Source organism: Loktanella sp. 3ANDIMAR09 (assembly GCF_001420005.1).
Classification (GTDB): domain Bacteria; phylum Pseudomonadota; class Alphaproteobacteria; order Rhodobacterales; family Rhodobacteraceae; genus Loktanella.
In genome coordinates this window covers 1-55,818 of record NZ_LJAK01000015.1, presented here as the reverse complement: position 1 = coordinate 55,818, position 55,818 = coordinate 1, and the positions used below count along the sequence as shown (strand labels likewise).

General features: G+C 61.5%; 57 protein-coding genes, 1 tRNA gene and 1 other RNA gene (1 of these 59 only partly in view). 25 read left to right on the top strand and 34 right to left on the bottom strand.

Annotation, left to right across the window (positions count from 1 at the left end; all coding sequences use genetic code 11):
• The 3 genes in view from AN189_RS16690 to AN189_RS16680 are tightly spaced (at most 39 nt apart) and all read right to left on the bottom strand, a layout consistent with a single transcriptional unit that may run on beyond the window.
• Window positions 1–4 carry the beginning of a pseudouridine-5'-phosphate glycosidase gene (locus AN189_RS16690; protein ID WP_301281464.1) on the bottom strand. It extends 890 nt beyond the left edge of the window, so 4 of the gene's 894 nt are visible here — the first part of the coding sequence; it begins with the start codon at window positions 2–4; its stop codon lies off the left edge, out of view.
• Window positions 5–18: 14 nt separating this feature from the next.
• A complete protein-coding gene (locus AN189_RS16685) occupies window positions 19–912 on the bottom strand; it encodes a PfkB family carbohydrate kinase (protein ID WP_056038565.1) in 894 nt (297 codons plus the stop codon).
• 39 nt (window positions 913–951) lie between these two features.
• Window positions 952–1,755 (bottom strand): DUF4198 domain-containing protein, encoded by an 804-nt coding sequence (locus AN189_RS16680; protein ID WP_172794936.1) that lies wholly within the window; start codon window positions 1,753–1,755, stop codon window positions 952–954.
• Here AN189_RS16680 and AN189_RS16675 point away from each other — a divergent pair.
• From AN189_RS16675 to AN189_RS16660, 4 genes are all read left to right on the top strand, one after another.
• Complete coding sequence (locus AN189_RS16675; RefSeq protein WP_056038559.1) at window positions 1,754–3,088, top strand: HupE/UreJ family protein; 1,335 nt, start codon at window positions 1,754–1,756, stop codon at window positions 3,086–3,088. The genes AN189_RS16680 and AN189_RS16675 overlap by 2 nt on opposite strands.
• Window positions 3,089–3,238: 150 nt before the next feature.
• A complete protein-coding gene (gene rpsB, locus AN189_RS16670; RefSeq protein ID WP_056038556.1) occupies window positions 3,239–4,030 on the top strand; it encodes a 30S ribosomal protein S2 in 792 nt (263 codons plus the stop codon).
• A 114-nt stretch (window positions 4,031–4,144) separates the two neighbouring features.
• Window positions 4,145–5,017 (top strand): translation elongation factor Ts, encoded by an 873-nt coding sequence (gene tsf, locus AN189_RS16665; protein ID WP_056038649.1) that lies wholly within the window; start codon window positions 4,145–4,147, stop codon window positions 5,015–5,017.
• 207 nt (window positions 5,018–5,224) lie between these two features.
• Window positions 5,225–7,219, top strand: a complete 1,995-nt coding sequence (locus AN189_RS16660; protein ID WP_157057533.1) for a hypothetical protein — start codon at window positions 5,225–5,227, stop codon at window positions 7,217–7,219.
• A 74-nt stretch (window positions 7,220–7,293) separates the two neighbouring features.
• Here AN189_RS16660 and AN189_RS16655 read toward each other — a convergent pair whose 3' ends face one another.
• A complete protein-coding gene (locus AN189_RS16655; RefSeq protein WP_253279661.1) occupies window positions 7,294–8,655 on the bottom strand; it encodes a TrkH family potassium uptake protein in 1,362 nt (453 codons plus the stop codon).
• Window positions 8,655–9,317, bottom strand: a complete 663-nt coding sequence (locus tag AN189_RS16650) for a TrkA family potassium uptake protein (RefSeq protein WP_056038549.1) — start codon at window positions 9,315–9,317, stop codon at window positions 8,655–8,657. The genes AN189_RS16655 and AN189_RS16650 overlap by 1 nt, the downstream gene beginning before the upstream one ends.
• Before the next feature lie 219 nt (window positions 9,318–9,536).
• Between AN189_RS16650 and gndA the strand changes: the two genes are divergently transcribed.
• Entirely contained in the window at window positions 9,537–10,937 is a 1,401-nt protein-coding gene (gene gndA / locus AN189_RS16645) for an NADP-dependent phosphogluconate dehydrogenase (protein WP_056038642.1), read from the top strand.
• 6 nt (window positions 10,938–10,943) lie between these two features.
• On the opposite strand, the gene phoB is transcribed toward gndA, so the two are convergent.
• The 11 genes from phoB to AN189_RS16590 all read right to left on the bottom strand — a co-directional run bounded on the left by phoB (window position 10,944) and on the right by AN189_RS16590 (window position 21,176).
• The gene (gene phoB / locus AN189_RS16640) at window positions 10,944–11,630 is read right to left on the bottom strand and encodes a phosphate regulon transcriptional regulator PhoB (protein WP_056038547.1); all 687 of its coding nucleotides are present in this window, start codon (window positions 11,628–11,630) and stop codon (window positions 10,944–10,946) included.
• A gap of 3 nt (window positions 11,631–11,633) precedes the next feature.
• Window positions 11,634–12,347, bottom strand: a complete 714-nt coding sequence (gene phoU / locus AN189_RS16635; RefSeq protein WP_056038544.1) for a phosphate signaling complex protein PhoU — start codon at window positions 12,345–12,347, stop codon at window positions 11,634–11,636.
• 12 nt (window positions 12,348–12,359) lie between these two features.
• Window positions 12,360–13,124, bottom strand: a complete 765-nt coding sequence (pstB, locus tag AN189_RS16630) for a phosphate ABC transporter ATP-binding protein PstB (protein ID WP_056038638.1) — start codon at window positions 13,122–13,124, stop codon at window positions 12,360–12,362.
• 18 nt (window positions 13,125–13,142) lie between these two features.
• Window positions 13,143–14,465 carry a phosphate ABC transporter permease PstA gene (gene pstA, locus AN189_RS16625; RefSeq protein ID WP_056038541.1) on the bottom strand — a complete coding sequence of 441 codons (1,323 nt, stop codon included), beginning with the start codon at window positions 14,463–14,465 and terminating at the stop codon, window positions 13,143–13,145.
• The gene (gene pstC, locus AN189_RS16620; protein ID WP_056038538.1) at window positions 14,462–15,667 is read right to left on the bottom strand and encodes a phosphate ABC transporter permease subunit PstC; all 1,206 of its coding nucleotides are present in this window, start codon (window positions 15,665–15,667) and stop codon (window positions 14,462–14,464) included. The genes pstA and pstC overlap by 4 nt, the downstream gene beginning before the upstream one ends.
• Window positions 15,668–15,742: 75 nt before the next feature.
• Window positions 15,743–16,774: a substrate-binding domain-containing protein gene (locus tag AN189_RS16615; protein WP_056038535.1), complete on the bottom strand. Its 1,032-nt coding sequence runs from the start codon at window positions 16,772–16,774 to the stop codon at window positions 15,743–15,745.
• A gap of 129 nt (window positions 16,775–16,903) precedes the next feature.
• Window positions 16,904–17,926, bottom strand: a complete 1,023-nt coding sequence (locus AN189_RS16610; RefSeq protein WP_056038532.1) for an ATP-binding protein — start codon at window positions 17,924–17,926, stop codon at window positions 16,904–16,906.
• Window positions 17,927–17,932: 6 nt separating this feature from the next.
• Window positions 17,933–19,123, bottom strand: coding sequence for a PLP-dependent aspartate aminotransferase family protein (locus AN189_RS16605; protein ID WP_056038528.1), 1,191 nt, complete (start codon window positions 19,121–19,123; stop codon window positions 17,933–17,935).
• The gene (locus tag AN189_RS16600) at window positions 19,120–19,644 is read right to left on the bottom strand and encodes a gamma carbonic anhydrase family protein (protein ID WP_056038527.1); all 525 of its coding nucleotides are present in this window, start codon (window positions 19,642–19,644) and stop codon (window positions 19,120–19,122) included. The genes AN189_RS16605 and AN189_RS16600 overlap by 4 nt, the downstream gene beginning before the upstream one ends.
• Entirely contained in the window at window positions 19,641–20,282 is a 642-nt protein-coding gene (gene gmk / locus AN189_RS16595) for a guanylate kinase (protein ID WP_056038524.1), read from the bottom strand. The genes AN189_RS16600 and gmk overlap by 4 nt, the downstream gene beginning before the upstream one ends.
• 3 nt (window positions 20,283–20,285) lie before the next feature.
• Window positions 20,286–21,176 carry a YicC/YloC family endoribonuclease gene (locus AN189_RS16590; RefSeq protein WP_056038520.1) on the bottom strand — a complete coding sequence of 297 codons (891 nt, stop codon included), beginning with the start codon at window positions 21,174–21,176 and terminating at the stop codon, window positions 20,286–20,288.
• A gap of 175 nt (window positions 21,177–21,351) precedes the next feature.
• On the opposite strand from AN189_RS16590, the gene AN189_RS16585 reads away from it, so the two are divergent.
• Window positions 21,352–21,981, top strand: a complete 630-nt coding sequence (locus AN189_RS16585; protein ID WP_083484469.1) for a PAS domain-containing protein — start codon at window positions 21,352–21,354, stop codon at window positions 21,979–21,981.
• A 49-nt stretch (window positions 21,982–22,030) separates the two neighbouring features.
• On the opposite strand, the gene AN189_RS16580 is transcribed toward AN189_RS16585, so the two are convergent.
• Window positions 22,031–23,401, bottom strand: a complete 1,371-nt coding sequence (locus tag AN189_RS16580) for a class II 3-deoxy-7-phosphoheptulonate synthase (protein ID WP_056038514.1) — start codon at window positions 23,399–23,401, stop codon at window positions 22,031–22,033.
• Between the two features lie 152 nt (window positions 23,402–23,553).
• Here AN189_RS16580 and AN189_RS16575 point away from each other — a divergent pair, with 152 nt between their 5' ends.
• The 12 genes from AN189_RS16575 to AN189_RS16525 all read left to right on the top strand — a co-directional run bounded on the left by AN189_RS16575 (window position 23,554) and on the right by AN189_RS16525 (window position 33,583).
• Window positions 23,554–24,555: a GlxA family transcriptional regulator gene (locus tag AN189_RS16575; RefSeq protein WP_157057531.1), complete on the top strand. Its 1,002-nt coding sequence runs from the start codon at window positions 23,554–23,556 to the stop codon at window positions 24,553–24,555.
• 204 nt (window positions 24,556–24,759) lie between these two features.
• Window positions 24,760–25,956 carry an ABC transporter substrate-binding protein gene (locus tag AN189_RS16570; protein WP_056038510.1) on the top strand — a complete coding sequence of 399 codons (1,197 nt, stop codon included), beginning with the start codon at window positions 24,760–24,762 and terminating at the stop codon, window positions 25,954–25,956.
• Between the two features lie 56 nt (window positions 25,957–26,012).
• Window positions 26,013–26,798: an ABC transporter ATP-binding protein gene (locus AN189_RS16565; RefSeq protein ID WP_056038506.1), complete on the top strand. Its 786-nt coding sequence runs from the start codon at window positions 26,013–26,015 to the stop codon at window positions 26,796–26,798.
• On the top strand, window positions 26,795–27,619 hold the full coding sequence (locus AN189_RS16560) for an ABC transporter ATP-binding protein (protein WP_083484468.1): 825 nt from the start codon (window positions 26,795–26,797) through the stop codon (window positions 27,617–27,619). The genes AN189_RS16565 and AN189_RS16560 overlap by 4 nt, the downstream gene beginning before the upstream one ends.
• A 62-nt stretch (window positions 27,620–27,681) precedes the next feature.
• Complete coding sequence (locus AN189_RS16555; protein ID WP_056038504.1) at window positions 27,682–28,692, top strand: branched-chain amino acid ABC transporter permease; 1,011 nt, start codon at window positions 27,682–27,684, stop codon at window positions 28,690–28,692.
• Complete coding sequence (locus AN189_RS16550) at window positions 28,689–30,020, top strand: branched-chain amino acid ABC transporter permease (RefSeq protein WP_172794935.1); 1,332 nt, start codon at window positions 28,689–28,691, stop codon at window positions 30,018–30,020. The genes AN189_RS16555 and AN189_RS16550 overlap by 4 nt, the downstream gene beginning before the upstream one ends.
• Window positions 30,021–30,370, top strand: a transfer-messenger RNA (tmRNA) gene (ssrA, locus tag AN189_RS18900).
• A gap of 47 nt (window positions 30,371–30,417) precedes the next feature.
• Window positions 30,418–31,059 (top strand): DUF1194 domain-containing protein, encoded by a 642-nt coding sequence (locus tag AN189_RS16545; protein WP_056038501.1) that lies wholly within the window; start codon window positions 30,418–30,420, stop codon window positions 31,057–31,059.
• Between the two features lie 63 nt (window positions 31,060–31,122).
• The gene (locus AN189_RS16540; RefSeq protein WP_056038630.1) at window positions 31,123–31,605 is read left to right on the top strand and encodes an SspB family protein; all 483 of its coding nucleotides are present in this window, start codon (window positions 31,123–31,125) and stop codon (window positions 31,603–31,605) included.
• Between the two features lie 60 nt (window positions 31,606–31,665).
• Entirely contained in the window at window positions 31,666–33,057 is a 1,392-nt protein-coding gene (gene fumC, locus AN189_RS16535; RefSeq protein ID WP_056038498.1) for a class II fumarate hydratase, read from the top strand.
• 117 nt (window positions 33,058–33,174) lie between these two features.
• Window positions 33,175–33,357: a DUF4169 family protein gene (locus AN189_RS16530; protein WP_056038495.1), complete on the top strand. Its 183-nt coding sequence runs from the start codon at window positions 33,175–33,177 to the stop codon at window positions 33,355–33,357.
• Window positions 33,350–33,583: a ribbon-helix-helix domain-containing protein gene (locus AN189_RS16525; protein ID WP_056038492.1), complete on the top strand. Its 234-nt coding sequence runs from the start codon at window positions 33,350–33,352 to the stop codon at window positions 33,581–33,583. The genes AN189_RS16530 and AN189_RS16525 overlap by 8 nt, the downstream gene beginning before the upstream one ends.
• A 286-nt stretch (window positions 33,584–33,869) precedes the next feature.
• Here AN189_RS16525 and AN189_RS16520 read toward each other — a convergent pair whose 3' ends face one another.
• The 3 genes from AN189_RS16520 to AN189_RS16510 all read right to left on the bottom strand — a co-directional run bounded on the left by AN189_RS16520 (window position 33,870) and on the right by AN189_RS16510 (window position 37,268).
• Window positions 33,870–35,228: a cytochrome P450 gene (locus AN189_RS16520; protein ID WP_056038488.1), complete on the bottom strand. Its 1,359-nt coding sequence runs from the start codon at window positions 35,226–35,228 to the stop codon at window positions 33,870–33,872.
• Complete coding sequence (locus AN189_RS16515; RefSeq protein ID WP_056038626.1) at window positions 35,225–36,451, bottom strand: hypothetical protein; 1,227 nt, start codon at window positions 36,449–36,451, stop codon at window positions 35,225–35,227. Before AN189_RS16515 ends, AN189_RS16520 begins: the two co-directional genes overlap by 4 nt.
• 61 nt (window positions 36,452–36,512) lie before the next feature.
• The gene (locus AN189_RS16510) at window positions 36,513–37,268 is read right to left on the bottom strand and encodes a cytochrome c biogenesis CcdA family protein (RefSeq protein WP_056038623.1); all 756 of its coding nucleotides are present in this window, start codon (window positions 37,266–37,268) and stop codon (window positions 36,513–36,515) included.
• A gap of 93 nt (window positions 37,269–37,361) precedes the next feature.
• Here AN189_RS16510 and AN189_RS16505 point away from each other — a divergent pair, with 93 nt between their 5' ends.
• Complete coding sequence (locus tag AN189_RS16505; protein ID WP_056038484.1) at window positions 37,362–37,589, top strand: sulfurtransferase TusA family protein; 228 nt, start codon at window positions 37,362–37,364, stop codon at window positions 37,587–37,589.
• A 56-nt stretch (window positions 37,590–37,645) separates the two neighbouring features.
• On the opposite strand, the gene AN189_RS16500 is transcribed toward AN189_RS16505, so the two are convergent.
• The 8 genes from AN189_RS16500 to purC all read right to left on the bottom strand — a co-directional run bounded on the left by AN189_RS16500 (window position 37,646) and on the right by purC (window position 46,896).
• On the bottom strand, window positions 37,646–40,435 hold the full coding sequence (locus AN189_RS16500) for a ribonuclease E/G (RefSeq protein WP_056038620.1): 2,790 nt from the start codon (window positions 40,433–40,435) through the stop codon (window positions 37,646–37,648).
• A 407-nt stretch (window positions 40,436–40,842) separates the two neighbouring features.
• Window positions 40,843–41,478 (bottom strand): hypothetical protein, encoded by a 636-nt coding sequence (locus AN189_RS16495; protein ID WP_056038481.1) that lies wholly within the window; start codon window positions 41,476–41,478, stop codon window positions 40,843–40,845.
• Window positions 41,479–41,552: 74 nt separating this feature from the next.
• Window positions 41,553–42,893, bottom strand: a complete 1,341-nt coding sequence (locus AN189_RS16490) for a sigma-54 dependent transcriptional regulator (protein WP_056038479.1) — start codon at window positions 42,891–42,893, stop codon at window positions 41,553–41,555.
• Between the two features lie 10 nt (window positions 42,894–42,903).
• Window positions 42,904–44,658: an ATP-binding protein gene (locus AN189_RS16485; RefSeq protein WP_056038475.1), complete on the bottom strand. Its 1,755-nt coding sequence runs from the start codon at window positions 44,656–44,658 to the stop codon at window positions 42,904–42,906.
• Window positions 44,659–44,701: 43 nt separating this feature from the next.
• Window positions 44,702–45,367, bottom strand: coding sequence for a phosphoribosylformylglycinamidine synthase subunit PurQ (purQ, locus tag AN189_RS16480; protein ID WP_056038473.1), 666 nt, complete (start codon window positions 45,365–45,367; stop codon window positions 44,702–44,704).
• Window positions 45,364–45,894 (bottom strand): hypothetical protein, encoded by a 531-nt coding sequence (locus AN189_RS16475; protein WP_056038470.1) that lies wholly within the window; start codon window positions 45,892–45,894, stop codon window positions 45,364–45,366. The genes purQ and AN189_RS16475 overlap by 4 nt, the downstream gene beginning before the upstream one ends.
• Window positions 45,894–46,124, bottom strand: coding sequence for a phosphoribosylformylglycinamidine synthase subunit PurS (gene purS, locus AN189_RS16470; RefSeq protein ID WP_056038467.1), 231 nt, complete (start codon window positions 46,122–46,124; stop codon window positions 45,894–45,896). The genes AN189_RS16475 and purS overlap by 1 nt, the downstream gene beginning before the upstream one ends.
• 10 nt (window positions 46,125–46,134) lie before the next feature.
• Window positions 46,135–46,896 (bottom strand): phosphoribosylaminoimidazolesuccinocarboxamide synthase, encoded by a 762-nt coding sequence (purC, locus tag AN189_RS16465; protein WP_056038463.1) that lies wholly within the window; start codon window positions 46,894–46,896, stop codon window positions 46,135–46,137.
• Between the two features lie 132 nt (window positions 46,897–47,028).
• Between purC and AN189_RS16460 the strand changes: the two genes are divergently transcribed.
• Together AN189_RS16460 and bmt are read left to right on the top strand one after the other, a co-directional pair.
• Window positions 47,029–47,346, top strand: coding sequence for a DUF1476 domain-containing protein (locus AN189_RS16460; protein WP_056038460.1), 318 nt, complete (start codon window positions 47,029–47,031; stop codon window positions 47,344–47,346).
• A gap of 89 nt (window positions 47,347–47,435) precedes the next feature.
• A complete protein-coding gene (gene bmt, locus AN189_RS16455) occupies window positions 47,436–48,449 on the top strand; it encodes a betaine--homocysteine S-methyltransferase (protein WP_056038457.1) in 1,014 nt (337 codons plus the stop codon).
• Here bmt and AN189_RS16450 read toward each other — a convergent pair.
• On the bottom strand, window positions 48,443–49,045 hold the full coding sequence (locus tag AN189_RS16450) for a bifunctional 2-polyprenyl-6-hydroxyphenol methylase/3-demethylubiquinol 3-O-methyltransferase UbiG (protein ID WP_253279660.1): 603 nt from the start codon (window positions 49,043–49,045) through the stop codon (window positions 48,443–48,445). The genes bmt and AN189_RS16450 overlap by 7 nt on opposite strands.
• 22 nt (window positions 49,046–49,067) lie before the next feature.
• On the bottom strand, window positions 49,068–50,150 hold the full coding sequence (locus AN189_RS16445; RefSeq protein ID WP_056038454.1) for a PA0069 family radical SAM protein: 1,083 nt from the start codon (window positions 50,148–50,150) through the stop codon (window positions 49,068–49,070).
• Window positions 50,151–50,293: 143 nt separating this feature from the next.
• On the opposite strand from AN189_RS16445, the gene AN189_RS16440 reads away from it, so the two are divergent.
• The gene (locus AN189_RS16440) at window positions 50,294–50,995 is read left to right on the top strand and encodes a B12-binding domain-containing protein (RefSeq protein ID WP_056038451.1); all 702 of its coding nucleotides are present in this window, start codon (window positions 50,294–50,296) and stop codon (window positions 50,993–50,995) included.
• A gap of 236 nt (window positions 50,996–51,231) precedes the next feature.
• Window positions 51,232–51,861, top strand: coding sequence for a DUF1638 domain-containing protein (locus AN189_RS16435; RefSeq protein ID WP_253279662.1), 630 nt, complete (start codon window positions 51,232–51,234; stop codon window positions 51,859–51,861).
• Here AN189_RS16435 and AN189_RS16430 read toward each other — a convergent pair.
• From AN189_RS16430 to purM, 4 genes are all read right to left on the bottom strand, one after another.
• The gene (locus tag AN189_RS16430; protein WP_056038449.1) at window positions 51,858–52,262 is read right to left on the bottom strand and encodes a SufE family protein; all 405 of its coding nucleotides are present in this window, start codon (window positions 52,260–52,262) and stop codon (window positions 51,858–51,860) included. The genes AN189_RS16435 and AN189_RS16430 overlap by 4 nt on opposite strands.
• Before the next feature lie 51 nt (window positions 52,263–52,313).
• A complete protein-coding gene (gene rnd, locus AN189_RS16425; RefSeq protein ID WP_056038446.1) occupies window positions 52,314–53,471 on the bottom strand; it encodes a ribonuclease D in 1,158 nt (385 codons plus the stop codon).
• 82 nt (window positions 53,472–53,553) lie between these two features.
• Window positions 53,554–54,150, bottom strand: a complete 597-nt coding sequence (gene purN / locus AN189_RS16420; protein ID WP_083484467.1) for a phosphoribosylglycinamide formyltransferase — start codon at window positions 54,148–54,150, stop codon at window positions 53,554–53,556.
• Window positions 54,147–55,187: a phosphoribosylformylglycinamidine cyclo-ligase gene (gene purM, locus AN189_RS16415; protein ID WP_056038443.1), complete on the bottom strand. Its 1,041-nt coding sequence runs from the start codon at window positions 55,185–55,187 to the stop codon at window positions 54,147–54,149. The genes purN and purM overlap by 4 nt, the downstream gene beginning before the upstream one ends.
• Window positions 55,188–55,326: 139 nt before the next feature.
• Between purM and AN189_RS16410 the strand changes: the two genes are divergently transcribed.
• A complete protein-coding gene (locus AN189_RS16410) occupies window positions 55,327–55,602 on the top strand; it encodes a hypothetical protein (protein ID WP_056038440.1) in 276 nt (91 codons plus the stop codon).
• Window positions 55,603–55,642: 40 nt separating this feature from the next.
• Window positions 55,643–55,719: transfer RNA gene (locus AN189_RS16405), tRNA-Ile, on the top strand.
• Window positions 55,720–55,818 lie beyond the last annotated feature (99 nt).

The window sequence follows — 55,818 nt, the reverse complement described above, 5'->3', positions numbered from 1 at the left end:
CCATGGGGATGGGGGATGTCATAGGGGGGTGTCTCCGGAAACGTAGGTTGCCGCGGCCTGAAGCGCGCGGGCAAGTGAGGCAGGACGATCAAGCCCCTGCCGTTCGGACGCAATATGCGCGGCCATGAAGGTGTCGCCAGCGCCTGTCACGCGGGTGACCAGAACAGGTGGCGGCGCTGCGGTGATGACGTCATCGCCCAGCGCCTCTGACGCGGCGTCGCCACCGTCGGTCACCAGCACACGGTGCGCGCCACGGGCAATCAGGGCGCGGGCGGCGGCGGCGCTGTCGTCGAATGCGGTCTGGCACAGCAGTCCTGCTTCTTCGAGGTTGACGTAGAGCGTGGCGGACGGGTGGCCGATCAGCGCCAGCAGGCGTTCCGCCTTGCCCGGCGAAGCAGGGGCCACGCGCAGGTCAGCGGCCGCAAACAGCGGTGACGTGGCGATGGTGCGCAACAATTCTTCGGTCAGGTTGCCGTCCAACGCGATGGACCCGGCAAAGGGCGCATCTGCACGGCCCAGCCTGCCGTCAGCGAGTGGGCGCAGGATCTTGTCCCCCGCAGCCTCGAGCGAATGGGCATCGGCGATGGCGGCGATCAGGCCGTTGGCGGCCTCGATCGCCATGTAGATGTCGGTGGGCAGGTCGTCCGACCGGTAGAGGTGATCGCAGATCAATCCCAGTGATTGCGCCTCGTCGATCAGGGCGTTGCCCTGTGCGTCGCGTCCCACAACCGACAGCAGGGCCGGTTGCAGGCCAAAGCGTTTCAGCGTCATCGCGATATTCATGGCGACGCCACCGGGGATGCGGCTGATGCGGCCGGGCACATCGGACCCGGCGCGCATGTGGCTGGCAGTGCGACCGATCACGTCCCACAGGACGGAACCGATGCACAGGATATCAGGTGTCTGTGTCATGTCCCGCTTGTGGCGCGGGTCGCAGACATGCGCAAGCCGTCAGGGCGCGGGAGTGCCCCATGTCATGTTTGCCCACAGCGTTTCCCACGCGGCGTTGTTTGCCTCGGCCAGTCGTTGGCTGGGTTCGCGGATCAGCACCGCATCGGCCATGTAGTCATGACCCGGCTGGACCGGAACACTGACCATTCCTTGCGCATCGGTGACGTAGAATGTCTGTGTCACGCGACCGTCGGGGGCGCGGTCGAACACCTCGAACCGGACGTTGGCGCGGGGCGCATCACGATACCACAACTGAAACCGCATCCCGTCCGACAGATCGTCTGTATAGGGGTTGGTCAGGGCCACGATCTCGGTTTCCAGCCCGGTGCGCTGGTCAGACCCTTGGGCATTGCCCACACCGATGAGTGATTTGGAATAGCGCGAATAGATTTCGGTAAACGGCTCTTGGGCAAAGCCGCGCGCGGCATGCGCCTCGAGAAAGCCCGTCAGGTCCTTGTGTTCCACAAAATCAAGGATGGTCTGCCAGTCATTGTAGGTCACCAGATTTTCGCGTGACTGATAGGCCAGAACGTTCAGCCCTTCGGCCGGGGGTTGGGACTGGACGGCAGGTTGGTCACCGATCCGGCCCGGCACGTTTGATGCGCCCTCTGGCGTAAAGTTCATGAATGCGGCAAACCGCTGCGGCAGATAGGGCAATGACTGCCCGACAAAGTCCGAGCCGTTGACAATCTCGACCGTCATCGTAGCTTCGGGCGCTATGGTGAAATCCTCTGGCTCAAGCCAGAGTTCGTGGGCCGATACCGGACCGGCGATAAGTGCAAGAGCGAGGACGATACTGCGCATGACGAGTTCCTTATTTACTGGCCCGAGGGTGTTGTTTCTGGGCTTGTTGTCAAGTCTGGCGCTGGTGTTCATCACGCTGGCGTCACCGCTGCGCGCCCACGAGGTGCTGCCTGCCATCGCCGACATGACGCGCGATGGTGACAGGCTGACGTTTTCCGTCGATGCCAACATCGAGGGTTTTCTGGCCGGGATCGACAAAAGCGCGGTGACGGATACCGACACCGCCCCGCAGGCCGCACGCTACGACGCGCTGCGCGCGCTGCCCCCACAAGAGATCGCGGCAGAATTCACGGCGTTTTTCCCCACCATGGCCGAAGGTATCATGGTGATGGCGAATGGGCAGGCGCTGCCGCTTGTGCTGGAATCGGTGACGACGGAACCGGTGGATGACCCGGAGGTGCCGCGCCTGTCGACCTTTGTGTTCGCGGCAGATCTGCCTGGCGGTGCGGACAGCGTCACCGTCGGCTGGGATCGCAGCTATGGTGGGCTGGTACTGCGTCAGCAGGGCGTGGATCAACCCTATGACGCGTTTCTGCAGGGTGGTGCCACGTCTGATGTGATCGCGCTGGGCGGCGGCAACGCCAAGGGGACGGTGGCTACGTTTTTCAGCTATATCCCGACCGGGTTCGATCACATCGTGCCGCTGGGTCTGGACCATATCCTGTTCGTGCTGGGGCTGTTTTTCCTGTCCACCCGGCTGGCACCGCTGCTGTGGCAGGTGTCGGCGTTCACGCTGGCGCATACGATCACGCTGGCGCTTGCCGCGCTGGGCTATGTCACCGCGCCGGCCAGCATCGTGGAACCGCTGATCGCGCTGTCCATTGCCTATGTCGCCATCGAGAACCTGTTTTCACGCGGGCTGTCGCCCTGGCGGCCGGTCATCATTTTTGGCTTTGGCCTGTTGCATGGTCTGGGCTTTGCATCGGTGTTGGCCGAATTCGGATTGCCCGAGGGCCAGTTCGTGCCTGCGCTGATCGGGTTCAACATCGGGGTCGAGATCGGTCAGTTGTCCGTGATCGCGCTGGCGTTTCTCTGCGTCTACAAGGCGCAGGACTACAGTGCGGCTGGCACGCGCAGCATTACGGCGGCGGCTGCCTATTTGTTGGCGGTTGTCGTGCTGCTGGCCATGCTGGTGCCGCTGGCGGCCTATGCGCCGGGCTGGACCGGTGACCTGCTGCCCGTGATGGCGACATTCGCGGTGCTGCTGGGCCTGTGTGCGGTGGCCGTGAACGTCGGGCGCTATGACAGCTATTCTGATATCGTTGCCCAGCCGGCGTCGGTCCTGATCGCGATCGTTGCGATTTACTGGGTGGTGGAACGCGTATTCCTTTGAGGGTTGCGGCCTGTGCCGGTTTAGCCTAAGGGACGCGCACGTATCCCGCAGGCGGGGGCGGGTCGGTTGGGGAGAAATCCCAAACGATCCACCGGTTGGACCATTCGGTCTGATACCCCCGCTGAGGCTAAACCGGAAAAGGATAAGACCATGGCTCTTCCCGAGTTCTCCATGCGTCAGCTGCTTGAAGCTGGCGTTCACTTCGGCCACCAGACCGCACGCTGGAACCCGCGCATGTCGCCCTTCATCTATGGCGCGCGCAACGGCATTCACATCATGGACCTGACGCAGACCGTCCCGATGCTGGACCAGGCGCTGCAAGTCGTGCGTGACACGGTTGCCAAGGGCGGCCGCGTGCTGTTCGTCGGCACCAAGCGTCAGGCACAGAACCCCATCAAGGACGCTGCAGAGAAATCCGCGCAGTTCTACATGAACCACCGCTGGCTGGGCGGCACGCTGACCAACTGGCAGACCGTCTCCCAGTCGATCAACCGCCTCAAGCAGATCGACGAAGCGTCCGAGAACGGCTTTGCCGGCCTGACCAAGAAAGAGCGTCTGGGCATGGAACGTGAGCAGGGCAAACTGCAAGCGTCGCTGGGCGGTATCCGCGAAATGGGCGGCGTGCCCGACCTGTTGTTCGTCATCGACGTCAACAAGGAAGACCTCGCTATTCTCGAAGCACAGAAGCTGGGTATCCCTGTGGTTGCTGTCGTCGACACCAACTGCTCGCCCAAGGGTGTCGACTATGTCATCCCCGGCAACGACGACGCAGCCCGCGCGATCCAGCTGTACTGTGATCTGGCTGCCCGTGCTGCCCTTGACGGCATGCAGGCCCAGCTGGGTGCAGCAGGCGTCGACATGGGTGCCATGGAAGAGCTGATGGCAGAAGAAGATGCCGCAGCTGCTGCCGCCGCCAGCGAAGAAGCTGCCGCAGAGGCCTGAGCCTTGCGTCACCCGGGCGTCATGCCCGGGTGAGACAACCTGCACCAGACCAAGGGCCCGGGCCGTGCTGTGCGCACGCCCTGGCCCGGTCCCGAATATATCAGGAGAATGATCATGGCTGTTACTGCAGCACAGGTAAAAGAGCTTCGCGACACGACTGGCGCGGGCATGATGGACGCCAAGAAGGCGCTGACCGAAACCAACGGCGACATGGAAGCCGCGGTTGACTGGCTGCGCACCAAGGGTCTGGCCAAGGCCGCCAAGAAATCCGGCCGCACCGCCGCCGAAGGTCTGGTTGCCGTGGCAACCGAAGGTGGCAAGGGCGTCGCCGTCGAAGTGAACTCGGAAACCGATTTCGTCGCGAAAAACGCTGATTTCCAGAAAATGGTCGGCAAGATCGCAACGGCAGCCGTGACCGTTGATGATGTCGACGCGCTCAAGGCGACCGAAGTCGACGGCAAGACCGTCGAGCAGACCGTGACCGACGCCGTCGCCGTGATCGGTGAAAACATGTCCGTGCGTCGCATGGCGACCGTCAACGGCAGCACTGTCGTGTCCTATGTCCATAACTCGGTTGCACCCGGCATGGGCAGCATCGGCGTTCTGGTGGCCATGGACGGCGACAACGAGGCGTTCGGCCGTCAGGTCGCGATGCACATCGCTGCGGCAAACCCCGCCGCCCTGAGCGAGGCTGATCTGGACCCGGCGATCGTCGAAAAGGAAAAGCAGGTCCAGATGGACATCGCGCGCGAATCCGGCAAGCCCGAGGCCGTCATCGAAAAGATGATCGTCGGCCGCATGGCAAAGTTCCTGGCTGAATCCACGCTGTTGGGTCAGGCATTCGTCGTGAACCCCGACCTGACCGTGGCCAAGGCCGCCGAAGAAGCCGGCGTGACCATCACCGCGTTCCAGCGTCTGGAAGTCGGCGAAGGCATCGAAATCGAGAAAGAAGACTTTGCCGCAGAAGTGGCAAAAATGAACAAGTGATCCCGTTCGGGATCTGACGAAAGGCCCCGCAATTTGCGGGGCCTTTTGCGTTTGGGGGGTAGGGACCTTGCCACTGCAATGCCACGGATTGTGGCAAATCACGCGGCGGGCCATCACCAATGAACGAAATTAATCATTAATGTTTTCCAAATCAGAACACATTTGGCACCTATCCCGGCTCTCGAGGATTTGATCGAGGAGCTGAAAATGCCAACCATTACCACTGAAACCCGCACCGACCCTGACAACCTGTCCAACTGGAACACCATCGTCATCACACGGACCGACGGCGTCGAAACCAGCCGCACGACGACCTATGACGTGTCGTCGAAACCGACGTCCGGTCTGGTCATCACCGATGACCGTGACGACATCGGTCTGACGCGCAGGCTGTCCGTCGATGCGCAGAACGTCAACAGCTGGTCCAGCATCGAGGTGATCTACGATACCTCGTCAGGCGCATCGCTGCCCGTGACCAAGACGACGATTTTCGATAACGGTCAGTCGGTTGTCGATAGCTACGACGCGTCGGGCACCGTTGTGTCGACCCTGCGCACCGACGCCGACCCCAGCCAGGCTGACTGGTCCACCATCTCTACGACGCTGGACACGGAAACCGGTCGCACCACGGTTCTGACGCAACTGGATGACGGATCGTCCGTGCAGGAAACGACAGCGGCGGACGGCACATTGATCCAGCGCGTCCGTACCGATGCCACCGGCGAGGACAATACCTCCAGCTACAGCACGATCACGACCGACTACGATAGTGAGGGCAACGTCCAGCAGATCACCTATGAATACGACAACGGACTGGAACGCGTTGAAACCTACGCGACCACGGACGGCACCACCTACATGACGGACGCCGTGCAGAACGATCTGGGTGATGTCTATTCCTGGCTCTCGATCACCGAGACGATGAATGCAGAAGGCAACGTCATCTCGCGCGCGCAGATCAATGACGACGGCAGCAGCCGGACCCAGACATTCGATGCGACAGGCGTCATGCTGTCCGACCAAAAGACCGACGTGGAGGGCGTGGTTCAACTGGATACCTATGTCGCGGGTGTGCTGACCTCGACCACGCTGACCGACGGTTCGACGGATGGCGCGGCCGAAGCATGGGCCAGCAAGACCGTGACATTCGTTGAGGGCGAAAAGACGGGCGATGCGATCGTCTATGACAATGGCACCAGCGTGACCAAGACCTATACCGAGGGTGTCCTGAGCCGCCATGAATTCACCGATGGTGAAGACGGCACGGCAGCCGATACACGGTCCTACGACAGCATCGTGACCACCTACGCCGCCGATGGCGACCGCATTTCGTCGGTCACGACGATGGACAACAGCGATACGATCAGCCGGACCTACAACGAGGATGGTTCCATCGCGCAATACGTCCGCGCCGATGTGTCCGACAGCAAATCCTTTGCCACGATCACCCGTGATTATGACGCGGATGGCGATCTGTCCGCCACCACATTGGTCAAGGACGACGGCGTGACCTCGGTCAACAGCTTTGACACGACCACCGGCCTGCGTACGTCTTCGGTCGTGACCGATGCCAGCGGCACGGACAGCACACAGTCCTGGTCCGAAGTGGCGAAAACCTATGATGCCGCGGGCAACCTGACGCAGCACCAGACCACCTACGACAACGGCAACGTCAAATCGACAAGCTACACCTATACCGACGGAGAGCTGACGGCGGTTTCGACAACGCAGGACGGTCCGGCCAGCGGCACGGGCGTCTACGTGGCCGAACTGTCCAAGACCTATGCCGAGGATTCGGGTGGTGAGCTGTATCTGTCCGAGGTGTCGAAAACGCTGAGCAACGACAAGCAGGTCGTCCAGACCTATGCCGAGGACGGTGACATCGCGAGCCGCATCACCACCGACATCAGCGCCGATGGCACCGGCTTCAAGTGGGACATGATCGAGATCCAGCATGATGACGCAGGTCGGGTCGATTCCAAACTGACGACATACGATACAGGCGATGAAATCCTGGTCCTGTTCGACGATGCAAACGCCAAGACAGCGCGGGTTCAGTTCGACGGCAACGAAAGCAACAGCTGGCAGTTCCGCGTGACCGAATACGACGCAGAGGGCAACGGCACCACGTCCTTTGCAACCGCAGCGGATCTGGACAACGCATATCGCGATTTCTTCGACCTCGAACCGATCGTGATCTGATCGGCGATCCTCAACCGGAGAAATTGGCCTCGCACGCAAGTGCGGGGCCATTTTCATGACCGGGGCAGGGTGCCTTAGCCCAGATAGATCTGGCCCGGTGCGAATTTGACCCGCGGTGCGCTGCGTGTCGCGAGGAAAAACCCAAGCGCCAGCGGTCCGACCCGCCCTGCGAACATCATCAGCATGATGAACGACAAACCGATGCCGTCCAATTCAGCCGTCGCACCGCGCGACAAGCCGACTGTGCCAAAGGCCGAAACGACCTCGAAGGCGAGGTCGAGAAATTCACCGTCATGCGAAATCGACACGAAAAACAGGCCGACAAACACAAGGATCATGCTGACGGTGGTCAGGGCCAGGACCTTCATCACTTCTTCCATCTTGAGTGATCGGCCAAAGATGTTCAGCCCGGAGGTTCTGCGGAAGAACGCAATCGTCGCAACGATCAGCACGATCAGCGTCGTGACCTTGATCCCGCCCGCGGTCGAGGTGCTGCCACCGCCGACGAACATCAGCAGCATGGTCAACATCGTGGTGCTGTCATGCATGGCGCCTGTGTCCAGCGTATTGAAACCGGCGGTACGCGGCGTGACGGCCTGAAACCACGATGCCCACAGCCGCTGACCGGACGAGGGCAGGGCGCCCAATGTCCCCGGATTGGTCCATTCCAGCAGCGCAAAGGTGACAAAACCAAACACGATCAGGCAGGCCGATCCTGACAGCATCAATTTCGAGTGCAGTGTCAGGCGTTGCCACGACCGTTTTTGATAAATGTCGCCCACCACGACGAATCCCAGACCACCCAGAATGAACAGCACCGGAATGACGATATTCACGATCGGATCGGCGACATAAGGCACAAGCCCGGTCGGCAGCAGCGAAAAACCTGCGTTGTTGAATGCTGAAATGGCGTGGAACAGCGCCAGCCACATGCCGTGGGCCACGCCGAATTCCGGTATGAAAACAAAGCTGAGGATGCATGTCGCCAGCAGTTCGCAGGTCAGTGCGACAACCAGAATGATCCGCACCAACACCGTCAGATTGTTCAACGTGGTCTGGCCCAGATCCTCGCGCAGGATCAGGCGTTGCGGCATACCGACCGGGATACCAAGCGCGGACAGGACCATAACGGCAAAGGTCATCAGCCCCAGACCGCCAAGCTGGATCAGGGCGGCAATCACGACCTCGCCGAACAAGCTGAAGGTTGCGCCGACGTCGACTGTCGACAGGCCTGTCACCGTGACTGCCGAGGTCGAAATGAACACCGCCGTCATCAGGCCAATGTCCACGTCTGGCGCGGTGGCAAAGGGCAGGGACAGCAGACCCGCCCCAACGATGATTGAAGACAGATAGATCAGACACAGGGTCGCCGGTGGCGGCATACGGAAACTGCGCAGGCCGAACCGTCCACGACGCTGAAGCGGCGATGACGGCATCACAGACTCTCGGCGAAGGCGCGCAAATCGGTCCGGGTACCCAAAAGCAACAGTAAATCATCGGGTTGCAGGGTCAGGCTGTTGCCGTCATGGCCTAGAAATTCGGTGCCGCGCATGACACCGACACAGCGCAGATTATGCTCCTTGGTGTGGCTCAGATCTTCGAGCTTGCGATCCTCGAGGCTCTCTGGGATGCGGAAATTCACCACATGATACCCATTGCCGAGGCTCACGTAGTCGCGCACCAGCGGATTGTGCATGACCTGTGCGATGTGCTGTCCGACCTCGTGTTCGGGATGGATGACCCGGTCGACGCCCAGTTTTGACAGGATGCGGTGATGGGTCTTGGTACGGGCCTTGGCCCAGACCGTCCGCACACCAATCAGTTTGAGATTCATCACCGCCAGGATCGATGCCTCCAGATCGCTGCCCATGGCGACCAGAACAACATCGCAATCGCCCATGCCGGCCTCGCGCAATGCCGTCTCGTCGCGGGCATCGACGATCATGGTTTGCGTCAAGGTGTCGACCATGTCGCTCACGGCTTGCGGGTTGGTGTCAATTCCGATGACGTGGTTGCCAAAGCGTGTCAGCTCGTTCGCGACAGCCCGTCCAAAGATACCAAGTCCAACGATTCCGAATGTGCGACGTCCGCGTGCCATAACCATTTCCTGCAACTACCAGAATGACACTAGTGTGCTTTGCACGGATGAGAAGCGGTGACGGTGCTTTGGTTGGCGGATTACAGCAACGGACCGGGATTTGATCCGCTCCTTTAATTACATAATACCAATTACAAGCAAACGATCATGTGCTTGCGGCCGACTGGCCTTTGCCGTGTCGGTGACTATACAGACCCCAATTGAAAAATGGAGGCTGGCATGAGCAAGTCAGAAATCGGCCTGTTGGGTCTGGGTACCATGGGTGCTGCCCTTGCGTTGAACATCGCTGACAAGGGTTTCGACATCGCGGTGTTCAATCGCACGACGCAGGTCACGCGTGATTTCGCCAAGGATGCCGGTGATCTGGCACAGCGGATCACCCCAACGGAAAATCTGAAGGATTTTGTTGCTGCCATCGCAACACCGCGCACCATCATTCTGATGGTGCCCGCCGGCGATCCTGTCGATCAGCAGATCGCTGCGCTGCGCCCGTTGCTGGACGACGATGATCTGATCATCGACGCTGGAAACGCGAATTTTCACGACACCAATCGCCGCGCGGCCGAGGCTGATGGCAAGCCCTTTCTGGGGATTGGCGTATCCGGTGGCGAAGATGGTGCGCGCCATGGCCCGTCCATCATGGGTGGTGGCCCGCGCGAGGCCTGGGACCGTGTGGCGCACATCCTGACCGCAATTGCCGCGCAACACGACGGGACAGCCTGTGCGACATGGATGGGTCAGGCGGGCGCAGGTCATTTCGTCAAGGCCGTGCACAACGGTATCGAATACGCCGATATGCAAATGATTGCAGAGGTTTACGGCGTGATGCGCGATGGCATTGGGCTGGATCATACCCAGATTTCCGATGTTTTCGCCACATGGAACAATGGCCCGCTGGCATCCTATCTGATCGAGATTTCACACAAGGTCGCGGCTGCCAGTGACAGTTTGACCGGTGCGCCGCTGCTCAGCGTGATCCGCGATGCGGCTGGGCAAAAAGGCACGGGCCGCTGGACTGCGATCGAGGCGCAGCACCTCGCAGCCCCCGTTCCGGCCATCGAAGCGGCCGTTGCCGCGCGCAACATCTCGGCCCGGACCGAGTTGCGCGCGCAGGGTCAGGACCTCTTTGGCGCAGCGCCCGTCAGCCTGAACGGCGCGCTGGAGATCGACCAGTTGGAACAGGCGCTGATCGCGGGCAAGATCCTGTGCTATGCGCAGGGTTTCGACATGATCACGCGTGCCTCTGACGATTTCGGCTGGGCACTGCCGCTGCCGGACATTGCCCGGGTCTGGCGCGCGGGCTGTATCATCCGGTCCGTGATGCTGGACGACATGGCAACGGCGCTGACAGAAAATCCTGATGAAAACCTGATGTTTTCCAAACGGTTCGCCGGTGATCTTGGGGAAAATCACATGGCGCTGCGACAGGTCGTGGCACAGGCGGCATTGCATGGGCTGCCGATGCCTGCGCTGTCATCGGGGCTTGCGTATTTCGATGCCATGCGCACGGCCCGTGGCACGGCCGACATGATCCAGGGGCAGCGCGATTATTTCGGGCGCCATGGTTTCACGCGGCTGGATCGCGACGGGACCGATTTCCATGGACCCTGGGCGGATTGAACCGCCCTACCCCAGTGCGTATCCCGCCCCGCGGACGGTGCGCACTGGGTCAGTCCCGCCTTCGGCGGTCAGCACCTTGCGCAGACGCCCCACGTGGACGTCCACGGTGCGGGTATCAACATAGATATCACGACCCCAGACCCGGTCCAGCAATTGATCGCGTGACCAGACACGACCGGGTTTTTCCATCAGCGTGGACAAGAGCCTGAATTCGGTCGGACCCAGTTTCAGGGCATTGCCGTCGCGCGTGGCGCGGTGCGTTTCCGCGTCCAGCAGAATATCCTCATACACCAGAACCTGCCCCACGGATGTGGGCCGGACGCGACGCAATTGCGACCGGACCCGCGCCATCATTTCCGACATGGAATAGGGTTTTGTCACATAATCATCCGCGCCGGTTTCCAGACCGCGCACGCGGTCCACCTCCTCGGTGCGGGCCGACAGCATGATGATCCCCACAGACCGGGTCGCGGGGTCCATCTTGATCCGGCGACAGACCTCGATCCCGGTCACACGCGGCAACATCCAGTCCAGAACCATGACGTCCGGCGGGTCCTCTGCGACGACCATCATCGCCTCTTCACCGTCGGCGGCCCCCGACACACGGAAACCCTCTGCCTCGAGGTTATAGGTCAGAACCTCGCGGATCGCGTGTTCATCTTCGACGACTAGGACATGCGGCTGGGTGGACATGGGTCATTCCGGTTCCGTGGTATAGGCCGTGCGGTCTGACTTTGGACGCGCCTCGTCCGGCATGTCACCGGTGACCAGATAGATCACCTGTTCTGCCATATTGGTCGTCAGATCGCCCATGCGCTCGATGTTCTTGGCCATGAAATGCAGATGCATGCAGGCGGTGATGTTGCGCGGGTCTTCCATCATGAAGGTCAGGAATTCGCGGAACAGCGCGTTGTACATCTGATCGACATCCTGGTCGTGCTGGCGCACGTCCTCGGCCAGTTCGGCATCGCCGCGGATGTAGGCATCCAGCGTGTCGTTCAACATGCCCTGCACCTCGCGGGCCATGCGTTTCAGCGCGACTTCGGACCCGCTGATGACCGGCATGTCGATCAGGACCGACGTGCGTTTGGCGATGTTCTTTGCATAATCGCCGATCCGTTCAAGCGAGGCCGCCAGCCGCAGCACCGTCAGGATGGACCGCAGGTCCTTGGAGACCGGCGCACGCAGGGCAATGGTGCGTGCCGCGGAATCGTTGATCTCGATTTCCAGCGCGTCGATGGCCTTGTCACCGTTGCGGACCTTTTCGGCCAGCTCCAGATCGCGGGTCGCCATCGCCTCGGCGGTCTGCAGGATCGCCGCCTCGACCATGCCACCCATTTTCATGATCAGTGTCGTGATCTCTTCTAGGTCGCGGTCGTAGGCCGATGAAATGTGTTGTTGATCGCTCATGGTCGCCGCTCCTTATCCGATCCGGCCCGAGATATAGCTCTCGGTGCGCGGGTCTTCGGGGTTGGTAAAGATTTTGTCCGTCTCGTCGTATTCAACCATGTTGCCGAGATGGAAAAACGCGGTTTTCTGACTGACCCGCGCAGCCTGCTGCATCGAGTGGGTCACGATCACCACCGAAAAGCTTTGGCGCAGTTCGTCGATCAGTTCCTCGACCTGGGCCGTGGCGATGGGGTCCAGCGCACTGCACGGCTCATCCATCAGCAGAACCTCTGGTTCCGTCGCGACAGCGCGTGCGATGCACAGGCGTTGCTGCTGGCCACCCGACAGGCCGGTGCCCGGTTCGTGCAGACGGTCCTTGACCTCTTCCCACAGGGCACCGCGACGCAGGGATTTTTCAACGATCTCGTCCAGCTCGGCCTTGTTGCGGGACAGGCCATGGATTTTCGGGCCATAGGCCACGTTGTCATAGATGGACTTTGGAAAGGGGTTCGGTTTCTGGAACACCATGCCGACCTTGGCGCGCAGCTGTACGGGATCAACGCGGGGATCATAGATATCCTCGCCGTCGATGGCGATGTGGCCTGTGACACGCGCGATATCAATCGTGTCGTTCATCCGGTTGATGCACCGCAGAAACGTTGACTTGCCGCAGCCCGAGGGTCCGATAAAGGCCGTGACGGTCTTGTCCTCGATCTGGACGGACACGTCCTTGATCGCGTGTTTTTCGCCGTAATAAACGTCGATATTGTTCGCCGAGATCTTGATGTTCTTGGTCATTGAGGTGTCTTTCATGGCTTACCAACGGCGTTCGAATTTGCGGCGCAGGATGATGGCGGCGGCGTTCATGATCAGCAGGAACACCAGCAGCACGATGATCGCACCCTGGGCCCGTTCGACAAAGGCCGGGTCGGATCGCTGCGTCCAGTTGTAGATTTGCACGGGCAGTGCGGTTGACGGGTCTCCGAACAGGCCGGCGCTGTCGGAAAAGGCCTGCGGATAATCCCGCACAAAGGCCACCATGCCGATCAGCAGCAGCGGTGCGGTTTCACCCAGCGCCTGCGCCAGACCGATGATCGTGCCCGTCAGGATGCCCGGTGCGGCCAGCGGCAGCACGTGGTGAAACACCGATTGCATTTTTGACGCGCCGACACCCAATGCCGCATCCCGGATCGACGGCGGCACCGATTTCAACGCGGCGCGTGTCGAGATGATGATCGTAGGCAAGGTCATCAAGGTCAGCACCAGCCCCCCAACCAGCGGCGAGGATTGGTTGAATTCCATGAAGTTGATGAAAATCGCAAGGCCAAGGATCCCGTAAACGATGGACGGAACAGCCGCGAGGTTCGCGATATTGACCTCGATGATATCGGTCCAGCGGTTTTTCGGGGCAAATTCCTCGAGGTAGATGGACGCCGCAACCGCAATGGGCAGCGCCAGCACCAGCACCACGATCATCATGTAAAGCGATCCCAGGATTGCCACACCCAGCCCTGCGGCCTCTGGTCTTTGGTCAGATGCATCGGGCAGCGACAGAAACGCCCAGTTGATGCGGGTCTCGATAATGCCCGCCTCGGCCATCTGTTCGGCCAGGACCAGTTGTTCGGGGCTGACGTTCTGGTCGCGCGATGCGGTTTCCATCGTCACGCGGCCTTTGAAAAACCCGTCGATCCGCCCGTCGGCCAGCAGGTTGAAATTGACCGTCTCGCCAATCAGGTCCGGATTCGCCAGCACGCGGTTGCGAACCGTGGCCGATGCCTCCTTGGAAATCATGTCGCCGATGTCGCGGTCGCTGACCTCGGTTTCGATCCCGGCGGCGGCCAGCGTGTCGATCAAACCGTCGCGCAGGACAGAGGCATAGCCGATGGTTGTCACGCCCGCCATTTCGGCAGGATCGCGGTTACCGTCCTTGTCCAGCCGGTCAGCAGGAAGGGTGATGTCGATGGTCACATAGGTCTGGCTGAATGCGCCGATCCCCTTGACGATCACGCTGGTCAGCAGGATCGCAAGCGCCATCATGGCAACTGCGATGGCCGCGACACCGTAAGATTTGAACCGGCGTTCTGCCGCGTTACGCGCCTTGGTCCGCTTGTCTTCGGTCAGCAGGGATTTCGAGGTCATTCGTATTGCTCCCGGTAGCGGCGCACGATGTAGAGGGCGAGGACATTCAGCGCGAGGGTGATGACAAACAAGGTCAGGCCCAGTGCGAATGCAACGAGTGTTTCGGGGGATGCGAAATCCGTGTCACCGGTCAGCTGGCTGACGATCTTGACGGTCACGGTTGTCATCGCCTCGAATGGGTTCAGGTCCAGCCGGGCCGCGGCCCCTGCCCCCAGCACCACGATCATTGTCTCGCCGATGGCGCGGGATGCGGCCAGCAGGATGGCGCCGACAATGCCGGGCAATGCGGCCGGCAGGACAACCTGACGGATAGTTTCCGAATGGGTCGAACCCAATCCCAAGCTACCGTCACGCAGGGATTGCGGCACGGCGTTGATGATGTCGTCGGACAGTGACGATACAAAGGGGATCAGCATGATGCCCATGACCAGACCGGCGGTCATCACCGACGACGCGCTGTCGCCAAAACCGGTCGGCTGGGCAAAGTAGTCGCGCAGGAACGGGCCCACGGTGACCAGCGCAAACAGACCGTAAACGATGGTCGGAATACCGGCGAGGATCTCGATCAGCGGTTTGAACACGCTGCGGGTCCGGCGGCTGGCATATTCGCTGAGGTAGACAGCGGCGAACAGACCGATCGGCACGGCAAAGATCAGGGCGATGACGCTGATGTACAATGTGCCCCAGAGCAGTGGCAGGATGCCCAGATCGGAATTGCCGCGAAAGTTGGGTGCCCAATTCGTCGAGAAAAAGAAATCCTGCCAGCGATACTGGCTGAAAAAGTTGATCGATTCGAACAGCATCGAAAACACGATGCCCACCGTGGTCAGAATAGCGATGACAGAGGCACCGATCAGCAGGCTGCGGATCCATCCCTCGGCGGCGGTGCGGGCCCGGAACGTGACCGATACGCGCATGATCGACAGGATGAAACCCAGTGTCGCAATCAACATGATGGCCAGCGGCACCCAGATCGGTGCAGCATCACGGTAGCTGAGCAGGCGCGCGGCAAAGAGCCAAGCCAGAATGGCGAACAGCGCAGGAATGGCGGTGGACAGGGCTGTGTTCAGCCCGTGCTGGCGCGGCAGGGACGCCAGTTTGCGAATATCACCGCCAGCGGCGCTTTGTGCACGACTGCGGGCGATAAAGAACCCCCCGACGCTGAGTGCGGCAATAAACAAAAGGGGCAACGTCAGCGACATGTGGCAGCTTTCACTTCGTTCAAATGACCGGGGGCAGCGGCCCTGCCCCCGGTCGTAACATGCGTTTGCGCAAACTTACATCGTGGTTTCGTCAGCGATCGCGGCCTGGGTGGTGGCCAGCTCGGGGTCGGACACCAGGCCGTATTCGGCCAGCGGGCCGTCGGGGCCTGCCATGTCGTCAGACACGAAGAACTCTGCGTATTCCTTCACACCGGGGATCACGCCGATATGCGCCTTCTTGACGTAGAAAAACAGCGGGCGGGACACGGGGTAATCACCAGCCGAGATGGTTTCCGTCGTGGGTTCGACACCGTTCATGGTGGCGACCTTCAGGACGCTGGTGTTGTTTTCGTAGAACGCCAGACCAAAGACGCCGACACCGTTGGGGTTCGCGTCGATGCGAGCCAGCGTTTCGGTGTAGTCGCCGTCGATGTCCACGGACATGCCGTCGGTGCGGATCGCCATGCATGCGGATTCGGCAGCATCTTCGTCACCGCCGTTGATTTCCATGATCGCAGCCATGGCACCGCTGTCTTCGCAGCCCTGCAGGATGACTTTTTCCTCGAACACTTCACGGGTGCCGTGCTTGGTGCCGGGGATGAATGTCATGATGTCGGCGTCGGGCAGTGCGGCGTCAACCTGCGACCAGTTGGTGTTCGGGTTGGCAACCATGGCACCGTCGACGGGCAGCTCGGCGGCCAGTGCGTTGTACCACTGTGTCGGGGTGAATTCGGTGAATGCCGGACCGTCGGTCTGGCTGGCGAACACGATGCCATCATAACCGATGCGGACTTCCATGATGTCGGTCACGCCGTTTGCAGCGCATTCCTCGATCTCTGCGGGGCGGATCGCGCGGGATGCGTTCGCGATGTCGACGGTGTTTTCGCCAACGCCTTCACAGAAACGCTTCAGACCAGCGGAAGATCCGCCGGATTCGACGACGGGTGTCGGAAAATCAAAGTTCTCGCCGAACAGTTCGGCTACGATCGTGGCATAGGGCAGCACGGTGGACGAGCCTGCAACCTGCACGTTGTCACGGGATTGGGCGGTGGCGGCGGATGCGGCAGCGATGGCAACGGCAGAGGTGGCCAGTTTGATGAACGACATATTTTTGCTCCTGTCAGTCATATGCGGATGGCGTTTCCTACGCCCCCGTCGCGGCCCTGCTAATCGGCCCGCACAACGCTTTTGTGACAGTTATGTAAAAGTAATATGACAGGGGCCGAAATCGCGGATTTAGTCCGCAAGCGGCAGAACCACGGTACAGGTTGTGCCTGATCCAACGGTACTGGCGATATGCAATCGCCCGCGGTGACGGTTCAGGATGTGTTTGACGATGGCCAATCCCAGTCCTGTGCCACCCTGCCCGCGCGCCCTGTGAGAATCGACGCGGTAGAATCGCTCGGTCAGGCGCGGCAGATGGTGGGCGGCGATACCGGGACCATGATCGCGCACATGAAACGCCAGCCCCAACCCGCGCAATTTGCGAAAGGCTGCCGGCGGATCGACGGTAATTTCGACCTTTTCGCCGTCGGCCCCGTATTTCAGCGCGTTTTGCACCAGGTTGGCGATGACCTGCCGCAACTGGTCGGAATCGCCCAGCACGTGCACGCCCGCGCTGTTGTCCTCCAGGGTCACCTTCATCCCCGAATCCGTGATGATCGGGCCCAGATCTTCAAGCGTGCCTGCGATCAATGCCCCCAGATTGACGGCCGTATTGGGGCGCAGGCGTTCCGCCTCCTCGACCCGCGACAGCGACAAAAGGTCGGTGACAAGCTGGGTCATCCGCGTGGTTTCACGTTCCATGATTCCCAAGAACCGTTCGCGGGCCTTTGGGTCGTCGCGGGCGGCACCGCGCAGCGTTTCGATGAACCCCTGAAGCGCTGTCAGCGGCGTGCGCAGCTCGTGACTGACATTGGCCACGAAATCCCGGCGCAATTGTCCGACGTCCTGTGCCGCGGTCCGATCCTCAAAGGTCAGGATCACGCTGCGTCCCTCGGGTACGATGGTCACATCCCAGGTCGTGTCCCGCGCACCATCGCGCCCAAGGTATTGCGATCTGCCCGGTGCGCCGGATTGCATCACGGTCTCGATCGCCTCCAGCAGGGTGGGTTGACGCAAGGCGGTGATGAAATGGCGCCCCACCAGTTTCGGCCCCAACAGGGCCGTCAAGGCAGGACTGACGGCACCCACCATCTGATCCGCGTCGATCAGCATCACCGGGATCGGCAGGGCATCGACGGGGATCAGACGGGTCATGGCCCCCTACCCTTGGGTTGCGGCCGCGACGGCGGCACCCAGTTCGGAAATCAGCAGGTCGGCATCCTCGACCCCGACCGACACGCGAAAGAATCCTTCGCTGATGCCCAGTGCGGCACGCCCCTCGGGCGTCAATCCGCGATGCGATGATGACGGCGGATGCGACAGCGTTGTGCCGATATCCCCCAGCGTCGGCGCAAATGCGATGTTGGGGGCGGCCCGGGTCAGCGCATTCGCCGCCTCACGCCCGCCGTCCAGCACAAAGGACAGCATATGCCCGCCCTGCCCGCCCAGCAGTGCCACGGCGCGGTTATGGTCGGGATGGTCAGCGCGCGTGGGATAAAGAACCTTGGTCACGCCGGGCATGCCTGCCAGCGCATCGGCCAGCCGGGTGGCATTGTCCTGTGTCGCGCGGTGGCGCAGGTGGAAAGAATGAAGCCCCCGTTCCGCCAGCCAGCAATCGAACGGGCTGGGCGTCATGCCCCAGGTCACATTGGCATCGTTGATCTGGCGCCGCAGGTCCGGATCATTGGTCCCGACATAGCCCAGGGTCGCATCCGAATGGCCCGCCAGCAGCTTGGTCACCGAATGAATCGTGATGTCGGCACCCGCCACCAGCGGCTGATAGGCGGCTGGCGTGGTAAAGGTATTGTCCACCATCAGCAGTATGCCGCGGTCACGGGCCAGTTTCACGATCCCTTCCATGTCGGCCACGCGGATCGTGGGGTTCGATACCACCTCGACCAGGATCATGCGGGTGTTGGGGCGCAATGCGGCCTCCATCGCGGCCAGGTCCGTGGGGTCCGCCAGCGAGGTTTCGATTCCCAGACGCGGCAGGTCTTGCGTCATCAGCCGCAAGGATCGACCATAAAGCTGGTCACCGCCCAGCACGTGATCGCCCGCCTTGAGCACGCCCAGAAATACAGCGCCGATCGCGGACATTCCCGACCCGGTGATGATCCCGCCGCCGGATGCGGGATCAACGGATTCCAGCATGTCGATCTTTTCGGCCAGAACCTGCGCGTTCGGGTGCCCCTCGCGGGCATAGGTATAGCCAGAGGCGTCGGCATATTGCGCATCCAGCGCATCGGGATCGGGTGACGAATAGACGACACTGGGTTGCAGCGGCGTCACGACGGGCCGCGAGACGGATGTGGGCCAGCTGGTGCGGCGCACGATAGAGGTAGGACGTGTCATTCGATTTCCTTCAGATCGCGGGCAAAACGGGCCGCGTTTTCGACGTAATGGCGGGCCGACAGGCGCAGGCCCGCGATGGCGGTGTCATCCAGCTGGCGCACCACCTTGCCGGGGGCCCCCATGACCAGACTGCCATCGGGGATGGTCTTGCCTTCGGTGATCAGTGCGCCCGCGCCGATCAGGCAATTCTTGCCGATCACGGCACCGTTCAGCACGGTCGCCCCCATCCCGATCATGGTGTTGTCGCCGATGGTGCAGCCGTGCAGCATCGCCTTGTGGCCGATGGTGCAACCCTGCCCAACGGTCAGCGGAAAACCGGGATCGTTGTGCAGGACGGCATTTTCCTGGATGTTGCTGTCGGCGCCGATGATGATGGGGTCGTTGTCGCCCCGGATCGTGACGTTGAACCAGATGTTCACGCGGTCCCCCAGATCGACCCGACCCATGACATGCGCGCCGGGGGCAATCCAGACCGCGTCCCCCAGCGTCGGGCGGACATCATTGAGTGCGTAAAGTGTCATAGCGGGCGTTCCTCGAATTCGGATTGCAGGCGGCGCACCACATCCAGCAGACCGGGCTGTTGCGCACGGCGCAGGCGTTCGGCGCTGATGATGGTTTTCAGACGGTCCTCGGTTTCGTCCAGATCGTCATTGACCAGCACGTAATCATAACCGTCCCAATGGCTGATTTCGTCCCAACTCTTGCGCATCCGTTTGGCGATCACCTCGGGCCCATCCTGCCCGCGGCTGACCAGACGGCGGTGCAATTCGGTGATCGACGGCGGCAGGATAAAGATCGACAGCACCGAATCCTGCAGGTCGGAATTGCTGATCTGCTGTGCGCCCTGCCAGTCGATGTCGAACAATACGTCGCGCCCCGTCTCGATGGCGGCCTGCACGGGCGCCTTGGGGCTGCCGTAGTAATTTTCGAAGACACGGGCGTGTTCGAGCATGCCACGATCATCCACAAGGCGGCGGAATTCGGCCTCTGACACGAAATGATAATCGGCGCCGTCCACCTCGCCCGCGCGGGGCTGGCGCGTGGTGGCCGACACCGAAAACCGCAGCGTGTCGTCCCATGTCATAAGCCGTTTGGCGAGGGTCGATTTACCCGCACCCGAGGGCGAGGACAGGATGATCAGCAGGCCACGACGCATCATCACTCACTCCACATTCTGAACTTGTTCGCGCATCTGTTCCAGCGCGGTCTTGATCGTGATGCCAATACCCGAGAGCGCGGCATTCTGGGATTTTGAACACAAGGTATTCGCCTCGCGCAGCATTTCCTGGATGATGAAATCCAGCTTGCGGCCGACGGGGCCGTCTTCGTCCATCAGGTCCCATGCCGCGACCAGATGCGTGTTCAGCCTGTCCAGCTCTTCGGTCACGTCCTGTTTCACCGCGATCAGCGCCAATTCCTGCGTCAGGCGGGCGCCGTCTGTGTCGGTTATTTCCCCCATCACCCGGGCATAGGCGTCGCGCAGGGCGCGGCGGGCGTCTTTTTCGCGTTCGGGCAGCAGGGCGCGGGCGGCCTCGATCTGGTCCTTGACGGTGTCAAGTTGCGCGCAGATCAGTTTCTGCAATGCCGTGCCTTCCTGGGCGCGCATCGCGGTCAGATCCGCCAACAGCGGGCCGATTGCCGTGGTGGCCGCAGCGATCAGGTCATCGGATGCGGCACCCGCTGAACCGGCCTCCAGCACGCCGGGTTGCAGCAACACGTCGGCGGCAGTGGGCTGCCCCAGCGTGACGCCCAAGGAAAACGCACGGTCCTGTACCTGATCCAGCGCGCGCAACACGGTGTCCAACCGGTCGGGATCAATGTCACGACCACCCTGGCCCTGATCCATCCGGCAGGTCAGCGTCACGGTGACCGTGCCACGATGCAATGCCTTGCGCAGGGCCGTCCGAAGGGTGGTTTCCAGGCGGTCGCAACCGTCCGGCAGGTACATCCGCAGGTCCAACGTGCGGCCGTTCACGGATCGCAGGGTCCATTCCCACCGCCCCGCATCGGAATGTCCGGTCCGGGTCGCAAAAGCAGTCATCGAATGGGTCATGGTCGTCCTGTCAGGTCGTTACCGGCCCATGTAACGTTTCCAGCGCCGGGGGGACAAGGGGCGGCGCGCGGGCGGGCGGCTGTTAACCGTCTGATCCTATTTTGGATGAAGCATCACGCCTTTCGGGGTTAAGCTTTCCTTAATTCTGCCACGTTTTTGTCACCGGATTGCCGCCATGCACCCTGTTCCACCCCCTGCCGGACCCTCGCCTGATCCCTTGGCGCACCTGTCACCGCAGGCCGCGCGGCTGTTATCCGTGCTCGAGGCGGATTGGCGCACCATCAGCCGCACCAGCCCCGTGCCGCGCCATGCGGATATCGACCCGCTGGCGCTGCATGCGGCATTGCCCCATGCCTTTGTCGCGCAGCAGACCGGCCTCGATGCCTTGCGCATCCGCGTGGCGGGTCAGGCATTGCATGATGGTATGGGATTCGATCCGCGCGGCATGTCGGTGGGGTGCTTTTTCACCGATGACGCTGGCGCGCGGGTGGTTGCGCTGATGCAGGACTGCCTGGCCGATCCTGCGATCCTTGGCGTGCCGCTGATCGGAGCCCGTCGGTTTAGCCGGCATCCGGTGCGTGGGTATGTGCTGGCGCTGCCCTTGGCGGATGCGACGGGTCAGGTGACCAAGATCATGGGTGCGATCGTCAGTCACGACACACGGACAAGGTCCGGTTTGCGGTGGGACGTGGCCGCAGCACCGGCGATCCGGCGTCAGGTGCTGGGCAGGCAGTTTGCCGACAGCCGCGCCAGCGATCCTGTGCAGCCGGGCTTGCGTCTGGTCGTGGACAATACCCGCTCATGAAAAAGGGGCACCGATCCGGTGCCCCCCTCGCAGTCATTGGTGCGCGCGATCAGCTGGCCTTGGCGTCGGCCAATGCGGTGCGACGATTGCTGAGCTGTTCGGCCACAAGGAACGCCAGTTCCAGCGACTGGCTGGCGTTCAGGCGCGGATCGCAGGCCGTGTGATAACGATCCGACAGATCCTCGTCGGTCACGGCACGCACGCCACCGGTGCATTCGGTCACGTCCTTGCCGGTCATCTCGAAATGGACACCGCCGGGGATCGTGCCTTCGGCGTTATGCACACCAAAGAATTCGGTGACCTCACGCAGCACGCTTTCGAACGGACGGGTCTTGTAGCCGGTCGAGGATTTGATCGTGTTGCCGTGCATCGGGTCACAGGTCCAGACGACGTTTGCGCCTTCTTCCTCGACGGCCTTGATCAGGCGCGGCAGGTGTTCACCAACCTGGCCCGCGCCAAAGCGTGCGATCAGCGTCAGGCGACCGGCCTCGTTGTTCGGGTTCAGCGAGGCCATCAGCGCCTTGAGGTGACCAGAGGTCATCGTCGGACCACATTTCAGGCCGATGGGGTTCATCACGCCCTTGCAGTATTCGACATGCGCGCCGTCGGGCTGACGCGTGCGGTCACCGATCCAGATCATGTGACCGGACCCTGCCAGCATGTTGCCGGATGTGCTGTCCACGCGGGTCAGCGCCTCTTCGTATTCCAGCAGCAACGCCTCGTGGCTGGTGTAGAATTCGACGGTCTGCAATTCGTGATTGCGGTCGGTCGTCAGACCGGCGGCATTCATGAAATCCAGCGTATCGCTGATACGGCTGGCCAGTTCGCGATATTTTTCGGCCTCCGGCGCATCGGTGAACCCCAGCGTCCATTGATGAACCTGATGCACGTCAGCATAGCCGCCCGTGGAAAAGGCACGCAGCAGGTTCAGCGATGCCGCCGCCTGCAGATAGGCCTGTTCCATCCGTGCAGGATCAGGGATCCGGCTGTCGGGCGTGAAATCGAACCCGTTGATGATGTCACCGCGGTAGCTGGGCAGTTCCACGCCGCTGACGGTTTCGGTGGGGGCGCTGCGCGGCTTGGCCATCTGGCCTGCCATGCGCCCGACCTTGACCACGGGCACCTTGGCTCCGTAGGTCAGGACCATCGCCATCTGCAACATCACCTTGAACGTGTCGCGGATCGTGTCGGCGCTGAATTCGGCAAAGCTTTCGGCGCAATCGCCGCCCTGCAAGAGAAACGCCTCGCCACGGCTGACCTTGGCCAGGTGACTGCGCAGACGGCGGGCCTCGCCGGCAAAGACCAGCGGGGGATAGCTGGCCAGCTTTGCCTCGACGGCCTGCAGTGCGGCGGCGTCGGTATAATCGGGCATCTGTACGCGTGGTTTGCTGCGCCAGTCAGATTTGGTCCAAGTGCTCATCGTTTCCCCTTCCCCGGCAATCCGGGTTCTTGCTGTCGGACGCGGCTTATAACGTGGGACCCCCAGAGGTCCAATGCAAATGTCGCTGCGGCACTTGTTTCCGGGCGATTAGTAGCGTTTGGTCCGCCCAAGGCGTTTTTCGGAGTATGGTCATGCCACCATCATCATCCCCCCGTGCAGTCGCAGCCGAACAGCGGCCCCGGCATTTCGTGTTTGTCCTGCTGGATCAGTTCACGATGCTCTGTTTTTCCGCCGCCATCGAAAGCCTGCGGATCGCCAACATGACCGCCGGACGACAACTCTATAGCTGGTCGTTGCTGGCCGAGGGCGGTGTCAGCGCGACCTGTTCCAACGGCTGCGTGTTCACGGTGAACGGTGATCTGTCTGAACTGGACCGTGACGACACGATCATGTTGTGTGGCGGGCTCGAGATTCAGGAAGCCACGACAAAGCGTGTGTTGAACTGGCTGCGCAAGGAGGCCCGGCGCGGCCTGCCCGTCGCGGGCCTGTGCACCGCAGGCTATACCATGGCGCGGGCGGGCCTGCTGGATGGCAAACGCGCAACGATCCACTGGGAAAACCAGGACAGCTTTATCGAGGAATTCGAGGAGGTCGACCTGACCCGGTCCGTATTCGTCATAGACGGCAACCGCATCACGACTGCGGGGGGCACCGCATCCATCGACCTGATGCTCAAGCTGATTGCGGATGACCACGGCGAGGAATTGGCCAACAATGTCGCCGATATCCTGATTTATTCGTCGATCCGGACCGATCAGGACACGCAGCGCCTGTCGATCCCCACCCGGATCGGCGTCAGGCACCCGAAACTGTCGCGCGTCATCAAGCTGATGGAACAGAATATCGAGGACCCGATCAGCCCCGCACAATTGGCCAAGGAGGTGGGGATGTCGACGCGCCAGCTGGAACGGCTGTTCCGGCGTTATCTGTCGCGCAGCCCCAAGCGGTATTACATGGAGTTGCGGCTGGCCAAGGCGCGCAATCTGCTGATGCAGACCGACATGACGGTAATCAATGTCGCATTGGCCTGCGGTTTTGCATCGCCGTCGCATTTCTCCAAATGCTACCGGGCCCATTACGACACGACGCCCTACCGCGAACGCGGATCGCATGCGGCGCGGACAGCGCCCTAGGGCGTGCGATTCTCTTGTCCGCGATGACGTAGCGGCAGTGGGCGCCTCGCAAATCAACTCAAGGTTGCGTCATGTCGCAAAGTCGCGATTTTGACCCGGCGCGACTGGTTTTGCAGGTCGAACGACCTGCCGGTTGGCGCTTTCTTTCTGCAACGCGCCTGCTAATCTGCGTCCACCAACAACAAAAACGTTAGGGAGTTACCAATGAAACATCTGATGATGGCCACCGCGGCCACCGCCCTGTTTGCCGGTCAGGCCTTTGCCGCCGCGCATACGGGCGACGTCAAGATCGGGATCGTGCTGGGCTTTACCGGCCCGCTGGAATCCATCACCCCCGCCATGGGCGCTGGCGCTGAACTGGCCATCGCCGAAGTCAACGCAGCCGGCACCCTGCTGGACGGCGCGACCGTGACAGGCATCCGCGCGGATTCCACCTGCATCGACGCCGGTGCAGCCACCGCCGCAGCCGAAGGTCTGGTCACCGGTGACGGCGTGAACGCCATCATGGGCGCCGATTGTTCCGGTGTGACGGGTGCGATCCTGCAAAACGTCGCACGCCCGAACGGTGTCGTGATGATTTCGCCCTCCGCCACTTCGCCCGGTCTGTCCACCGCAGAGGATGACGGTCTGTTCTTCCGTACCGCACCGTCGGATGCCCGTCAGGGTGTCGTGATGACCGAGATCCTGAACGATCGCGGCATCACCGAAGTCGCGCTGACCTATACCAACAACGACTACGGCAAGGGTCTGGCTGACGCGTTCCAGGCGGCATTCGAGGAATCCGGCGGCACCGTCACGATTTCGGCCGCACACGAGGACGGCAAAGGCGACTATTCGTCCGAGGTCGCAGCACTGGCAGCCGCCGGTGGCGAGGTTCTGGTCGTGGCCGGTTACACCGACCAGGGCGGCAAGGGCATCATCCAGAACTCGATCGACACGGGCGCATTCGACACCTTCGTCCTGCCCGACGGCATGGTCGGTCAGCAGCTGGTTGACGACATCGGTGACGCGCTGAACGGATCGTTCGGTCAGTTCCCCGGCACCGACAGCGCAGGCGCTGAAATGTTCCAGGCCCTGGCAGCCGAAGCTGATTTCGACGGCACGGGCGCATTCGCACCCGAAAGCTATGACGCAGCAGCGCTGATCATGCTCGCCATGGAAGCAGCGGGTTCCAACCAGTCCGCTGATTTCATGGGCGAAGTCATGAATGTCGCCAACGCCCCCGGCACCGAGATTTTCCCCGGTGAGCTGGCCAAGGCGATTGAACTGCTGAAGGCTGGCGAAGACATCGACTATGTCGGTGCCACGGCGGTGGAACTCATCGGTGCAGGCGAATCCGCAGGCAACTACCGCGAGATCGAGATCCAGGACGGCGAAATCGTCACCGTCAACTTCCGATAAAACCTGACCTGCCCCGGCGCCATCGCGCGCCGGGGCACCCAACGGATTGAAAATCAATGATCGTTGTCGAAAATCTCGTGAAGACCTTTGGTGGTTTTCACGCCGTGGACGGGGCAAGCCTGACGATCCGTGAAGGATCGATCACCGGGCTGATCGGTCCAAACGGTGCCGGAAAAACCACGCTATTCAATGTGATCGCGGGCGTTCTTGAACCAACGTCGGGGCGCGTGACCATGGCAGGCGAGGATATCACCGGCCTGCCGCCGCATGAATTGTTCCACAAGGGGCTGCTGCGCACGTTCCAGATCGCGCATGAGTTTTCGTCGATGACCTGCCGCGAGAACCTGATGATGGTGCCGGGCAATCAGGCGGGCGAGACGCTGTGGAACACGTGGTTCGGGCGTAAACGCATCGCTGACGAGGAACGCGCCCTGCGGGCCAAGGCCGACGAGGTGCTGGAATTTCTGACCATCACCCATCTAGCCGATCACAAGGCCGGACAAATCTCTGGCGGACAAAAGAAATTGCTGGAACTGGGGCGCACCATGATGGTCGACGCCCGGATCGTGTTTCTGGACGAGGTCGGCGCAGGCGTGAACCGCACGCTGCTCAATACCATCGGTGACGCGATCCAGCGTCTGAACCGCGAGCGCGGCTATACTTTTGTCGTGATCGAACACGACATGGATTTCATCGGCCGCCTCTGCGACCCCGTGATCTGCATGGCCGAGGGCAAGGTGCTGGCCGAGGGCACGCTGGACGAGATCAAGGCCAACGAACAGGTGATCGAAGCCTATCTGGGCACGGGTCTGAAAAATAAGGATCAGGTGGCCACAGCATGAGTGACAACGCGTACCAGGATGACCGCGGCAACAAGGACCGGTCGATCACCAAACCCGGCGGCAGCACGACGCAGACCGTCCGCAAGGGCGGCAAGGCTGTGCCGACAAACAGCAAGGCGTTCCTGATCGGCGAGGCCATGACAGGTGGCTACGGCAAGGGACCCGACATCCTGCACAGCTGCACCATTGCCGTTGATCCGGGCGAAATCGCCGTGATCGTCGGCCCCAACGGTGCCGGCAAATCCACCGCGATGAAGGCGATGTTCGGCATGCTTGACGTGCGCTCGGGCCACGTGATGCTGGACGGCGAGGATATCACCGCGCTGACCCCGCAGGACCGCGTGATCAAGGGCATGGGGTTCGTGCCGCAGACCCACAACATCTTTACCTCGATGACCGTCGAGGAAAACCTGGAAATGGGTGCGTTCATCCGGCGCGATGATTTCCGCGATACGATGACCAAGGTGTATGACCTGTTTCCCATCCTCAAGGAAAAGCGGAACCAGCCTGCGGGTGAATTGTCGGGTGGTCAGCGTCAGCAGGTCGCCGTGGGACGTGCATTGATGACACAGCCCAAGGTTCTGATGCTGGACGAACCGACCGCCGGCGTCAGTCCGATCGTCATGGATGAACTCTTTGACCGCATCATCGAGGTGGCCCGCACTGGCATCCCGATCCTGATGGTGGAACAGAACGCACGCCAAGCGCTTGAAATCGCTGACAAAGCCTACGTTTTGGTGCAGGGCGCGAACGCGCATACCGGCACTGGCAAGGAACTGTTGGCCGACGACGAAGTGCGCCGCAGCTTCTTGGGCGGGTGATGCCCGCATTGATCTTGACGACCACCGTGCCCGCGTATCGCGGCCGGACTGGGGGATATTGAATGGACTTTCTGAACGGTCTCGTCTTTTTGACGAACTTTGTGATCATACCGGCGGCGGCCTACGGCGCACAGCTTGCACTTGGGGCGCTGGGGATCACGCTGGTATATGCAATCTTGCGGTTTTCCAACTTTGCCCACGGCGACACGATGGCGCTGGGGACAGGCATCACGATCAAGCTGACGGCGGTGCTGGTGGCATTCGGCATCACGCTGGGACCACTGCCGACCGCCTTGCTCGCCCTGCCTGTCGGGATTGCGGCCACAGGTGTGATCCTGCTGGTAACCGATTGGCTGGTCTACAAATTCTACCGCGAACAAAAGGCAAAGCCCGTGATCCTCGTGATTGTGTCGCTGGGTGTGATGTTCGTCATGAACGGCCTGACGCGCGTGTTTTTCGGTGTCCGCGACATCCAGTTCGCAGATGGGGAACGTTTCCTGATCACGGTACGCCAGTTCCGCGACATGACAGGTCTGGACGAAGGTCTGGCCATCCGGACGACGCAGGCCATCACGCTGGTCACCGCCGTGATCGTCATGACCGCGCTGTTCTGGTTTCTGAACAAGACACGCACCGGCAAATCCATGCGCGCCTTTTCCGACAACGAGGATCTGGCCCTGCTGTCCGGCATCGACCCCGACCGCGTGGTGCGTGTGACCTGGCTGCTGGTCGGCGCACTGGCAACCACGGCGGGTGTGCTCTACGGCCTCGACAAATCGTTCAAGGCTTTCACCTATTTCCAGCTGCTACTGCCCATGTTCGCGGCCGCGATCGTCGGCGGGATCGGCAACCCAAAGGGTGCGATCGTCGGCGGTTTCCTGATCGCCTTTGCCGAGGTGACGGTGACCTATCCGCTGAAAAAGGTGCTGACCTACTGGCTGCCTGACAGCATGGCGCCAGAGGGCCTCGTGCAGCTGCTGAGCGGTGACTACAAGTTCGCCGTCAGCTTTATCATTCTGATCATCGTTTTGTTGTTCCGGCCGACCGGACTGTTCAAGGGGCAATCCATATGACCGATACATTGCGCACCGGCCTTTTCGCGGGCCTTGTCGTGGCCCTGATCGTGGGCACCGGCGTTCTGGACAACTGGAACCTCGCGTTGATCATCGTCAACTACGGGCTGATTTCGGCGATCATGGCGCTGGGGGTGAACCTGCAATGGGGCCTCGCCGGGCTGTTCAACGTCGGCGTCATGGGGTTCGTGGCACTGGGCGGTCTGGCCGCGGTGCTGATTTCGATGCCCCCCGTCCCCGAGGCATGGGCTGCCGGTGGCGGTCAGGTGCTGGGCGCGCTGGCCATTGGTGCCGCCGTGATCGCGGGTCTGATCGCTGTTTACAAACGCACCGCCGGGCGTGTCCGGGTGATTGCGATGGTCGTCCTTGGGATCGTCGGATTTTTCCTGTTCCGCAGTGTGTTTGACGCTGGCGTGCAGGCGATCGAGGCGGTGAACCCCGCCAGCACCGGTTTTCTGGGTGGTCTGAACTTTGGCGGTGATTCCGGTCGGGACTGGCCGATCATGGCCGTCATCGCCTGGCCTGTCGGCGGGATGCTGGCCGCGGGTGCGGCCTGGATCATCGGCAAGACGGCACTGGGTCTGCGGTCCGACTATCTGGCGATTGCCACGCTGGGCATTGCGGAAATCATCATCGCGATCCTGAAAAACGAAAACTGGATGAGCCGGGGCGTCATGAACGTCATCGGCCTGCCGCGCCCTGTCCCCTACGAGACAGATCTTCAGGCAGATCCGGATTTCGTGGCTACGGTCACCGATCTGGGGCTGGACCCGACGCTTGCCTCTACCCTCTGGGTCAAGCTGCTGTATTCCGGCCTGTTCGCGGCATTCCTGATCGTGTTGCTCATCCTTGCGCAGCGCGCACTGCACAGCCCCTGGGGCCGCATGATGCGTGCGATCCGCGACAACGAGGTGGCCGCCCGCGCCATGGGCAAGAACGTCACCGCGCGGCATCTGCAGGTGTTCATCATCGGTTCGGCCATCTGCGGGCTGGCGGGCGCAATGATGACAACGCTGGATGGTCAGCTGACACCGGCCGCATACCAGCCGCTGCGGTTCACGTTCCTTGTCTGGGTGATGGTCATCGTCGGCGGGTCCGGCAACAACTTTGGCTCTGTGCTGGGTGGTATGCTGATCTGGTGGCTGTGGGTGGCCGTGGGTGAATACGGACCCGACCTGATGATCTGGGCCACCGCCTGGATGAGCGATGACAGCGCGTTCAAGGCCAACCTGGTCAATTCCGCGCCGCAGATGCGTTTCCTGGTGATGGGCACCGTTTTGCTGCTGATCCTGCGGTTCAGCCCACGCGGGATCCTGCCCGAAAAGTGACCCCTTGCCACAGCCCGAAGGCCCCCCTATCTAAGGGGTGTCCTTCGGGACTATGGACATAAACGCGCTCGTAATAAGCGGATCGGACCCGGGGGCGGTACCCGGCGGCTCCACCAACATCTGGTCATTTGCCAGCGATGGGGCCGAAACAGGATCGACGAACGTCTAAAGGGGTTTGCTTTGTCTCGGTGAGTTACCACCGTTATCGGTACAAATTGTATAGTTGCAAATGACAACCATGCTCCGGTCGCAGTTGCCGCGTAAGCGGTACCTAACACCGAAACCTTAAGTCCCCTGGCCTAGCAGCCTTGGGCGGGGTCCGCAGGTACCTGGCAACAGAAACCTGCACCTTTCCCTTTTTGTTGCTTTGCCATGCGCGCTGCGCCACGCTGGCGTGATGTTGCGCGCGCTCTTATTCGCTCTGTTGCCCTTTCCGGTGCTGGCCTGTGACACGGCCCTGATGCTGACGATTGACGTCAGCAATTCGGTGGATGTGGCGGAATACCGTTTGCAAACGGACGGTCTGGCCGATGCGCTGACCGATCCCGATATCATTGACGCGCTGGTGCAGGGGCAATCCGCCATTTCGGTGGTGCAATGGTCGGGGATCGACCGCCAGTCGGTGGTCATTCCATGGACGCGTATCCGCACGGCAAATGACGCGGCAAAGTTGTCGGACCGTGCACGCACACAAGACCGCAGGTTCGTGTTGTCGGATACCGCACCGGCACAGGCAATCCTGTTTTCGCTGCGCAACTTTGACGCGGTGGCGGACTGCAAGCGCCGGGTCATCGATATTTCGGGCGACGGGACACCGAACGCCATCGGTGATATCGGCGCCGCCCGCAGACAGGCCGAACGCGATGGCATCACGATCAATGCGATTGCCATTGAATCCATGGGCCTGGCCATCACGAACTTTTACCGCGAACAGGTCATAACACGCGACGGATTCGTCATGACCGCCCGACGACACAGCGATTATCCGCGCGCAATCCGTGCCAAGATTATCCGCGAATTGGCGCAAATCATCGGTTAGGTCGGCCTTTTACTCGCCCACGAATACGATATGCTGACCCTAGGCAAATCGAAGGGCGGCCAGATGTCACAAAAGATCGACTACGGAAATCTGATGCACCGTGCGATGCGGACACTGATCCGCGACGTGTTGGCCGACGTTCAGAAAACCGGCAAATTGCCCGGCGATCATCGGTTCATCATCACCTTTGACACGCTGCACCCGGATGTGGAAATGGCCGACCACCTGTCGGACCGCTATCCCGGCGACATGACGATCATCATGCAGCACTGGTTCGACAACCTCGACGTCTCGGAAGAGGGTTTCGCCGTGACGCTGTCGTTCGGAAACGTGCCCGAACCGCTGTATATCCCCTACGACGCGATCACGACATTTGCCGATCCTTCGGTCGAATTCGGTCTGCGGTTCGAAACGCAGGCCTCTGACATCGATCACGACGATGACGATGACGACGAGGCACCGATGGATGAGCTGGTCGAACCAGACGCCGAGGACGCCCCCCGCCCGGCCGCAGAGGTCGTCAGCCTCGACAAGTTTCGCAAGTAAGATTGATGCGCGCGTAAGGTCACGCTACTGAAGGGCAACCATTTGACCGGGAGGCCCGACATGACCAAGACACGCACCGAAACCGACAGCTTTGGCCCGCTGGAGGTCGCCGCAGACCGCTATTGGGGCGCACAGACACAGCGTTCGTTGATGAATTTTCCCATCGGCTGGGAAAAACAGCCCGTCGCCATCGTGCGCGCGCTGGGTGTGATCAAGCAAGCCTGTGCGCAGGCCAACCTTGCCCGTGGCAAACTGGACAAGACGCTGGCCGACGCCATGATCGCGGCCGCATCAGAAGTCGTGGCAGGCAAACTGGACGACCATTTCCCGCTCGTCGTCTGGCAGACCGGGTCCGGCACCCAGTCGAACATGAATGCCAACGAAGTCATCAGCAACCGCGCGATCGAAATTCTGGGTGGTGAGATCGGGTCGAAAACACCCGTTCACCCCAACGATCATTGCAATATGGGCCAGTCGTCCAACGATACCTTTCCGACCGCGATGCATATCGCCGTGGCCCGCACCGCCCATGACGTGCTGCTGCCGGGTCTGGAACATCTGCACAAGGCGCTGGAGGCAAAGCAGGCGGAATTCAACGACATCATCAAGATCGGCCGCACCCATACGATGGATGCGACACCGCTGACACTGGGTCAGGAATTTTCCGGCTACGTGCATCAGGTCGCCATGGGTATCCGCCGCATCAAGGCCGCCCTGCCCGCGATCTATGAACTGGCACAGGGCGGCACTGCAGTCGGCACCGGTCTGAACACGCCAAAGGGTTGGGGCGAAACGGTCGCTGCCAATATCGCGGACATCACCGGCCTGCCTTTTGTCACGGCCCCCAACAAGTTCGAGGCGCTGGCCGCCCATGATGCACTGGTCGAAATGTCCGGCGCGCTGCGCGGCGTCGCGGCCAGCATCTATAAAATCGCCTGTGACATTCGCATGTTGGGGTCCGGCCCCCGCTGCGGTCTGGGAGAGCTGATGTTGCCCGAAAACGAACCGGGGTCGTCGATCATGCCGGGCAAGGTGAACCCCACGCAGGTCGAGGCGATCACACAGGTCTGCGCCCATGTCATGGGCAATGACGCGGCCGTCGGATTCGCCGGTTCGCAGGGCCATTTCGAGCTGAACGTGATGAAACCCATGATGGCCTACAACGTGTTGCAATCCATGCAACTGCTGGGCGACAGCGCCGTGGCGTTCACCGACAATTGCGTGGCAGGCATCCGGGCCGACCGGGACCGGATCGAAAAACTGATGCGCGAATCCCTGATGCTGGTGACTGCATTGGCCCCCGAAATCGGCTATGACAATGCCACCACGGTGGCCAAGACCGCGCACAAGAACGGCACGACCCTCAAGCAAGAGGCCATCGCACTCGGCTTTGTCGATGCCGAAACCTTTGACCGTGTGGTGCGCCCCGAGGACATGATCGGCCCGAAATAATCGCGTCGTCGTCAAGCAAACAATTCACCGCCGCGCAGGGAAATTTGCGCGGCGATCTCTTGTCCGGGCAGGCGCAACTTGGCACCGTGGGATCTCATCTGTCACAGGATTCCACGCATGACGCCCAAGGTTATCTCACTCAATCAGGTCCGCAAGAAACGCAGCCGTGCCGAGGAAAAGGCCGAGGCAGATCAGAACGCGGTCAAGTTCGGACGGACCAAGGCGCAGCGTTTGCTGGAAGCAGCACAAGCCGAACAGGCCAGACAGCGCCTGGACCAGTCACAGTTCGAAGATGAGTAACCCCCCCGCCGGACGACCGATCAAGCATTCACTGACATTGCGCGGCCACAGAACCAGCGTGTCATTGGAACGGGAATTCTGGGATGCGTTTCGTGCCTTGGCGCAGGAACGGGGTCTGGCGCTGAATGCACTGGCTGCCGAAATCGACGCCGTGAGGGGGGATGTGGGACTGGCCTCCGCCATCCGGGTGGCTGTCCTGACCGACCTGCAATCCAGAACGGGTTAGCGGCGCGGATACGTGTCGGGTTTGCGGCGTGCAGATTGCGGCACGGTCGGCACGTCTTGCGAAACGGGATTTGCAATACAGCGCAGCCAGGCCGCAAAACGCGACATGACGCCCGGCTTTTGACTGGTCTGATATGGCATTTTGCGTGTTCCGATCCTGCGTGGTCGCCCGTGCGACACTAGGATCTGTGGCAGCAAGATGTCACGATTTATGCAATTTCGTCCTATCGCTGGTCACGGATCGGTGGCAATGCGCCCCCTGCCCGCAGATTGTCGCCCGCCTGCGATCAATCACTGCGTTGCGTGATTCGCAGCCACATGCCTGAACGGGTCCTGACCGTCAGATGCGCGACCGGCACGGGCAGACGATCCGGGACAAGGTCAAAGCGATAGGCGCGCAGCAGTTGCGCCAGAATGACAACACCTTCGAGCATGGCAAAACCCGCACCCGTGCAGACACGGGGTCCTGCGGAAAACGGCATATAGGCCAGTCGCTGTTGCGCTTTGCCGTCCTTGGTCTGCCAGCGGGCCGGATCGAAATCATCGGGGCGGTCCCAGATCCGTGTCTGACGGTGCAGGTGCCACGGTGACAGGACCACCTGCGAACCGGGCCGCACGGGGCGGTCCCGAAACACCTCTGGCGTTGTTGTCTGGCGCACCATCATCGGCACTGGCGGGTAGAGGCGAAGCGCCTCTCGGAAAACGTCACGGGTATCGCGCAGGGACGATAGGGATGAAAAACTGCCATCCCAGGTCCGCGCCTCGGTGGCGACCCGGTCCTGCCAGTCGGGGTTCAACGCCAGCAGATACAGGGTCCAGGCCAGCGCCGCGGCCGACGTTTCATGTCCGGCCAGGAAAAAGATCGCGACCTGATCCACCATTTCATCCAGATCAAAGGTTTCGCCGGTTTCGGGGTCAGCGGTCGTCATGATCTTGGTCGCCAGATCATCAGGCGCATGGCCCGCGGCAATCGCACTCAGCCGGTCCTGCGTAAGCCCGGTAATCAACGCCCTGATCCGCTGCGCCGTGCGCCGCGTGTCCGACTTGAAGAACCGTGGCATCCAGAGTGGACCGGGAACAAAGGCCGCAAGGTTCAGGATCGGCTGGCTGCGTTGATAGCGGCGAAACTCGTCAAAGACTTCTGTCGCGACCTGGTCGTCGATCGGAATCGAAAACAACGTCCGAAAAATGACGTCAGCCGCCGCGTGGCTGGTTTCAGGTTCGATGTCCTGTGGCCGACCGTCGGCCAGCGGTGCCAGACGTGCGACGGCGGCCTGCCCCGCGGCATGCATCGCGGCAAAACTGTCGCGCAGGCGCCCGCCTTCGAATGCGGGATCAATGATCCGGCGTTGCCGTTTCCAGGTCGCTCCGTTGGTCAGGAACACCGAATTTCCCAACAGCGGCCGCAGACCTGCGCCGATCCGTTCTGATTTTGGAAAATCGTCAGGACGTTCCCTGAGGACCAGATCAATCAGCGCGGGATCGTTGATCATGTAGCTGCGGAAAAACGGCGTGCGAAATTCGGCCATCCAGGCGCGATACAATTTGGCAGGCTGGGCCGACAGGATATCGGCGCGGAACAGACGCATGTAGCGCCACAGCGATACCTTGTCCGGGCGGCTGGCAGGTTTGACCGGCTGGGTCATGCCGCGATTGACGTGTATTTCGACACGGATTGCGTCATCCGCGAGGCCGACGGATTGCGCCCCCGAAACCGGGCACCCAGCGTCTGCGGCCCGGCGGTGATGCGGAAATAATCATAGTCGCCAGGCCGGTCAAAGGCGCAGAGATATTGAAAATGCAGCCGAAAGAATTGCCAGCGCAGTTCGGCCCAGCGGGCCTCTGACAGGGTCTGGGTAAAGGCTGCGGAAATCACAAGCGGCCAGCGTTGCGCCGGCGTGGCGACCCCCGATACGGCCACAGGATCGCACAGCGCGAATGCGCAACCGTCCCCCGGCGCCGTCACATCGACCCAAGCGACGTCCTGCTCGCTCAGGAATTGCAGATCGGCCCGCAGCCGATGTGCATCGGGCAGAAAACTGACCATGGGGACCACCTGTCCCAGGGTCAGAAACGACAGGACCGGACCGCGTGCGGGCACGCGTCCGTCATGGATCAGATCGGCCAGGATCGACACGCCCAGATGTGCGCCCGACGAATGGCCGACGACAAGCACCTCGTCCACATCATCCGTCAGCGCCTGCGCGATAATGTCGGCAAATTTGGCCATCCGGGTTTCAAGCGGTGCGGGATTTGCGCCGCCCCAGCGGGCGGAATAGCTGTAGTCGTGCATCAGATAATAGGCAAAGAGCCTGCCGTCACGCGACTTGAACCAGCGCAGGATCAAGGCCGTCACCACCGTCAGCACGGCAAAGCCTGTCATGGTGTCCCAGCCGCGTCCCAAGGGCAGAACGAGGGCCGCAAGCCAGCCGGCCAGCGCACCAAGGCCAAGCGCGATAAGCAGTTGCAGCAGCAGCATCCCGACGGGATACAGGGCCGCAATCACCGGCCCCTTGCGCAGTTTCATCAATCGTCCCAATGCGCCGCTGGCAATATAGGTCCAGGCCGTGCGCACCAATTGCGCGTAGGTCGCGGGGATCGTGTTCGACATGCTGTCGCGCACGATGTCCGACCATACCAGCACGTCTACCTCGGCGCTGACGTCGGCGCCCTCGATCCGGGCGGCCACGCGCCAGCCATAGGTCTTGCCCTTGGGTTTGGGACTGAGCGTCAGATCATAGCCGCTGATGTCCGCCTGCGCGCGCCCTTCGGTGCGATACAGCTCGCGGTAGCGTCGGGCATGGATCGGGTCATAGCCGGGAATGTAGAAAACCCGGCGCGTCCGAACTTGTCGATCTGCCTGTGTCATGGACGATGCCCGTCGCTGTTTGCGCAAGTGTGACACGCAATGGCGGCGAAATTAAGAAAAATCACCCGATCGCGGCGAGCGCGGGGAAACGTTCCAGCAACCAGAAACTGAATGCCGTGAATTGCCCCGTCACCATCATCAACCCGACGGTCCACAATAGCAGACCCGATGTGCGTTCGATGCGGTCCATGTGACGCTTCATCCAGGCCATCGGCCCCTTGAGCCGAGGAAAGAACGCGGCCACCAGCAAAAACGGAATCCCAAGCCCTGCCGCATAGGCCGCCAGCAACACCGTGCCACGGCTGGTGCTCGCCTCTGATGCCGCAAGGCCAAGGATCGTACCCAGAATGGGGCCCAGACAGGGTGTCCAGCCAAAGGCAAAGGCCAGACCCAGAACATAGGCGCCAAGCGCGCTGCCGCCCTGACTGCCCGTGTCCATCCGCGCCTCGCGGTCCAGAAACCCGATGCGGAACACGCCGATGAAATGCGCGCCAAAGATCATCACCACGATCCCCGCGATCGGCACGAACCATCCCTGCCATTGCAGCAAGGCGCGCCCCAGCGTCGAAAACGCCATCCCGAGCAGCAAAAAGACCGTCGACAGGCCCAGCACGAACATTGCCGCAGCGATCATCACCTTGCGTCGCGCGGCCGCGGTTTCATCGAGGTCCGTGACGCTGACACCGCCCATATAGGCCAGATACGGTGGGACGATGGGCAGCACACAAGGACTGAGGAATGACAAAAGACCCGCAGTCACCGCAATCAGGATTGCAGGCAGCAGGCTCGCGTCTAGCAGGGTCAACGGTTCGATCATGGCATGGATGTAACCCGGAACAACGGCCGCGTCACGCCCTGCCCGCGTCACGAGACCGTTTACAACCTGCAACATCCGCAATACCCAATTGTCATGGAATATGATGCCGATCTTGATGCTGTGGGACTGCTTTGTCCCCTGCCCGTTCTCAAGGCGCGCAAGCGTCTGCAACCGCTGCAATCCGGACAGGTCCTGCGCGTCCGCGCCGATGATCCGGCGGCGGTGGTGGATGTCCCGCATTTCTGCGCCGAGGCAGGCCATCGCCTGATCGGGTCAGAGGATGACGGCCCCGTGCAGACCTACTACATCGCCAAGGGCTGACACGAAAAAGGCGGGCCATCTGGCCCGCCTCTTGTCTCGTGCATCGTGATCCGGCCCTAGCGGCCCAGTGACCACCAGCCCTTGCGACGGGGCTTTTTTTCTTCGCCTCTCTCGTCAGCCGTATCGGCCTCTGCCTCGGCCTGCACAGGTTCCGCCTGTGGTGTGGCCTCGGGTTCGGGTTCCGGCTCTGCCGTGGTTTCGGACACAGGCTGCACCACGGGCACATCTGTAACACTCTTGGTTTCGGGGGCTGCTTCGGCCGCCTCTGCCGATGCGTCAGGGGTTGCCGCATCGTCCGGCGCGGAGGCCTCTGACACGGGTGCCGACACCTCTGCTTCGGCCTCTGCTGCGACTGCATCCGCAGGTGCCACGACCGGATCGACCTTTTTGGCGCGGCTGCGACGCTTGGGCTTTGGCTTTTCAGCCGGGGCTTCGGCGTCATTGGTTGGGGCGGCTTCGGCTGGTGCCTCTGCTGCCGCAGCATCCGTTGCATCAGTAGCCTCGGTCACCTTTGCTGCGGGTTTGCGCCGGCTGCGCGTCCGCTTCTTGGGTGCCTCTTCCGCCTCGGGGGTGGTGGCCTCTGCGTCCGTTTGCGGTGCATCCGCTGCGACGGCATCGGCTGGTGCATCCGCGTCGTCGGCCTTGCGGCGGCGGCTGCGCGTCCGGGTACGCTTGGGCTTGTCGGCAGTGGCGTCTTCTGTTTCGGGCTGATCCGCAGCCTTGTCAGCGGCGTCACTGTCGCCCTCGTCAGCAGAGGTGCCGTTCTCGTCCTGATCCTGACGGTCATCACCTCCCTGAACGCCCTTGCGCCGACGGCGACGGCGACGCTTCTTGCGGGGCTGGCCTTCACCATCCTCGGGCGTTGCCTGTGTCGGCGTGGCCTCTGCCTCGTCCTCTTCGGGTGTTTCCTCGACGATATCCTCGTCTTCGTCCTCGATCATCGCGGATTCGGCCTGAATAAAGGTTCCGGCCTCGGGGACGACGCGCGTCGCACTCTTGAACTTGTCGATCGCGAATTCGGGCGACACCAGTTTCAGGTCACATTCGACCCGCACCGCCATGCCATAACGCCCCTCGATCGCGGCGATATGTTCGCGTTTGCCATTCATGAGGAAGTTGGCAATGGACACGGGTGCCCGCACCAGAACCTCTTTGCTGCGGCCGCGCACGCCCTCTTCTTCGAGCTGGCGAATGATGTTCAATGCGACGTTGTCGTCAGACCGCAACAGGCCCGTGCCGTGGCAATGGACACAAGGTTGGGTCGTGGCCTCCAGCATGCCGGGGCGCAGGCGCTGACGTGACATTTCCATCAGGCCAAAGCCCGAAATCCGGCCGACCTGAATACGCGCCCGGTCGTTTTTCAGACGGTCCTTGAACCGTTTTTCCACGGCCGCATTGTTGCGGCGTTCGTCCATGTCGATGAAATCGATCACGATCAGGCCCGCAAGGTCACGCAGTCGCAACTGGCGCGCCACCTCGTCCGCGGCCTCCAGGTTGGTTTTCAGCGCGGTCTGTTCGATCGACCCTTCCTTGGTCGCCCGGCCAGAGTTGACGTCGATCGCCACCAGCGCCTCGGTGATACCGATCACGATGTAACCACCCGACGGCAGCTGCACCGTGGGGCTGAACATGCCCGCAAGGTAGCTTTCGACCTGATAGCGCGCATAAAGCGGCATCTGTTCGGCGTAGAGTTTCACGTTTTTCGCATGGGACGGCATGATCATCTTCATGAAGTCCTTGGCCGTGCGATAGCCGTCGTTACCGGCCACGATGACCTCGTCGATCTCCTTGGAATAAAGATCGCGGATCGTGCGTTTGATCAGGTCGCCTTCTTCATAGATCTTGGCCGGTGCGGTGGATTTCAGCGTCAGCTCGCGAATCTGTTCCCACATGCGCTGCAGGTATTCGTAGTCGCGCTTGATCTCGGTGCGGGTGCGTTGGCTGCCGGCGGTGCGGATGATCAGGCCAGCGCCCTGCGGCACCTGCATTTCATTCGCGATTTCCTTCAGCTTCTTGCGGTCGGCTGCATTGGTGATCTTGCGCGAAATGCCACCACCGCGTGCGGTGTTGGGCATCAGCACGCAGTAACGCCCCGCCAGCGACAGGTAGGTGGTCAGTGCAGCACCCTTGTTGCCGCGCTCTTCCTTGACGACCTGTACCAGCAGGATCTGGCGGACCTTGATGACTTCCTGGATCTTGTAGCGCTTGGGACGCGGTTTGCGGACCGGACGCACATCCTCGTGGTCGTCATCCGCGATCTGTTCGATCTGGTCGTCCTTGTCGGCGGCATCAGGGCCATCGTCTTCGTCGTCATGGCCGTTCTCGTCGTCGATGTCCTCATCGGAGGCGGGCGTTTCCAGGGGCGTTTCGCGGCCACGTTCCATCGGGCTGGACCCCTCTTCGTCGTCCAGATCGATGGTTTCCATACCGGCGATTTCGACATCCTCGACCGCGACGGCATCATCGTTTGCCACGTCTTCGGCGGCGGACCGGCGCGACCGGCGGCGGCGCGGCTTGGGCGCTTCCTCTTCTTCTTCGGCGGCTTTCTGGCTTTCGGCGTAGGCACGCTCTTCTTCCATCAGGGCCTGACGGTCCGCGATGGGGATCTGATAATAATCCGCGTGGATTTCCGAGAACGCGAGGAATCCGTGGCGATTGCCACCGTAATCCACAAACGCAGCCTGCAAGGACGGTTCAACCCGTGTCACCTTGGCCAGATAGATGTTCCCAGCAAGCTGTCGCTTGAACTGGCTCTCGAAATCAAATTCCTCGACTTTGTTTCCATCCACCACGACGACGCGGGTTTCTTCCGCGTGCGTGGCGTCGATCAGCATTTTCTTTGGCATTGTATCCATTCGCATCACACCCGATGCCCGACCCCGGTGGGGCGGCTGTCAGGATGTCATGTCTGTAAAGGGCGTGCCGCGCAGTGCCGACCGCTGCACCCCAGAGGGTGTCATCAAGCGGTCTGTTTTCACTAGCGCGTTGCATCGCGGTTTTTCTCCGACCCCGGGGGGCCTGTTCAGGTCACCCGGTCAGGTCCGTGGGACCGACAACGGGCATTTTTCTGATCCGTTTGCGGGATCAAATCAGCTGCGGTGGCATCCTGCCGCCCACAGAGAATCTCACCGGGCCTTTGCGCAAAGCGTCATGGCAACAACCCGTATGCCATACATAAGGGTGCGGGCGGCCATAAGACAACGACAAAGTGTATGATCGTCAGTTGCAGCGCCGTTTCAGGGATTGGCCTGCCTCAGGGTGCGGTGGCAGCAAAACGGCCCATAACGGCCGTGTCAGCGTTTTCACCGGCAAAATCGGCCTGAATCGCGCTGGCTGTCACGGTTCCGTCAAACGGCCCGACCAGACCGTCAAACTCCACCGCGCCTTCCACGATGCCCCCGTTGATGGGGCTTGCGGCGCGCCCGATGACCAGCCGATTGTCAGAGGACCGGCCGCTGATTTGTCCGCTGTTCAGGTCCACGTCGATTACGACGGCGCCTTCTGCCTTGGTGAAAACCCAGCGCGTGGGGTCGGCGTTGTCGATATTCTCGATCTTGTCCGCAAAATAGGTGCCGGAATAGCTGGCTGATCCGGGCACACTCGTGTCGATGGGATCAAACGTGCCTGCCGGCGCGGAAAAGCTGCGCAGCTGACTCGCATCGGTGCCTTGCGGAAACTGGCGATTGGCCGGACGCGGGGTGCCGTTCACCAACACGATCCGTGTGGCATCGGTCTGCTGCACAAGCGGGGCTGCCTCATCCTCTGCATCATCTGCGGCAGCGGTCGCCGTCGTCTGGTCAATTGCAAAGCGGTCCGCAAATTCCGTGCTGTCGCCGCCACAACCCGCGAATGCGGTCAGGCAGAAAATCAAAGCGAGGCTGCGATGCATGGCGTGCTCCTGTCGTCGTTGGGTCCATTAAGCAAGGACGCCAACGCCGATCAAGACCCGGTTGCAACGCGCGTTCAGATATAATCCGACCGTTGCAATTGATACTTGGCCATTTTTTCGTTCAAGGTCCGGCGCGGCAGGCATAGCTCTTCCATGACCGCGACGATACTGCCCTTGTGGCGGCGCATGGTATTGTCGATCAGCATGCGTTCAAAGGCTTCGACGAATTCCTTGAGGGGCTTGCCTTCGGTCGTCATCGCCGGGCGGTTGCCGTCGTCGTCGTCCCCGTCGGTCATCAACAGCGATGCGATGGACCCCGACCCGCGACGATTTTGCAGCACGGCCCGTTCGGCCACATTGATCAACTGCCGCACGTTGCCCGGCCAGGGTGCCTGCAACAGCTGTGCGGCCTCCTGGGCGCTGACCTGCGGTGCCTCGCAGCCGTATTCTTCGGCGAATTGTTCGGACAGATGGGTGAACAGCGTCAGGATATCCTCGCCGCGCTGGCGCAGCGGCGGCACCACGATCCGCATTGCCGAAATCCGGTAATACAGGTCCGGGCGAAGCACGCTTTCGCAGGTCTTGTCCTGTTCCTGCAGGTTGCAGATGGCGACCAGACGGGTTTCCGCGGGCGTGCCCTGTTCGTTGATCGCCGTCAGCAGACGCGATTGCTGCGCATGGGTCAGTGCCTCGATATCCTCCAGCACCAGCGTGCCGCCGCGCGCCTCTTCCATGGCGGGGATCGGCTCGCCCTCGGCTGCGGGGCCAAACAGCCTTCGGTTCAGGCTGTCCTCGTCCAGTGCAGAGCAGGAAATCAGGACGAACTTGCGGGCGGACCGGGCACCGACCGCATGCAGCGCGTGGGCCACCAGCGTCTTGCCGGTGCCGGTTTCGCCCTCGATCAGGACATGCCCGTCGGCCTGACCCAGATCCAGAATGTCCTCCTTGAGACGTTCCATCGCGTCAGAGGACCCGACCAGCTTTTTCATCAAGGATGTGCCGTCGGACAATTCCTTGCGAAGGGCGCGGTTGTCCAGAGTCAGGCGGCGGACATTGCACGCCTTCTTGGCCAGTTCGGTCATCCGGTCGGGATTGAACGGTTTTTCCAGAAAATCGAATGCACCCACGCGCATCGCCTCGACCGCCATCGGCACATCACCGTGGCCGGTGATCATGATAACCGGCAGCGCGGAATCGACCCCGCGCAATTTCTTCAGGAACTGCATGCCGTCCATACCGGGCATTTTCACATCGCTGACGACGATCCCCGGAAAGTCGGATGTCAGCGCACTCAGCGCATCCTCTGCGCTGGCATAGGCTTCTGTCTCGAACCCGGACAGGGCCAGCCACTGGCTGATCGACTGACGCATGTCCTTTTCGTCGTCGACAATCGCGATTTTCATGGCCTTGTTCATCTTGCAGTCCTTATTCTGCGGCCTTGAGGGCCGACTTGAGCAGCGGCAACTGCACTTCGAAAACAGCGCCACCCTGTGCCCCGTTGCGCGCGATCATGCGCCCCCCGAGGTCGTTGACGATCCCCGAAGAAATCGCAAGTCCGAGGCCGACACCGTCGCCAGCCTGCTTGGTTGTGTAAAATGGTTCGAACAGTTCATCGAGATCCTCGATCCCCGTCCCGTTGTCCCGCACCGTCAGGGTCACCGTTTCACCCACGGCGAGGATCACGTCGATGCGCGGATTCTCGGCCGTCTTGGTGGCGTCGAGCGCGTTGCGCAACAGGTTGATGATGACCTGTTCCAGCCGCAACCGGTCCCCGTAGATCAGCGCGGGTGCACTGGGAAGCGTGCGGCTGATTTCCACGTCGCGCGTCTTGAGCTGGGGTTCCATCAGCGACAGGGCAGATGACACCGCGGCACGCGCATCGACCGCCTCGAACGCGTCGGACCCCTTGCGGGCATAGGACTTCAGCTGCCGCGTGATCGCGCCCATACGGTCAATCAAGTCGTCAATGCGCTGGAATGACGACAGCGTTTCCTCGGGGCGTTTGCGTTGCAACAACAGCCGCGCCCCTGCCAGATAGGTTTTCATGGCCGCCAGCGGCTGGTTCAATTCGTGGCTGACAGCCGCCGACATTTCGCCCAAGGCCGCCAGTTTCGAGGTCTGTTCGACCGTCTGTTCCGCCACCTGAAGACTGCGTTCCATCTGTTTGCGGGCCGCGATTTCACGCTGAAGTGCTGCGTTGAGGGCGCGCAATTCGTTGGATTCCTGTTCATAGACCGCCACCCGCGTCGCGGCCCTGCGCGAGGCATACCAGAACAACAGCGCCAGCAGGATCGCAAATCCCATCACCTCGAGCGCCAGAACACCGTTCACCCGTTCGCGCACGCTGGCATAGCTGGTGAAACTGACCATGCGCCAGCCCTGGAACGGCACGCGCGCCTCGCGGCGCAACACCGCCTCGCCCCTGAAATAGGCGTCAATCGGCAGTTCGGTCCATTCCTCGGTCGCACGCAAGGCACGCTCAATGGCACCCGATGCAGGTTCAATGGCAAGGGCGACCGATTCTTCCTGGCCGCGCCAGCGCGGTTCGGTCGACAGGATGATCCGCCCCTCGCTGTCGGCGACATAGACGGCATCCGACACACCGACCCAACCGCGTTCGATCTTGGCCAGATCAACAGCCACGAGGATCGCACCCAGATTGGACCCGTTGTTGTCCAGCCTGCGCGAATAGATGAAATTGAAACCGCCCTGTGCTGTCTCGCCCCGGGTGAACACGGTGGTATTGCTGCGCATCGCGTTGACGAACTGCGGGGCTGACCGGAAACTTTCGCCCAGACGGTTGCGATCGGTGGCCGCAACGACACGCCCGTCACGGTCCAGCAGCATCAGCGACGCCGCACCGATTTCATCGACAAAAGACAGCAGGCGCTGGGTTGAGAGCGAAAAGTCACCGTTTTCCAGCGCCGTGATCAGGGCGGGATCCCGCGCAAGCAGCTGTGGTACGATGGAATTGCGCTGTAGCTCGCTCATCAGGTTGGCAACAAACAGCGTCAGACGCACCTCGGCCCGGTTCCGCGTCGATTCCGTGAACCGTTCTGTCAGCAGGATGTTCGTGACATAGATCGTGCCAGCGCCCAGCAGGCACAGGGCGATGACCGCAAGACGCAGACGCCAGCGGTTCAGCGCCGTCCGGACGGCCGGAATGGTCACGTTTTCCATGACGCTTAAATATGTCGCGCGCCGCCATGCGGCAAGCGGACGCTCAGGCGTCGGCAAGTTGCCGCACAAGGCCCCTGAACAGCGCCATGCCCTGCGTGCTGCCGGTTGCGGCATCCACGGCCCGTTCGGGGTGGGGCATCATGCCCAGCACGCGCCGGTTTTCAGACAGGATCCCGGCGATGTCATTGCGGCTGCCGTTGAAATTGTCGGCGTAGGTGAATGCGATCCTGTCCTGATCCGCAAGCATCGCCAGCGTATCGGCATCGGCAAAATAATTGCCGTCGTGATGTGCGACGGGCAATGCGATGGTCTCGCCGGCGGCATATCCTTCGGTAAATGCGCTGTCGGTCGTGGCCACGCGCAGGGGCGTGGATTTGCACACGAACGTCAGGCCACCGTTGCGCATCAGCGCACCGGGCAACAGACCGGTTTCGGTCAGCACCTGAAATCCGTTGCAGACCCCCAAGGCATAGCCGCCGCGTTCCACATGGGCGCGCAGTGCCGCGCAGACCGGGGATTGTGCGGCAATCGCACCACAGCGCAGGTAGTCACCGAACGAAAATCCGCCCGGCACGGCAACCAGATCGACATCGCCGATATCGGCATCCTTGTGCCAGACCATGCGCACATCGGCCCCCGCGGCGCGCAGCGCCTCGGCCATGTCGCGGTCACAGTTGGACCCGGGAAAAACGAGAACGGCGGCCTTCATCTGGCGATCCTTTCAAGCGTGGTATGGACATCGGCCCAACCCGTCAGCCGGTGCGGCCAATCGGTCGTCTTGTTGTGCAGCGCGTCGAACAGGACACCCTGCCCTGCGAAATGCGTGAAATGACGGCTGTGATCGTCGATCAGCACGTCTGCGTTAATGATGCTCTTGTCACCGCACAGCACGATCCTGTCCTTGGCGATGAACGGGAAATGCCGGGCAAGCCAGGCGATCTTGTGCGCGCAGGATGCGGGGTAATCCATCGCAGCCGTGGCGATGAACACCTCGTGCCTGGCATAGAGGTCCGCCATCGCATCGACGGCACCCGCGATGACATCGAGGTTTGCGAAAAACGTGCCCTCGGACATCTGCAACTGGACCTGCTGCACAGCATCCGGCGAGGCCAGATCGCGCAGACGTTTGCCATGCAGATCGGCGTCGGTCGCGGTGAATCCCGCCTGCGCATAGGCCGCGCGTTGCGCCGCATGGGTGTCGGCGATCACCTCGTCCATGTCGACGGCGATGCGCATCAGGCGATTTCGATCCTGTAGGATTCGATCACGGTGTTGGCCAGCAGACGTTCGCACATGTCGGTGATCTGCGCCTCGGTGGTGCCATCTGCCAGATCCAGCTCGATGACCTTGCCCTGACGCACGCCGTTCACGCCGTCAAACCCAAGCGATCCCAGCGCGTGGCGGATGGCCTCGCCCTGCGGATCGAGAACACCATTTTTCAGCGTCACATAGACTTTGGCCAGCATGAGCGATTCCTTAGTTGATCAGTGTCGGCTTGGGGCGATGGGTCACGTTGCTGGGCAACACGCCCAGGCGGCGCGCCACCTCTGTGTAGGCATCAGAGAGCGACCCCAGGTCCTGACGGAACACGTCCTTGTCCAGTTTCTGGCCGGATTCGATATCCCACAGGCGGCAGCTGTCAGGGCTGATTTCATCCGCCACGACCAGACGCATGAAGTCATTGTCCCAGATGCGACCGATCTCGATCTTGAAATCCACCAGCTTGATGCCGACGCCATACATGACACCTGACAGATAGTCGTTTACCCGCAGGGCCATGCTGACGATGTCGTCCATGTCCTGCTGCGATGCCCAGCCAAAGGCGATGATGTATTCCTCGGGCACCAGCGGATCGCCCAGCTTGTCGTCCTTGTAGCTGAATTCCACGATCGGACGCGGCAGTGGAGCGCCTTCTTCCAGGCCCAGACGCTTGGCCATGGACCCGGCGGCAAAATTGCGCACGATCACTTCGAGCGGGATGATCTCGACCTGACGGATCAGCTGTTCGCGCATGTTCAGGCGGCGGATGAAATGGGTCGGAATGCCGATATTCGCCAAACCGGTCATAAAGAATTCGGACAGGCGGTTGTTCAACACGCCCTTGCCCTCGATCACGTCCTTTTTGGCACCGTTTCCGGCGGTGGCATCGTCCTTGAAATACTGCACGAATGTGCCCGGCTCGGGGCCTTCGTACAGAATTTTCGCCTTGCCTTCGTAGACCAGTTTACGACGTGCCATGAGTGCCCCGCAGTATAATGCGTGCCACAACGACGGCCCGCTTTGCCGCGTCTTACGACACCGCCCCCTTGCGGGCAAGCATGTCGGGCCGCATATCTATATCGATGCCAACACAAAACAGGGGTTTGACCGATGGCCAGCATGAAAGATCGCGAAAACGCGTTCGAGAACAAATTCGCCCATGACGCCGAAATGCAGTTCAAGGCCGAGGCGCGCCGCAACAAACTGCTGGGTTTGTGGGCCGCTGACCTGATGGGCAAATCCGGCGATGACGCCGAGGCCTATGCCAAGGAGGTCATCAAGGCCGATTTCGAAGAAGCCGGCGACGAGGATGTGTTCCGCAAGGTGCGCGCCGACCTGAGCGACGACACAAGCGATGCCGAAATCCGCGCGAAAATGGCCGAACTGACCGCCACCGCCAAGGCGCAGCTGCTGGACGAGCAAGGCTGATATTGCCGCCCCGGCGCGTGCCGGATACAACACCGCCAACGGGGCATCGGTCACACGCCGGTGCCCCTTTTGCATTGAAGGGAACGACCATGACCACCGCTTTTGCCGATCTGCTTGCGCAGCGTGACTGGATCCTCGCCGACGGGGCGACGGGCACCAATCTGTTCAACATGGGGCTGTCGTCCGGCGACGCGCCGGAAATGTGGAACGTGGAACATCCCGACCGCATCACGGCGCTGTATCAGGGGGCCGTGGACGCAGGGTCCGACCTGTTCCTGACCAACAGCTTTGGTGGCAACGCCAGCCGGTTGAAACTGCACGACGCGCAGGACCGTGTGCTGGAACTGAACCGCGCCGCCGCAGAGATCGGTCGCAACGTGGCCGATAAATCGGACCGCACGATCATCGTGGCCGGATCGGTTGGCCCGACCGGCGACATCATGGCGCCGATGGGTACGCTGACCCATGAACTGGCCGTCGAGATGTTTCACGAACAGGCCGAAGGCCTGAAGGCCGGTGGCGCCGATGTGCTGTGGGTGGAAACCATTTCCGCATTCGAGGAATACAAGGCCGCCGCCGAGGCGTTTCGCCTGGCCGGAATGCCCTGGTGCGGCACCATGAGTTTCGACACCGCAGGCCGCACGATGATGGGTGTGACCAGCCGCGACATGGTGAAATCCGTGGCCAAGCTGGATTACCAGCCGCAGGGATTCGGTGCCAACTGCGGCACGGGTGCCTCTGACCTCTTGCGCACGATCCTGGGCATGGCGGACGCGGACCCCGGCCAGCCGCTGATTTCCAAGGGCAACGCAGGCATCCCGAAATATCACGACGGCCATATCCACTATGACGGCACGCCGGAACTGATGGCCGACTACGCCGAACTGGCCCGCAACTGTGGTGCGCGCATCATCGGCGGGTGCTGTGGGACGACGCCCGAACATCTGCGCGCCATGCGCGAGGCACTGGAAACCCGGCCCAAGGGCGACCGCCCGTCGCTGGACGATATCACGACTGCACTGGGTGCGTTTTCATCCGAGAGTGACGGCACCGACGGCAACGGTCCGGTGCGCGCGGAACGTCGTGGCCGCCGCCGTCACTGATCCGGTTTTTGCGCAATCAATTCGACCAGGGCCGCGATACCATCGTGGCCCGGTCCTGACGCGACGGGTGCATCATGGTCGCGCAGGTGGTGCAGCGTCCAGCCGCCGAACTGCTGTTCCAGAAATTCGGTCGTGTACATGTTTTCGCGATCAGATGGGCCACCCGTGCCGTAATCGACCTGCCGCGGCGCGAACCCTTGCAGGATCACGTGGCCGCCGGGCCGGGTGGCCTGCCGCAGACGTTCAAACGTGGGCAAACGTGCCTCAGGTCCCTGGAACTGGATGAACATCGCCACCACGGCGCCATAGGGCTGCGTCCAGTCCCAATCATCCAGACTGGCCTGATGCCGCGCGACGGTGACACCCTTTGCCACGTCCAGACGACGTGCCTTTTGCAGCGCCGTCGGTGCGGGGTCAAAGGCTGTCACATCAAACCCGCGCTGTGCGAGGTAGGCCGAATGCCGCCCCTCGCCGTCCGCAACACACAGCGCATTTGTCGGCGGCACATGGTGGGTTGCCGTGACCAGAAATTCCGTGGGTTCCATCCCGAACAGATAGTCGGGCCGGTCGTAACGCTGTGTCCAGATCTCGCTCATGCCTGCAGCATAGCCGGGACCGTCAAAATAGCGATAGCTGATCGCCCGACTGTGGCGGCACCGCAAACAGGTCGCAGCGCAGTGGTGGCAGATGCCGCGCCAGCCCCAGACGACGCGCGGCCAGATCAAAACGTTGCCGGATCAAACGGGCCCATTCGCCCTGCCCGGTCATCCGCGTGCCGAACGCCGGGTCGTAATCCTGCCCGCCATGAAGCTCGCGCACGCGTGCCATGATCCGCGCCGCCCGGTCAGGATAGGTCTGTTCCACCCAGTCACGAAACAGGCCCGACACCTCGCGCGGCAGACGCAATACGATGGAATTGGCAGCAACCGCCCCGGCATCTGCCGCCGCCGCAAGGATACGTTCCATTTCGTGATCGGTCAGCGCGGGCACGATGGGCGATACCATGACGCGCACGTCAATCCCGGCGTCGGTCAACTGCCGGATCGCGCGCAACCGCGCCGCCGGCAGCGGCACGCGCGGTTCCATCGCGCGGCTGGTGGCATTGTCGAGTGTCGTGATCGAAATTCCGACCCGCGCCAGCCCCTTGGCCGCCATCGGGGCAAGAATGTCGATGTCGCGACTGATCAACGCCCCCTTGGTCACGATGCCCACGGGGTGATTGAAATCGGACAAGACCTGCAAGATCTGCCGCATGATTCCGCGATCGCGTTCAATGGGCTGATACGGGTCGGTGTTCGTCCCGATCGCGATGGTCTGCGGCACATAGGCCCGGGCCCGCAATTCCTTTGCCAGAAGGGCCGGCGCATCGGGGCGCGCAATCAGCCGTGTTTCGAAATCCAGTCCCGGTGACAGGCCCAGATAGGCGTGACTGGGTCGCGCAAAACAGTAAATGCAGCCGTGTTCGCAGCCCCGATACGGATTGATCGACCGGTCAAAGCTGATGTCCGGCGAGGTGTTGCGCGTGATGACGCTGCGCGGCACCTCGTCCGTGACGGATGTGCGCAGAACCGGCAGGTCGTCATCCATGTGCCAGCCGTCATCGACACCCTCTGCCGTGATCCGGTCAAAACGGTTGTCGGGATTGGACAGCGCCGCCCGTCCGGGTGTGCGCTGTCGTGGCGGTGATGACGGCAAATCCATTGCTCACGCATAGAACAAATACAGAACACGCGCAACTGCGTCGGCGCAAACCCCTGATATGTCGTAATTCACCCCGTGACAGTCCGGATGACGCGCCATAGATACAGGCAAAGACAGATCAACTGCCCATAGGGATTGCTTCCATGTCAGAAGACGACGACATCATCCTTGCCGAACTCAACGACGAAGACCTTGTCGCGCAGATGTTCGACGACCTCTATGACGGCATGAAAGAAGAGATCGAAGAAGGTGTAACGATCCTGCTGGATCGTGGCTGGCAACCCTACCAGATCCTGACCGAGGCACTGGTCGGCGGCATGACCATCGTCGGGGCCGATTTCCGTGATGGGATCCTGTTCGTGCCAGAGGTTCTTCTTGCCGCCAACGCGATGAAGGGCGGTATGGCCATCCTCAAACCGCTGCTGGCCGAAACCGGCGCACCGCGTGTGGGCAAGATGGTGATTGGCACCGTCAAGGGCGACATCCACGACATCGGCAAGAACCTTGTCGGCATGATGATGGAAGGTGCCGGGTTCGAGGTTGTCGACCTTGGGATCAACAACGCGGTTGAGGCATATATCGAAGCGTTGGAGGCCGAAGGTGCCGACATCCTGGGCATGTCCGCCCTTCTGACAACGACAATGCCCTACATGAAGGTCGTGATCGACACGATGGTCGAAAAAGGCATGCGCGACGATTACATCGTGCTGGTCGGCGGTGCCCCCCTGAACGAAGAGTTCGGCAAGGCCATCGGTGCCGACGCCTATTGTCGTGATGCAGCTGTCGCGGTCGAGACGGCCAAGACGTTCATGGCGCGTAAACACAATCAAGCGAGCCTGTCCTAAACTGCATTATCATATGTGCAACCTAGGCTAGACAGGTGTTGTTTTTGTCTTCACTGATGAAGCAACAGCTATCCGAGGATTGCCGTGCCCCTACAACGTTTCGCCATTCTGATCGTAGTCGTTATCGCCTTGGCGGGCCTGACAGTGTGGATCGCCAATTTTTCGACGGGTTGGGCCTTGTTGCCGGCCCTGTCTACGGTTGCGTTGATTCTGACAGTATTGACCCGCCGATCCGGGTGACACTGCGCGATACCGATCTGACCGTCGCGGGGCTTGCGCCGTCGGGCGCCGGTCGAGTGCTGTTGTTGGCCTGCGGCGCGCTGGCCCATGAAATCATCGCATTGCGGCGCATGAACGGCTGGGATCACCTGGATCTGCAATGCCTGCCTGCGATCTGGCATAATCACCCCGAACGGATCGTGCCTGCGGTGCAGGACATCGTCGCGGCGCGGCAGGCCGATTACGACCGGATTTTCGTGGTCTACGCCGATTGCGGCACGGGCGGACAATTGCAGGCCGCGTGCGATGCGCTGGGCGTGCGCATGATCGCAGGGCCCCATTGCTACAGCTTTTTCGAAGGAAACACGCGATTTGCGGAACATGCCGACGAAATCACGGCGTTTTACCTGACCGATTTCCTGACGCGGCAATTCGATGCCTTTGTCTGGAAACCGCTGGGCCTGGACCGAAATCCCGGCCTGCTGGACATGTATTTCGGCAATTACGAAACCCTGGTCTACCTTGCGCAGACCGATGACACCGAGCTGACCCGTCGTGCGGAACATATCGCCGCGCGGATGGGCCTGATGTTCGAGCGGCGGTTCACGGGCTACGGCGATCTGGCAACAGCCTTGGCGCAAGCCTAGCCGACGGGCGTTTCGCGAATCCGTTCCACCATCGCGCGCAACCCGTTGGACCGTTGCGCGGACAGGTGATCGTTCAACCCCAGACGGCCCAGTTCCGCCCGCGCATCAATGCTGTGCAGATCGTTCAGCGGGACACCGTCGTAAAGCGCACCCAACACGGCAATCAGCCCGCGCACGATCATCGCATCACTGTCACCGCGAAAATGAAATGTGCCACCCTCGGGTGCGGGCACAAGCCAGACCTGGCTTGCGCAGCCGTCCACCTTGGTTGCCGGTACCTTGAGCGCGTCTTCCAGCGGCGGCATGGCCTTGCCCATGTCGATCACGTGGCGATAGCGGTCTTCCCAATCGTCAAGAAAGGCAAAGGTATCAACGAGGTCTTCGAATTGTTCGGTGGCCATTGTCTTCTCCTTGTCCGTTGCTCCCCATCTAGGGAACGCGGCACCAAAGGTCTAGCGCGGCACTGTGACCACTTGCGCGCCATCGACTGCCAGCGCGACCTTGCCTTCGGTCAGCAGGATTGCATCACGACCGAAAACCTCTTTGCGCCAGCCCCTCAGCGCGGGCAGATCGCGTTGACCGGCCGCCAGCGCATCAAGGTCGGCTGCATTCGCAATCAGCTTTTGCGCGACGTCGGCCTGTTCGGACTTGGCCTTGAGCAGCACCCGCAGCATATCCGCAATCGCCGGGTTCACCTGCAACCGTTCGGTCCCGGCGGGCGGTTTCGGCAACCTGTCGTTGGACAGGGCCAACCCTGCCTTGACGGCTGCCAGGATACCCGCGGCGATGTCACCCTTGCGGGCCTCGCGTTGCAGAAGGCGGGACCGCGACAGGTCCTTTTCGTCGGTCGGTTTGGTGGATGCCAGTTCGACAAGCACATCGTCCTTGAACACCCTGTTGCGTGGGATGTCGCGGGTCTGGGCGTATTCCTCGCGGAACCGGGCCAGTTCGCGGACGATTGCCAAAAAACGGCCGGACGTCGTGCGCGTCTTGACCCGCTGCCAGGCATCATCGGGGTTTGTCTGGTAGGTGGCCGGATCGTTCAGAACCGCCATTTCCTCTTGGACCCACTTTTCCCGCCCGGTGCTGCGCAACCGGTCCGACAACACCTCGTAGATTTCGCGCAGGTAGGTCACGTCGCCCAAGGCATAGGTTTTTTGTGCATCCGTCAGCGGGCGGCGCGACCAGTCGGTAAACCGGCTGGATTTGTCCAGCTGTGCCTTGGAAATCTTGCGCACAAGCGTTTCATATCCGGCCTGATCGCCATAGCCGCAGACCATCGCCGCGACCTGCGTGTCGAACAGCGGCGCTGGAATCAGCTGCGCATCGACCCAAAAGATTTCCAGATCCTGACGTGCCGCATGGAACACCTTGACCACACCGGGATCACGAAACAGGTCGTACAGCGGTTCCAGCGAAAGCCCGTCGACCAGTGGATCGACCAGAACCGCATCCTCGCCCGCCGCATCACGGTAGGCCAGCTGCACAAGGCACAGTTTCGAATAATACGTGCGTTCGCGCAAAAATTCCGTATCGACGGTCACATAGGGGCGCTTGGCCGCCTCTGCACAAAAGGTGGCGAGTTCCGTCGTCGTCGTGATGGTCTGCATGGCGCCTCGTGGCTGTTCGGCCTTGCGGCGCAAAATACTGTTGCACCTGCCTAAGGGATCGCCAACGATTCGGAAAGCGGGGTCAATCCCGCGCGTCGATCGTCACCGGTGTGCTATCCCCCGCCAGGAACCGACGCAGCACCGCCGGATACAAACGATGTTCCAGCGGCAGGACCCGCTCGGCCAGGGTTGCGGGTGTATCGTCAGAACGCACGCTCAACACGGCCTGGCCCAGAACGGGACCATCATCCAGATCGCCCGTGACCATGTGGACGCTGGCACCATGTTCGGTGTCGCCGGCCTCGATCGCGCGCTTATGGGTGTGCAGGCCCTTGTATTTGGGCAGCAGCGAGGGGTGGATGTTCAGCATCTTGCCGGCCCAGCGATGGGTGAATTCCGGTGTCAGGATCCGCATGAAACCCGCCAGACAGATCAGGTCGATCCGGGCAGATTCCAGTTCTGCGTTGATTGCGGCCTCGAATGGCAGACGCCCGTCGTGATCGCGATGATCCACGACTGCCGTGGGAATGCGCAGTGCGCTCGCCTTGAGCAATCCACCCGCCTGCGGAACATTCGACAAAACCAGTTTCGCGCGCCCCGGATGATCGCCCGTCATGTCGCGCGCGAGGGCGACCATGTTTGATCCGCCGCCCGAAATCAGCAGGGCAACGCGTGTCACGCAAGCGTCCCGGTGTAGCGGACACCCGCGCCGGGGGTCACATGTCCCAGACGGTGCACACGTTCGCCCTGTTCGACCAGCAGCGATTCCAGCGCCTCGGCGCGGGCCGCGTCAACGACCAGCACCATGCCGATGCCCGCGTTGAATGTCTTGAGCATCTCGGACGTTTCGATGCCGCCGGTGCGCGCCAACCAGTCAAACACCGGTGGCAGCGTCCAGGATCCAAGGTCGATCTGTGCGCCCAGATCATCGGGCAGCACGCGCGGCAGGTTTTCGGTCAGGCCGCCCCCCGTGATATGCGCCAGCGCATGCACGCCACCCGCGCGGATCGCGGCCAAGGCCGGTTTCACATAGAGCCGGGTCGGTGCAAGCAATGCCGCCCCCAGATCGCCCTCTCCAAAGGGGGAATCGTCAGACCATGCCAGCCCTGCGTGTTCCACGATCCGGCGCACCAGCGAATAGCCATTGGAATGCACGCCGTCACTGCCCAGACCCAGCAGCACATCGCCATCGGTCACGCCTGCAGGCAGGTCGGCCCCGCGTTCCATGGCCCCGACGCTGAAACCCGCCAGATCGAAATCACCACCGTGATACATCCCCGGCATTTCCGCCGTCTCGCCGCCGATCAGCGCGCAACCCGACAGCTCGCACCCCTGCGCGATGCCGTTGATGATACGGGTGGCTGCGTCCAGATCCAGCTTGCCCGTGGCAAAATAATCCAGGAAAAACAGTGGTTCTGCCCCTTGGCAGACCAGATCGTTGACGCACATCGCCACCAGGTCGATGCCGATGGTGTCCAGATTGCCGGTGTCGATGGCAATCCGCAGTTTCGTGCCGACACCATCAGTGGCCGCAACCAGGATCGGATCGTCATAACCAGCACCCTTGAGATCGAACAAGGCACCGAAACCGCCAAGCCCGGCCATCGAACCGGACCGTTGCGTCCGCTTGGCCGCCGGTTTGATCCGTTCGACCAATGCGTTGCCTGCATCGATATCAACGCCAGCCTGTGCGTATGTCAGCCCGTTTTTGGTCATGGATCGCCCCCATCAAATTCTGCCTGCGAGGTAACCGAAGATGCCTGCCTGTGCAACGCAGCATGACGTGCCTGCCAATAAGCGGATTCCTGCCATGCATTAGGAAACCTTTTACCCGCGGCGGTGTTCTATCCCTGTCATGAATAAATTCTTTGCATCCATCGCTACGGCATTTGCCGTTTTCGCATCCCCCGCCGCGGCAGAGGTTGTTCCGCTTGTGGCCGCGCAGGATGTGGCTGACGGTCCCTATATCGACGTGGCACAGACCGTGTCCTACTCGGACGCGCCGACAACGTTGGATGACATTCACGCGCTCGCCGATCTGGATGGCGACCCAAGTGTGGTGACGGATCGGGAGCGCGAAATGATCGCGTTGCTGTCAATGATGCTGATCGGCACGCCTGTCCAGAACTGACGCTTGACCGCCTCGTCTGAATGATTATTCAGACTGCAGCGGGCCTGTAGCTCAATTGGTTAGAGCAGAGCGCTCATAACGCTTTGGTTGCGGGTTCAAGTCCTGCCGGGCCTACCAAAATCCATACCGCTGATCGCAGTTTTTCGCGCATCCCACTGATCAAGTGTGAGGGAAACAATGTGCGGATCAATGTTGGAAATGGCGGTCCGTAGAGGA

What these genes read in the sequence shown, in the direction of transcription:
- AN189_RS16685 (WP_056038565.1), bottom strand. Translation starts at nt 912, where the DNA reads ATGACACAGACACCTGATATCCTGTGCATCGGTTCCGTCCTGTGGGAC.
- AN189_RS16675 (WP_056038559.1), top strand. Translation starts at nt 1,754, where the DNA reads ATGACGAGTTCCTTATTTACTGGCCCGAGGGTGTTGTTTCTGGGCTTG.
- AN189_RS16680 (WP_172794936.1), bottom strand. Translation starts at nt 1,755, where the DNA reads ATGCGCAGTATCGTCCTCGCTCTTGCACTTATCGCCGGTCCGGTATCG.
- rpsB (WP_056038556.1), top strand. Translation starts at nt 3,239, where the DNA reads ATGGCTCTTCCCGAGTTCTCCATGCGTCAGCTGCTTGAAGCTGGCGTT.
- tsf (WP_056038649.1), top strand. Translation starts at nt 4,145, where the DNA reads ATGGCTGTTACTGCAGCACAGGTAAAAGAGCTTCGCGACACGACTGGC.
- AN189_RS16660 (WP_157057533.1), top strand. Translation starts at nt 5,225, where the DNA reads ATGCCAACCATTACCACTGAAACCCGCACCGACCCTGACAACCTGTCC.
- AN189_RS16655 (WP_253279661.1), bottom strand. Translation starts at nt 8,655, where the DNA reads ATGCCGTCATCGCCGCTTCAGCGTCGTGGACGGTTCGGCCTGCGCAGT.
- AN189_RS16650 (WP_056038549.1), bottom strand. Translation starts at nt 9,317, where the DNA reads ATGGCACGCGGACGTCGCACATTCGGAATCGTTGGACTTGGTATCTTT.
- gndA (WP_056038642.1), top strand. Translation starts at nt 9,537, where the DNA reads ATGAGCAAGTCAGAAATCGGCCTGTTGGGTCTGGGTACCATGGGTGCT.
- phoB (WP_056038547.1), bottom strand. Translation starts at nt 11,630, where the DNA reads ATGTCCACCCAGCCGCATGTCCTAGTCGTCGAAGATGAACACGCGATC.
- phoU (WP_056038544.1), bottom strand. Translation starts at nt 12,347, where the DNA reads ATGAGCGATCAACAACACATTTCATCGGCCTACGACCGCGACCTAGAA.
- pstB (WP_056038638.1), bottom strand. Translation starts at nt 13,124, where the DNA reads ATGACCAAGAACATCAAGATCTCGGCGAACAATATCGACGTTTATTAC.
- pstA (WP_056038541.1), bottom strand. Translation starts at nt 14,465, where the DNA reads ATGACCTCGAAATCCCTGCTGACCGAAGACAAGCGGACCAAGGCGCGT.
- pstC (WP_056038538.1), bottom strand. Translation starts at nt 15,667, where the DNA reads ATGTCGCTGACGTTGCCCCTTTTGTTTATTGCCGCACTCAGCGTCGGG.
- AN189_RS16615 (WP_056038535.1), bottom strand. Translation starts at nt 16,774, where the DNA reads ATGTCGTTCATCAAACTGGCCACCTCTGCCGTTGCCATCGCTGCCGCA.
- AN189_RS16610 (WP_056038532.1), bottom strand. Translation starts at nt 17,926, where the DNA reads ATGACCCGTCTGATCCCCGTCGATGCCCTGCCGATCCCGGTGATGCTG.
- AN189_RS16605 (WP_056038528.1), bottom strand. Translation starts at nt 19,123, where the DNA reads ATGACACGTCCTACCTCTATCGTGCGCCGCACCAGCTGGCCCACATCC.
- AN189_RS16600 (WP_056038527.1), bottom strand. Translation starts at nt 19,644, where the DNA reads ATGACACTTTACGCACTCAATGATGTCCGCCCGACGCTGGGGGACGCG.
- gmk (WP_056038524.1), bottom strand. Translation starts at nt 20,282, where the DNA reads ATGATGCGTCGTGGCCTGCTGATCATCCTGTCCTCGCCCTCGGGTGCG.
- AN189_RS16590 (WP_056038520.1), bottom strand. Translation starts at nt 21,176, where the DNA reads ATGACCCATTCGATGACTGCTTTTGCGACCCGGACCGGACATTCCGAT.
- AN189_RS16585 (WP_083484469.1), top strand. Translation starts at nt 21,352, where the DNA reads ATGCACCCTGTTCCACCCCCTGCCGGACCCTCGCCTGATCCCTTGGCG.
- AN189_RS16580 (WP_056038514.1), bottom strand. Translation starts at nt 23,401, where the DNA reads ATGAGCACTTGGACCAAATCTGACTGGCGCAGCAAACCACGCGTACAG.
- AN189_RS16575 (WP_157057531.1), top strand. Translation starts at nt 23,554, where the DNA reads ATGCCACCATCATCATCCCCCCGTGCAGTCGCAGCCGAACAGCGGCCC.
- AN189_RS16570 (WP_056038510.1), top strand. Translation starts at nt 24,760, where the DNA reads ATGAAACATCTGATGATGGCCACCGCGGCCACCGCCCTGTTTGCCGGT.
- AN189_RS16565 (WP_056038506.1), top strand. Translation starts at nt 26,013, where the DNA reads ATGATCGTTGTCGAAAATCTCGTGAAGACCTTTGGTGGTTTTCACGCC.
- AN189_RS16560 (WP_083484468.1), top strand. Translation starts at nt 26,795, where the DNA reads ATGAGTGACAACGCGTACCAGGATGACCGCGGCAACAAGGACCGGTCG.
- AN189_RS16555 (WP_056038504.1), top strand. Translation starts at nt 27,682, where the DNA reads ATGGACTTTCTGAACGGTCTCGTCTTTTTGACGAACTTTGTGATCATA.
- AN189_RS16550 (WP_172794935.1), top strand. Translation starts at nt 28,689, where the DNA reads ATGACCGATACATTGCGCACCGGCCTTTTCGCGGGCCTTGTCGTGGCC.
- AN189_RS16545 (WP_056038501.1), top strand. Translation starts at nt 30,418, where the DNA reads ATGTTGCGCGCGCTCTTATTCGCTCTGTTGCCCTTTCCGGTGCTGGCC.
- AN189_RS16540 (WP_056038630.1), top strand. Translation starts at nt 31,123, where the DNA reads ATGTCACAAAAGATCGACTACGGAAATCTGATGCACCGTGCGATGCGG.
- fumC (WP_056038498.1), top strand. Translation starts at nt 31,666, where the DNA reads ATGACCAAGACACGCACCGAAACCGACAGCTTTGGCCCGCTGGAGGTC.
- AN189_RS16530 (WP_056038495.1), top strand. Translation starts at nt 33,175, where the DNA reads ATGACGCCCAAGGTTATCTCACTCAATCAGGTCCGCAAGAAACGCAGC.
- AN189_RS16525 (WP_056038492.1), top strand. Translation starts at nt 33,350, where the DNA reads ATGAGTAACCCCCCCGCCGGACGACCGATCAAGCATTCACTGACATTG.
- AN189_RS16520 (WP_056038488.1), bottom strand. Translation starts at nt 35,228, where the DNA reads ATGACCCAGCCGGTCAAACCTGCCAGCCGCCCGGACAAGGTATCGCTG.
- AN189_RS16515 (WP_056038626.1), bottom strand. Translation starts at nt 36,451, where the DNA reads ATGACACAGGCAGATCGACAAGTTCGGACGCGCCGGGTTTTCTACATT.
- AN189_RS16510 (WP_056038623.1), bottom strand. Translation starts at nt 37,268, where the DNA reads ATGATCGAACCGTTGACCCTGCTAGACGCGAGCCTGCTGCCTGCAATC.
- AN189_RS16505 (WP_056038484.1), top strand. Translation starts at nt 37,362, where the DNA reads ATGGAATATGATGCCGATCTTGATGCTGTGGGACTGCTTTGTCCCCTG.
- AN189_RS16500 (WP_056038620.1), bottom strand. Translation starts at nt 40,435, where the DNA reads ATGCCAAAGAAAATGCTGATCGACGCCACGCACGCGGAAGAAACCCGC.
- AN189_RS16495 (WP_056038481.1), bottom strand. Translation starts at nt 41,478, where the DNA reads ATGCATCGCAGCCTCGCTTTGATTTTCTGCCTGACCGCATTCGCGGGT.
- AN189_RS16490 (WP_056038479.1), bottom strand. Translation starts at nt 42,893, where the DNA reads ATGAACAAGGCCATGAAAATCGCGATTGTCGACGACGAAAAGGACATG.
- AN189_RS16485 (WP_056038475.1), bottom strand. Translation starts at nt 44,658, where the DNA reads ATGGAAAACGTGACCATTCCGGCCGTCCGGACGGCGCTGAACCGCTGG.
- purQ (WP_056038473.1), bottom strand. Translation starts at nt 45,367, where the DNA reads ATGAAGGCCGCCGTTCTCGTTTTTCCCGGGTCCAACTGTGACCGCGAC.
- AN189_RS16475 (WP_056038470.1), bottom strand. Translation starts at nt 45,894, where the DNA reads ATGCGCATCGCCGTCGACATGGACGAGGTGATCGCCGACACCCATGCG.
- purS (WP_056038467.1), bottom strand. Translation starts at nt 46,124, where the DNA reads ATGCTGGCCAAAGTCTATGTGACGCTGAAAAATGGTGTTCTCGATCCG.
- purC (WP_056038463.1), bottom strand. Translation starts at nt 46,896, where the DNA reads ATGGCACGTCGTAAACTGGTCTACGAAGGCAAGGCGAAAATTCTGTAC.
- AN189_RS16460 (WP_056038460.1), top strand. Translation starts at nt 47,029, where the DNA reads ATGGCCAGCATGAAAGATCGCGAAAACGCGTTCGAGAACAAATTCGCC.
- bmt (WP_056038457.1), top strand. Translation starts at nt 47,436, where the DNA reads ATGACCACCGCTTTTGCCGATCTGCTTGCGCAGCGTGACTGGATCCTC.
- AN189_RS16450 (WP_253279660.1), bottom strand. Translation starts at nt 49,045, where the DNA reads ATGAGCGAGATCTGGACACAGCGTTACGACCGGCCCGACTATCTGTTC.
- AN189_RS16445 (WP_056038454.1), bottom strand. Translation starts at nt 50,150, where the DNA reads ATGGATTTGCCGTCATCACCGCCACGACAGCGCACACCCGGACGGGCG.
- AN189_RS16440 (WP_056038451.1), top strand. Translation starts at nt 50,294, where the DNA reads ATGTCAGAAGACGACGACATCATCCTTGCCGAACTCAACGACGAAGAC.
- AN189_RS16430 (WP_056038449.1), bottom strand. Translation starts at nt 52,262, where the DNA reads ATGGCCACCGAACAATTCGAAGACCTCGTTGATACCTTTGCCTTTCTT.
- rnd (WP_056038446.1), bottom strand. Translation starts at nt 53,471, where the DNA reads ATGCAGACCATCACGACGACGACGGAACTCGCCACCTTTTGTGCAGAG.
- purM (WP_056038443.1), bottom strand. Translation starts at nt 55,187, where the DNA reads ATGACCAAAAACGGGCTGACATACGCACAGGCTGGCGTTGATATCGAT.
- AN189_RS16410 (WP_056038440.1), top strand. Translation starts at nt 55,327, where the DNA reads ATGAATAAATTCTTTGCATCCATCGCTACGGCATTTGCCGTTTTCGCA.